Annotated in this window: 55 protein-coding genes, 2 tRNA genes and 1 riboswitch (2 of these 58 only partly in view); of the genes, 31 read left to right on the top strand and 26 right to left on the bottom strand. The window is 49.9% G+C overall.

Features of this window, described 5'->3' with window-relative positions; translation table 11 throughout:
* The 3 genes from ACTHTS_RS08115 to ACTHTS_RS08105 all read left to right on the top strand — a co-directional run.
* On the top strand, positions 1–653 hold the 3' portion of the coding sequence (locus tag ACTHTS_RS08115) for an LrgB family protein (protein WP_440369774.1). 46 nt of this gene lie to the left of the window's left edge; 653 of the gene's 699 nt are visible here — the last part of the coding sequence; the start codon falls outside the window, past its left edge; its stop codon occupies positions 651–653.
* A 42-nt stretch (positions 654–695) separates the two neighbouring features.
* The gene (argJ, locus tag ACTHTS_RS08110) at positions 696–1,916 is read left to right on the top strand and encodes a bifunctional glutamate N-acetyltransferase/amino-acid acetyltransferase ArgJ (RefSeq protein ID WP_440369745.1); all 1,221 of its coding nucleotides are present in this window, start codon (positions 696–698) and stop codon (positions 1,914–1,916) included.
* Between the two features lie 77 nt (positions 1,917–1,993).
* On the top strand, positions 1,994–3,364 hold the full coding sequence (locus ACTHTS_RS08105; RefSeq protein ID WP_440369773.1) for a chloride channel protein: 1,371 nt from the start codon (positions 1,994–1,996) through the stop codon (positions 3,362–3,364).
* A gap of 75 nt (positions 3,365–3,439) precedes the next feature.
* Here the strand turns inward: ACTHTS_RS08105 and ubiB are convergent, their stop codons facing one another.
* Positions 3,440–4,951 (bottom strand): ubiquinone biosynthesis regulatory protein kinase UbiB, encoded by a 1,512-nt coding sequence (ubiB, locus tag ACTHTS_RS08100; RefSeq protein ID WP_440369744.1) that lies wholly within the window; start codon positions 4,949–4,951, stop codon positions 3,440–3,442.
* A 206-nt stretch (positions 4,952–5,157) separates the two neighbouring features.
* A riboswitch (glycine riboswitch) is annotated at positions 5,158–5,255 on the top strand.
* 210 nt (positions 5,256–5,465) lie between these two features.
* On the opposite strand from ubiB, the gene gcvT reads away from it, so the two are divergent.
* From gcvT to ACTHTS_RS08015, 17 genes are all read left to right on the top strand, one after another.
* Positions 5,466–6,566 carry a glycine cleavage system aminomethyltransferase GcvT gene (gcvT, locus tag ACTHTS_RS08095; RefSeq protein ID WP_440369743.1) on the top strand — a complete coding sequence of 367 codons (1,101 nt, stop codon included), beginning with the start codon at positions 5,466–5,468 and terminating at the stop codon, positions 6,564–6,566.
* Between the two features lie 164 nt (positions 6,567–6,730).
* Complete coding sequence (gene gcvH / locus ACTHTS_RS08090; RefSeq protein ID WP_100066423.1) at positions 6,731–7,117, top strand: glycine cleavage system protein GcvH; 387 nt, start codon at positions 6,731–6,733, stop codon at positions 7,115–7,117.
* Between the two features lie 106 nt (positions 7,118–7,223).
* Complete coding sequence (locus ACTHTS_RS08085) at positions 7,224–7,775, top strand: DNA-3-methyladenine glycosylase I (RefSeq protein WP_440369742.1); 552 nt, start codon at positions 7,224–7,226, stop codon at positions 7,773–7,775.
* Positions 7,776–7,898: 123 nt separating this feature from the next.
* A complete protein-coding gene (locus ACTHTS_RS08080) occupies positions 7,899–8,393 on the top strand; it encodes a hypothetical protein (RefSeq protein WP_440369741.1) in 495 nt (164 codons plus the stop codon).
* A complete protein-coding gene (locus ACTHTS_RS08075) occupies positions 8,393–8,668 on the top strand; it encodes a sodium:glutamate symporter (protein WP_440369740.1) in 276 nt (91 codons plus the stop codon). The genes ACTHTS_RS08080 and ACTHTS_RS08075 overlap by 1 nt, the downstream gene beginning before the upstream one ends.
* Positions 8,669–8,670: 2 nt before the next feature.
* Complete coding sequence (gcvP, locus tag ACTHTS_RS08070) at positions 8,671–11,523, top strand: aminomethyl-transferring glycine dehydrogenase (RefSeq protein ID WP_440369739.1); 2,853 nt, start codon at positions 8,671–8,673, stop codon at positions 11,521–11,523.
* 224 nt (positions 11,524–11,747) lie between these two features.
* The gene (thiD, locus tag ACTHTS_RS08065; RefSeq protein WP_440369738.1) at positions 11,748–12,557 is read left to right on the top strand and encodes a bifunctional hydroxymethylpyrimidine kinase/phosphomethylpyrimidine kinase; all 810 of its coding nucleotides are present in this window, start codon (positions 11,748–11,750) and stop codon (positions 12,555–12,557) included.
* 111 nt (positions 12,558–12,668) lie between these two features.
* On the top strand, positions 12,669–13,088 hold the full coding sequence (locus ACTHTS_RS08060; protein WP_003679886.1) for an OsmC family protein: 420 nt from the start codon (positions 12,669–12,671) through the stop codon (positions 13,086–13,088).
* Positions 13,089–13,349: 261 nt separating this feature from the next.
* Positions 13,350–14,063: a GntR family transcriptional regulator gene (locus tag ACTHTS_RS08055; RefSeq protein ID WP_004519550.1), complete on the top strand. Its 714-nt coding sequence runs from the start codon at positions 13,350–13,352 to the stop codon at positions 14,061–14,063.
* Positions 14,064–14,135: 72 nt separating this feature from the next.
* A complete protein-coding gene (locus ACTHTS_RS08050; RefSeq protein ID WP_004519551.1) occupies positions 14,136–14,915 on the top strand; it encodes a DeoR/GlpR family DNA-binding transcription regulator in 780 nt (259 codons plus the stop codon).
* Between the two features lie 105 nt (positions 14,916–15,020).
* Positions 15,021–16,709, top strand: a complete 1,689-nt coding sequence (locus tag ACTHTS_RS08045) for a glutamine--tRNA ligase/YqeY domain fusion protein (protein WP_440369737.1) — start codon at positions 15,021–15,023, stop codon at positions 16,707–16,709.
* Between the two features lie 83 nt (positions 16,710–16,792).
* Positions 16,793–17,695: a DMT family transporter gene (locus tag ACTHTS_RS08040; RefSeq protein WP_440369736.1), complete on the top strand. Its 903-nt coding sequence runs from the start codon at positions 16,793–16,795 to the stop codon at positions 17,693–17,695.
* A gap of 244 nt (positions 17,696–17,939) precedes the next feature.
* The gene (rho, locus tag ACTHTS_RS08035; protein WP_003680905.1) at positions 17,940–19,199 is read left to right on the top strand and encodes a transcription termination factor Rho; all 1,260 of its coding nucleotides are present in this window, start codon (positions 17,940–17,942) and stop codon (positions 19,197–19,199) included.
* A gap of 56 nt (positions 19,200–19,255) precedes the next feature.
* Positions 19,256–20,614: a deoxyguanosinetriphosphate triphosphohydrolase gene (locus ACTHTS_RS08030; protein WP_049359174.1), complete on the top strand. Its 1,359-nt coding sequence runs from the start codon at positions 19,256–19,258 to the stop codon at positions 20,612–20,614.
* A 132-nt stretch (positions 20,615–20,746) separates the two neighbouring features.
* Positions 20,747–20,823: transfer RNA gene (locus tag ACTHTS_RS08025), tRNA-Arg, on the top strand.
* Between the two features lie 12 nt (positions 20,824–20,835).
* Positions 20,836–20,910: transfer RNA gene (locus tag ACTHTS_RS08020), tRNA-Glu, on the top strand.
* 393 nt (positions 20,911–21,303) lie between these two features.
* Positions 21,304–21,861, top strand: a complete 558-nt coding sequence (locus ACTHTS_RS08015) for a hypothetical protein (RefSeq protein WP_107769215.1) — start codon at positions 21,304–21,306, stop codon at positions 21,859–21,861.
* 86 nt (positions 21,862–21,947) lie between these two features.
* Here the strand turns inward: ACTHTS_RS08015 and ACTHTS_RS08010 are convergent, their stop codons facing one another.
* From ACTHTS_RS08010 to ACTHTS_RS08000, 3 genes are all read right to left on the bottom strand, one after another.
* Complete coding sequence (locus ACTHTS_RS08010; RefSeq protein ID WP_440369735.1) at positions 21,948–23,258, bottom strand: NCS2 family permease; 1,311 nt, start codon at positions 23,256–23,258, stop codon at positions 21,948–21,950.
* Between the two features lie 229 nt (positions 23,259–23,487).
* On the bottom strand, positions 23,488–24,810 hold the full coding sequence (gene miaB / locus ACTHTS_RS08005) for a tRNA (N6-isopentenyl adenosine(37)-C2)-methylthiotransferase MiaB (protein ID WP_440369734.1): 1,323 nt from the start codon (positions 24,808–24,810) through the stop codon (positions 23,488–23,490).
* 72 nt (positions 24,811–24,882) lie between these two features.
* A complete protein-coding gene (locus ACTHTS_RS08000; protein ID WP_440369733.1) occupies positions 24,883–25,278 on the bottom strand; it encodes a hypothetical protein in 396 nt (131 codons plus the stop codon).
* Positions 25,279–25,476: 198 nt separating this feature from the next.
* On the opposite strand from ACTHTS_RS08000, the gene hemL reads away from it, so the two are divergent.
* Positions 25,477–26,760: a glutamate-1-semialdehyde 2,1-aminomutase gene (hemL, locus tag ACTHTS_RS07995; RefSeq protein ID WP_440369732.1), complete on the top strand. Its 1,284-nt coding sequence runs from the start codon at positions 25,477–25,479 to the stop codon at positions 26,758–26,760.
* Positions 26,761–26,843: 83 nt separating this feature from the next.
* Here hemL and ACTHTS_RS07990 read toward each other — a convergent pair whose 3' ends face one another.
* On the bottom strand, positions 26,844–27,308 hold the full coding sequence (locus tag ACTHTS_RS07990) for a universal stress protein (RefSeq protein WP_003680896.1): 465 nt from the start codon (positions 27,306–27,308) through the stop codon (positions 26,844–26,846).
* Positions 27,309–27,494: 186 nt separating this feature from the next.
* Here ACTHTS_RS07990 and ACTHTS_RS07985 point away from each other — a divergent pair, with 186 nt between their 5' ends.
* The 6 genes from ACTHTS_RS07985 to rpmG all read left to right on the top strand — a co-directional run bounded on the left by ACTHTS_RS07985 (position 27,495) and on the right by rpmG (position 31,741).
* On the top strand, positions 27,495–28,271 hold the full coding sequence (locus ACTHTS_RS07985) for a tRNA threonylcarbamoyladenosine dehydratase (protein ID WP_107857338.1): 777 nt from the start codon (positions 27,495–27,497) through the stop codon (positions 28,269–28,271).
* Positions 28,272–28,284: 13 nt separating this feature from the next.
* On the top strand, positions 28,285–28,752 hold the full coding sequence (locus tag ACTHTS_RS07980) for a hypothetical protein (RefSeq protein ID WP_107857337.1): 468 nt from the start codon (positions 28,285–28,287) through the stop codon (positions 28,750–28,752).
* A 92-nt stretch (positions 28,753–28,844) separates the two neighbouring features.
* Positions 28,845–29,741 (top strand): segregation and condensation protein A, encoded by an 897-nt coding sequence (locus ACTHTS_RS07975; protein ID WP_440369731.1) that lies wholly within the window; start codon positions 28,845–28,847, stop codon positions 29,739–29,741.
* A gap of 1 nt (position 29,742) precedes the next feature.
* Entirely contained in the window at positions 29,743–31,071 is a 1,329-nt protein-coding gene (brnQ, locus tag ACTHTS_RS07970; RefSeq protein WP_440369730.1) for a branched-chain amino acid transport system II carrier protein, read from the top strand.
* Between the two features lie 250 nt (positions 31,072–31,321).
* Complete coding sequence (gene rpmB, locus ACTHTS_RS07965; protein WP_002216391.1) at positions 31,322–31,555, top strand: 50S ribosomal protein L28; 234 nt, start codon at positions 31,322–31,324, stop codon at positions 31,553–31,555.
* 30 nt (positions 31,556–31,585) lie between these two features.
* A complete protein-coding gene (gene rpmG, locus ACTHTS_RS07960) occupies positions 31,586–31,741 on the top strand; it encodes a 50S ribosomal protein L33 (RefSeq protein WP_003684373.1) in 156 nt (51 codons plus the stop codon).
* A 227-nt stretch (positions 31,742–31,968) separates the two neighbouring features.
* Here the strand turns inward: rpmG and nqrM are convergent, their stop codons facing one another.
* From nqrM to ACTHTS_RS07865, 19 genes are all read right to left on the bottom strand, one after another.
* Positions 31,969–32,190, bottom strand: coding sequence for a (Na+)-NQR maturation NqrM (gene nqrM, locus ACTHTS_RS07955; RefSeq protein WP_440369729.1), 222 nt, complete (start codon positions 32,188–32,190; stop codon positions 31,969–31,971).
* 17 nt (positions 32,191–32,207) lie between these two features.
* Positions 32,208–33,275 (bottom strand): FAD:protein FMN transferase, encoded by a 1,068-nt coding sequence (locus tag ACTHTS_RS07950; protein ID WP_440369728.1) that lies wholly within the window; start codon positions 33,273–33,275, stop codon positions 32,208–32,210.
* Positions 33,276–33,407: 132 nt separating this feature from the next.
* Positions 33,408–34,625, bottom strand: a complete 1,218-nt coding sequence (nqrF, locus tag ACTHTS_RS07945) for an NADH:ubiquinone reductase (Na(+)-transporting) subunit F (protein WP_004519569.1) — start codon at positions 34,623–34,625, stop codon at positions 33,408–33,410.
* A 13-nt stretch (positions 34,626–34,638) separates the two neighbouring features.
* Entirely contained in the window at positions 34,639–35,232 is a 594-nt protein-coding gene (gene nqrE, locus ACTHTS_RS07940) for an NADH:ubiquinone reductase (Na(+)-transporting) subunit E (RefSeq protein WP_003684365.1), read from the bottom strand.
* Positions 35,233–35,235: 3 nt separating this feature from the next.
* Positions 35,236–35,862 carry an NADH:ubiquinone reductase (Na(+)-transporting) subunit D gene (locus tag ACTHTS_RS07935; RefSeq protein WP_003684313.1) on the bottom strand — a complete coding sequence of 209 codons (627 nt, stop codon included), beginning with the start codon at positions 35,860–35,862 and terminating at the stop codon, positions 35,236–35,238.
* Positions 35,862–36,638, bottom strand: coding sequence for a Na(+)-translocating NADH-quinone reductase subunit C (locus tag ACTHTS_RS07930; RefSeq protein ID WP_440367195.1), 777 nt, complete (start codon positions 36,636–36,638; stop codon positions 35,862–35,864). The genes ACTHTS_RS07935 and ACTHTS_RS07930 overlap by 1 nt, the downstream gene beginning before the upstream one ends.
* Positions 36,631–37,863 (bottom strand): NADH:ubiquinone reductase (Na(+)-transporting) subunit B, encoded by a 1,233-nt coding sequence (locus ACTHTS_RS07925; protein ID WP_070606994.1) that lies wholly within the window; start codon positions 37,861–37,863, stop codon positions 36,631–36,633. The genes ACTHTS_RS07930 and ACTHTS_RS07925 overlap by 8 nt, the downstream gene beginning before the upstream one ends.
* Before the next feature lie 2 nt (positions 37,864–37,865).
* Positions 37,866–39,209: a Na(+)-translocating NADH-quinone reductase subunit A gene (locus ACTHTS_RS07920; RefSeq protein WP_440369727.1), complete on the bottom strand. Its 1,344-nt coding sequence runs from the start codon at positions 39,207–39,209 to the stop codon at positions 37,866–37,868.
* Between the two features lie 337 nt (positions 39,210–39,546).
* Positions 39,547–40,965: a sodium:proton antiporter gene (locus tag ACTHTS_RS07915; RefSeq protein WP_440369726.1), complete on the bottom strand. Its 1,419-nt coding sequence runs from the start codon at positions 40,963–40,965 to the stop codon at positions 39,547–39,549.
* A 442-nt stretch (positions 40,966–41,407) separates the two neighbouring features.
* Complete coding sequence (locus ACTHTS_RS07910) at positions 41,408–41,767, bottom strand: YbaN family protein (RefSeq protein ID WP_440369725.1); 360 nt, start codon at positions 41,765–41,767, stop codon at positions 41,408–41,410.
* Positions 41,768–41,781: 14 nt separating this feature from the next.
* Positions 41,782–42,378: a DUF1415 domain-containing protein gene (locus tag ACTHTS_RS07905; protein WP_440369724.1), complete on the bottom strand. Its 597-nt coding sequence runs from the start codon at positions 42,376–42,378 to the stop codon at positions 41,782–41,784.
* A 117-nt stretch (positions 42,379–42,495) separates the two neighbouring features.
* Entirely contained in the window at positions 42,496–42,978 is a 483-nt protein-coding gene (locus ACTHTS_RS07900; RefSeq protein ID WP_003684427.1) for an Lrp/AsnC family transcriptional regulator, read from the bottom strand.
* Between the two features lie 392 nt (positions 42,979–43,370).
* Entirely contained in the window at positions 43,371–43,829 is a 459-nt protein-coding gene (locus ACTHTS_RS07895; RefSeq protein ID WP_070824327.1) for a pilin, read from the bottom strand.
* A gap of 102 nt (positions 43,830–43,931) precedes the next feature.
* Entirely contained in the window at positions 43,932–44,381 is a 450-nt protein-coding gene (locus ACTHTS_RS07890; protein ID WP_070824326.1) for a pilin, read from the bottom strand.
* 792 nt (positions 44,382–45,173) lie between these two features.
* Complete coding sequence (gene glnD / locus ACTHTS_RS07885; protein ID WP_440369723.1) at positions 45,174–47,732, bottom strand: [protein-PII] uridylyltransferase; 2,559 nt, start codon at positions 47,730–47,732, stop codon at positions 45,174–45,176.
* A gap of 19 nt (positions 47,733–47,751) precedes the next feature.
* A complete protein-coding gene (locus ACTHTS_RS07880; protein ID WP_036493031.1) occupies positions 47,752–48,048 on the bottom strand; it encodes a helix-turn-helix domain-containing protein in 297 nt (98 codons plus the stop codon).
* A 436-nt stretch (positions 48,049–48,484) separates the two neighbouring features.
* Entirely contained in the window at positions 48,485–48,925 is a 441-nt protein-coding gene (locus ACTHTS_RS07875; RefSeq protein ID WP_107848909.1) for a TIGR01244 family sulfur transferase, read from the bottom strand.
* A 33-nt stretch (positions 48,926–48,958) separates the two neighbouring features.
* Positions 48,959–49,666 (bottom strand): hypothetical protein, encoded by a 708-nt coding sequence (locus ACTHTS_RS07870; protein WP_440369722.1) that lies wholly within the window; start codon positions 49,664–49,666, stop codon positions 48,959–48,961.
* 66 nt (positions 49,667–49,732) lie between these two features.
* A complete protein-coding gene (locus ACTHTS_RS07865) occupies positions 49,733–51,484 on the bottom strand; it encodes a M61 family metallopeptidase (protein ID WP_440369721.1) in 1,752 nt (583 codons plus the stop codon).
* A 332-nt stretch (positions 51,485–51,816) separates the two neighbouring features.
* Here ACTHTS_RS07865 and ccoN point away from each other — a divergent pair, with 332 nt between their 5' ends.
* The 4 genes from ccoN to ccoP are packed head-to-tail and all read left to right on the top strand — an operon-like array spanning position 51,817 to position 55,416.
* Entirely contained in the window at positions 51,817–53,250 is a 1,434-nt protein-coding gene (ccoN, locus tag ACTHTS_RS07860) for a cytochrome-c oxidase, cbb3-type subunit I (RefSeq protein ID WP_003748780.1), read from the top strand.
* Between the two features lie 24 nt (positions 53,251–53,274).
* On the top strand, positions 53,275–53,886 hold the full coding sequence (ccoO, locus tag ACTHTS_RS07855; protein ID WP_003748778.1) for a cytochrome-c oxidase, cbb3-type subunit II: 612 nt from the start codon (positions 53,275–53,277) through the stop codon (positions 53,884–53,886).
* Between the two features lie 4 nt (positions 53,887–53,890).
* Positions 53,891–54,088, top strand: a complete 198-nt coding sequence (locus ACTHTS_RS07850; protein ID WP_003748776.1) for a cbb3-type cytochrome oxidase subunit 3 — start codon at positions 53,891–53,893, stop codon at positions 54,086–54,088.
* Positions 54,088–55,416, top strand: coding sequence for a cytochrome-c oxidase, cbb3-type subunit III (gene ccoP, locus ACTHTS_RS07845; RefSeq protein ID WP_440369720.1), 1,329 nt, complete (start codon positions 54,088–54,090; stop codon positions 55,414–55,416). The genes ACTHTS_RS07850 and ccoP overlap by 1 nt, the downstream gene beginning before the upstream one ends.
* A gap of 151 nt (positions 55,417–55,567) precedes the next feature.
* On the opposite strand, the gene ubiT is transcribed toward ccoP, so the two are convergent.
* Together ubiT and ACTHTS_RS07835 are read right to left on the bottom strand one after the other, a co-directional pair.
* Entirely contained in the window at positions 55,568–56,014 is a 447-nt protein-coding gene (gene ubiT, locus ACTHTS_RS07840) for a ubiquinone anaerobic biosynthesis accessory factor UbiT (RefSeq protein WP_049323906.1), read from the bottom strand.
* Positions 56,001–56,507, bottom strand: partial view of a U32 family peptidase gene (locus ACTHTS_RS07835; RefSeq protein ID WP_440369719.1) — the 3' portion only. 411 nt of this gene lie beyond the right edge of the window; only the last 507 of its 918 coding nucleotides appear in the window; the start codon falls outside the window, past its right edge — the gene reads right to left on this strand; its stop codon occupies positions 56,001–56,003. Before ACTHTS_RS07835 ends, ubiT begins: the two co-directional genes overlap by 14 nt.

Genomic DNA, 56,507 nt, shown 5'->3' with positions numbered 1-56,507 from the left:
TGACTTTGGCTGTTTATGCTTTGGCGGTGCAGATTCGGACGCGCACGGGGAATGTGCTGTGTAATCCGGTATTGATCAGTACGCTGGTGTTGATGGGGTATTTGAAGGTATTTGCCATCGATTACGAGCTGTATCACGACGCGGCGCAGTTTATCGATTTTTGGTTGAAACCGGCGGTCGTATTGCTGGCCGTGCCGCTTTATCGAAATTGGGACCGTATCCGCAGCCAGTGGTTGCCGGTGGTGTTGTCGCAGTTGGCGGGCAGCGTGACAGGTATTGTTACGGGCGTGTATTTTGCCAAATGGCTGGGTGCTTCGCGCGAAGTGATTCTGTCGCTGGCTTCCAAATCCGTGACCAACCCGATTGCGATTGAAATCACGGCGTCTATCGGCGGTATTCCGGCGATTACGGCGGCAACGGTGATTATTGCCGGACTTTTTGGACAGATGGCCGGATATAAAGTGTTGAAAGGGACGTTGTATATGCCTTCTTCAGTGGGAATGTCTTTGGGTACGGCCTCACATGCGATGGGTATTGCAGCGTCTTTGGAATACGGCCGCCGTATGGCCGCATATGCCGGCTTGGGCTTGACGCTCAACGGCGTGTTGACGGCGATATTGGTGCCTATCTTGATTCCCTTATTGGGCGTATAGCGTTTAGGCCGTCTGAAAATAGTGTAAACAGGAGAAAATGATATGGCTGTAAATTTGACTGAAAAACGTGCAGACGAATTGTTGGAAATCGACGGCATCCGTCTGTTTACAGGTCGTGCCGGCATCAAGCAACAAGACCGCGATGATTTGACGCTGATGGTGTTGGGCGGCGGACATACGGTGGGCGCGGTGTTTACGCAAAACCGTTTCTGCGCCGCACCGGTGCATATCGCCAAGTCGCATCTGTTTGACCAAGACGGCGTGTGTGCCTTAGTCATCAACACGGGCAATGCTAATGCGGGTACCGGCGCACAAGGCCGTCTGGACGCGATTAAAGTGTGCGCGGCGGCGGCGGAGCAGGTCGGCTGCCAATCCAATCAGATTATGCCGTTTTCGACCGGCGTGATTTTGGAGCCGTTGCCTGTGGATAAAATCGTGGCCGCTTTGCCGCAAGTGCGCCCTGCATTCTGGTCGGACACGGCGCGTGCCATCATGACGACGGATACTGTACCGAAAGCCGCTTCACGCACAGGCTTGGTCGGCGAGAAACACACAGTCCGCGCTACCGGCATCGCCAAAGGTTCGGGCATGATTCATCCGAATATGGCGACCATGTTGTCGTTTATCGCTACCGATGCCAATGTGTCCCAACCGATTTTGCAGCTGATGACGCAAGAAATCGCAGACGAAAGTTTCAATACGATTACCGTGGACGGCGATACCAGCACCAACGACAGCTTCGTGATTATGGCGACGGGCCGTTGCGGTCAGAGCGAAATCGACAATACCGCCGATCCGCGCTATGCGCAGCTCAAGGCATTGCTCGGTTCGCTGGCTTTGGAATTGGCGCAGGCGATTGTCCGTGATGGCGAGGGTGCGACCAAGTTCATCACGATTGAAGTGCAAAACGCGAAAACCCGCGAAGAGGCGCGCAAAGTGGCTTATGCCGTTGCCCATTCACCTTTGGTAAAAACCGCTTTCTTTGCCTCCGACCCGAACTTGGGCCGTCTGTTGGCAGCCGTCGGCTATGCCGGTATTGAAGACTTGGACGTCGATGCTTTGAAAATGTGGCTGGATGACGTGTTGGTGGCCGAAAACGGCGGCCGCGCGGAAAGCTATACCGAAGAAGCAGGACAAGCGGTGATGAACCGTCCGGAAATCACCGTCCGTATCGATTTGCAACGCGGTGATACGACGGCGGCTGTCTATACCTGCGATTTGTCGCACGAATATGTGTCGATTAACGCGGATTACCGTTCTTAAAAACCTTTATCCTTGTGTTCAGACGGCCTTTGAGAAAAGCATCAAGGCCGTCTGAACACATTGACTGCGTGTTTATGATGAAATTTCCACAGACTTGGGCGGCGCGCCTCGCCCACAAAATCCGCCAAACCAAACGCCTGTCCAAAAAAAGCATGGCTTTTCTGTTTTTGCTGGCAGGATCGGCACTGGTTGCCCTGACGGCTTTGATGTTTGCGTACTTGGCGGATTTGGCTTTGGAATGGAACGCTTTGCTGGCAGGCAAATATCCGTGGTTTGCGTGGGTGGCTTTGCCGCTGGGTTTGCCGCTTTTGGCATGGTTTACGCGCAAATTTGCGCCGTACACTTCTGGCAGCGGTATTCCTCAGGTTATCGCTTCTTTGTCTTTGCCTTATGGTGCGCAGAAAACCCGTTTGATTCGTCTGGGCGAAACCTTTTTCAAAATTCCACTGACGTTTTGCGCCATGCTGTTGGGCGCGTCTGTCGGCAGGGAAGGGCCGTCTGTGCAAGTGGGTGCGGCGGTCATGAACGCTTGGGGCGCGTGGTGTAAAAAGCACGGGCTGGCATTTAGGGGCATGCAGGAAAACGATTTGATTGCCGCAGGCGCGGCCGGCGGTTTGGCGGCGGCGTTTAACGCGCCTTTGGCCGGTGTGGTCTTTGCCATCGAAGAATTGGGGCGCGGCGTGATTTTGCGTTGGGAACGCCAAATCCTGATGGGCGTGTTGGCGGCCGGTTTCATTCAAGTGGCGATACAGGGCAACAACCCGTATTTCTCAGGTTTTCAAGGACATGAGCTGCCAAACATGCTGATGTGGGCCGCGGTGTCGGGCATCGTCTGCGGCGTGGCTGGCGGATTGTTCGGCAGCTTTTTGTATCGCGGTGCGGCGGCATTCGCACCGGTGCGCTGGCGTAGTTTCATCCGCCGTCATTTGTTGGTGGTCGCCTTTGTAATGGGTATCTTGTTGGCGTTGCTCGGTACGTTTTATCAAGGTAAAACCTATGGTACGGGCTATCACGAAGCCGCAGCCGCACTCAAAGGCGCGTATGAAGCGCCGTTCGGCTTGGCAGTCGCAAAATGGGCGGCGACCGTGTTCAGCTATTGGGCAGGCATTCCCGGCGGTATCTTCACGCCGTCGTTAACCATCGGCGCGATGATAGGCGAACACATGGCTTCTTTCGCGCAACTGGGCGACGCGTCCAATGTCGCGGTTTTGCTTTGCATGGCCGCATTCCTTGCCGCCGCGACCCAATCGCCGTTGACCGCCGCCGTGGTGGTAATGGAAATGACGGGCGGGCAGAATTTACTGTTTTGGATGCTGCTAACTTGCATCTTCGCTTCGCAAGTCTCGCGCCAATTCTCGCCGCATCCGTTTTATCACGCCGCAGGTTTGCGCTTCAGACGGCATATTGAAGCCGAAAGCGGACATGTTCAGCACGAGAAAAAAGAATAGGTTGGTATATAAAAGGCCGTCTGAAAATCAGATTTCAGACGGCCTTTATTATGTCGTTTAAAGCTGTATTACAGTTTATTTAAACAGTAAAATTAGCAGCAAAACAACCGCAATCATACCCAGCCACAGGCTTTGGCGTTGCTGTACTTTAACCAAATGTACATAGGCATCGCGCATTTCCTGCTGGCGGTTTTCATCAACCAGCGCATTGATTTTGCGCGGCAGGGAAGGGATGATTTGCGCCCAGTCGGGGGCTTCGTTTTTGAGGTTGCGCCAAAGGGCTTTGGGGCCGACCTGTTCGTTCATCCAACGCACCAAAAACGGTTTGGCGGTTTTCCACAAGTCCAAATCGGGATCAAGCTGGCGGCCCAAGCCTTCGATGTTGAGCAGCGTTTTTTGCAGCAACACAAGCTGCGGCTGGATTTCGACATTGAAGCGGCGGCTGACTTCAAACAGGCGCATTAGTACCAAGCCGAAGGAAATCTGCGAAATCGGTTTGTTGAACACAGGCTCGCACACGGCGCGGACAGCGGCTTCCAATTCTTCCGCGCGTGTGTCGGCAGGCACCCAGCCCGATTCGATGTGGGCGGTGGCGACGCGGTGGTAATCGCGGTTGAAAAAGGCGAGGAAGTTGATGGCGAGATAGCGTTTGTCGTAATCGGTCAGCGTGCCGACGATGCCGAAATCGAGGGCGATGTAGCGGTTGTCGGCAGCGACCAAGATATTGCCGGGGTGCATATCCGCATGGAAAAAGCCGTCGCGGAATACTTGCGTGAAGAAGATTTCCACGCCGTAATCGGCAAGTTTGTGCAAATCAATGCCGTCGGCTTTGAGTTTGGCAATATCGGATACCGGTGTGCCGTCCATCCATTCGATGGTTAGCACGTCGCTGGTGCAGTAGTCGTAAAACACCTTCGGCACAATCAGCATATTGCTGTTTTGGAAATTGCGACCAAGCTGGCTGGCATTGGCGGCTTCGCGCATTAAATCCAATTCGTCGTGCAGGTATTTGTCAAATTCGGCTACCACTTCGCGCGGCTTCAAACGCTTGCCGTCTGAAAACAAACGCTCTACCCAGCCTGCACCAAAGCGCATCAGCGACAAATCCTGTTCGATCACGGGCAAAAGGTTGGGGCGCAAGACTTTCACGGCAACCTGTTCGCCCGAATGCAGGCGGGCTTTGTGTACTTGGGCGATGGACGCGCTGGCGACAGGCTCTGTTTCAAATTCCGCGTATAAAGTGTCGATGGATTGTCCCAGTGATTTTTCGATTTGCGAGCGTGAAAGTTGCGCGTCAAACGGCGGCACTTTGTCTTGCAGCCTTGCCAGTTCGACCGCGTAATCGTGCGGAATCAAATCGGGACGCGTGGACAATACCTGCCCGAATTTGATGAAAATCGGCCCCAGGCTTTCCAATGCCAAACGCAGGCGCACGGCAGGCATCTCGTGTTTGAACTTGGACGACTGCGGCAGCATATTGAGGAAAGTCCGCGCCCAACCCGGACGGACCAGCGAGGCAATCAGCTCGGCAAGGCGGTAGCGGTAGAGCGTGCAGAGGATGGTTTTAATGCGTTTGAGGCGGTTCATGATGGGCGCGGATAAATCGAAAAAACAGAATTATATAGGAAAAACGGGTAAGGGCTTCAGACGGCCTGAGACTTTTGCAAAAACATTTGCCGCATAGCTAACAATTTTATAAAGGCTCAAGTTTTGCCGCCCCAATAAAAAGACGGATATTCACATCATAAATATTCGTCGGCTACTTGCCCAAACTGCCGATTCAAGACATAATCGGGAAATGTGCAGGAGAGTGTTACACCCAACTACAATGTAACCACCGAAGGCGCAGACACCCTTAAATCGCTCAGGTATCAGGGACTGCACATTGAAACAAACAATCTGGAGAGCGGCGTTGGAATAACGTCCACCGAAGGGGAGAAGGCCGTCTGAACCACCATTCAGACAACCGCGCAAAGCAGTGAGCAGACTGGTTTGCCATCATGCGGATACGGCCGAAAATCTCAGGTTCAAGGACAGATAGGGTCATCCGCGCATAGGTGCGCGGGCGGCATCTGAACAAAAAATCCGGAGAAACTTGAGAATGACTGCTCTGAAAACCACCCCATTTCATCAAGCCCATCAAGATGCAGGCGCGAAGCTGGTAGATTTTGCCGGCTGGGAGCTGCCCATCCATTATGGTTCACAAATCGCCGAACACGAAGCCGTGCGCACCGACGCCGGTATGTTTGACGTATCCCATATGCTCGTTACCGACGTAGCAGGCGCAAATGCCAAAGCCTTTTTCCGCAAATTGATTGCCAACGATGTCGCCAAACTCGCTTTTGTCGGCAAAGCCCTTTATTCCGCTTTGCTCAACGACAACGGCGGTGTGATTGACGACTTAATCGTTTACCGCACCAATGAAGCCGAAACCCAATACCGCATCGTGTCCAACGGCGCGACCCGCGAAAAAGACACGGCACAATTCCACAAAGTCGGACAAGAGTTCGGCGTTGCCTTCAATCCGCGCTACGACCTTGGCATGCTCGCTGTACAAGGCCCGAAAGCCATCGAAAAACTCCTGACCGTCAAACCTGAATGGGCAGACGTAATTCACGGCCTCAAACCGTTCCAAGGTGCAGACTTGGGCAACGACTGGTTTGTCGCCCGCACCGGTTACACCGGCGAAGACGGCGTCGAAGTCATCCTGCCCGGCACCGAAGCCGTCGAATTCTTCAAAGCCCTGCAACAAGCCGGCGTACAGCCCTGCGGCCTCGGCGCACGCGACACCCTGCGCATGGAAGCCGGCATGAACCTCTACGGCAACGATATGGATGACGACACCAGCCCGCTCGAAGCAGGCATGGGTTGGACGGTTGATTTGAAAGACGAAAACCGCGATTTCGTCGGCAAAGCCGCCTTGCTGGCATTGAAAGAAAAAGGCGTTGCCGTGAAACAGGTCGGCCTGTTGCTCGAAAAAGGCGGCATCCTGCGCGCGCATATGGAAGTGTTGACCGACAAAGGCAAAGGCGAAACTACCAGCGGCGTATTCTCGCCAAGCCTGAAACAATCCATCGCCATCGCGCGCGTACCGAAAGACTTTGACGGCGATACCGCCAAAGTGCTGATGCGCGGCAAAGAAGTGGACGTGCGCGTACTGAAGCTGCCGTTCGTCCGCAACGGTCAAAAACAGTTTGATTAATATCGGTTCAGACGGCCTTTTTATTTGTTAAGGGCCGTCTGAAAGCAGGTTTTAATTGTCGTCCGGTACGGACGTTTGTAGAAAGCATTGAACAAGGCATCTGTGGATATTGATTCATGAAGATGCCGTCTGAAAATAACCCCCTATCAATGGAGTATCAAACCATGAGCAACAATATCCCAGCCGAACTGAAATACGTTGCCAGCCACGAATGGCTGCGCCTTGAAGAAGACGGCACCATCACCGTCGGCATTACCCATCACGCGCAAGAGCTGTTGGGCGACATCGTGTTTGTCGAGCTGCCAGAAGTCGGCGCAAACCTGGCTGCCGAAGAGCAAGCCGGTGTGGTTGAGTCTGTAAAAGCCGCATCTGACGTATACGCGCCGATTGCAGGCGAAATCGTTGCTGTCAACGAAGATTTGCCAAGCGCTCCGGAAACTGCCAACAGCGATCCTTACGGCGCAGGCTGGTTCTTCAAAATCAAACCTGCCAACCCTGCCGATTACGACGGTCTGTTGACTGCCGAACAATACGCAGGCGAAGTAGCTTGATTTTTGCAAACATCCAAACAGGTTTTGCGCCTGTTTGATATTGCAGGTCTTAGGTCGTCTGAAAATACTTTCAGACGGCCTTTGTTTCAATTTTTCCTCAGCAAACATGAATTACTGCGAATTTGTCGCCACGCTTCCTGACGATACGGACAATCCCAACAAACATTATCACGACACGCAATACGGTTTTCCGATTGAGGACGACAATGAATTGTTTGGGCGGCTGGTGTTGGAAATTAATCAGGCAGGATTGAGCTGGACGCTGATGTTGAAGAAGCAGCAGGCATTTCAGACGGCATTTAAAGGTTTCGACATCGATACGGTCGCCGCATTTGACGAAGCCGATATTGAGCGGCTGCTTGCCGATGCAGGCATCGTCCGAAACCGCCTGAAAATCAACGCAGCCATTTATAACGCGCGACAAATCAAACAAATACAGCAAGAGTACGGCTCATTCAAAAACTGGCTCGATGTGAACCATCCGCTAGACAAGGCTGAATGGGTGAAGCTGTTTAAAAAACATTTCAAATTTGTCGGTGGCGAAATCGTTGGCGAATTTCTGATGAGTACCGGCTACCTGCCCGGCGCGCATATTGAAAGCTGTCCGGTTTATCAAGAAGTTTTAGAATGCCGCCCGAAATGGGCAGAGGTCGTCTGAAAACGGGTTTTGGCAAAATCTGTTTTCAGGCGGTCTTTAAAGAAGAAATGTGATACAAATCTTGTATGGCGGGTAATAAGTGTTTAAAGTAAATGTCATTTGCACAGTTTACGAAGAAAGATTATGGAACATTCACCAGAAGAAGATTTCAATCCTTATCGGGCTTATAGGCGCGCCAATTTGATATGGGGATTGCCGATGTTTATCATTGATTTGTTGCTGATTTTGTTTCTTTGCCCTGTTCTAGGAGTAGATATTTCTGTCTTGCTGGGGGGTGTATTTTACTTTTTGAAATTTGCTTTTCCATTTTCTCTATTGATTGTGGGGCTAATCTTGCTGGCCTATTGTATTCCCGGTTATTTTGTCGGTTATACTGCTGAGAAGATGAATTTGAAATGCAATAGGAAAGATAAGATGAAGGCGACGGGTTTAACGGCATTTTATTATTGGATTTTTTCTTTCTTTCTTCTTCAGATGATAGGCTTGAATTGGAAAAACGTTCCCCTTTCAGCATTCGGGCTGTTCAGCCTGTGTGTTGCTGTAGCCGGGGCATTATCTTCCACCGGTCCGTCCATCATGCTGCCTAAAATGGAAAAAAACGAGGTTGAAAAACGCTGATGAAATGGTTGAATGTTTTAGGTATTTGGTTGATGGCCATTCCTGAATTTGTCGTGATTCTTTATGCTATTGGTCATATTAATGCCTTCCTGAGCCGCAACAGCGGAAGTTGCGGAGTCGGTTGCCTCGGGGATTTGGTTGTTTTTTTTGAGATTGCATTTTTTGGCAGTATTTTAATCAGTTTAATTTGGACGGTAATCTTCCTGAAAAAGGATGATGAACGCCGTAAAAACACCTGCCCTTCGCGGCAGCTTCCTACAACACCGAAGGAGTAGAAATGAAACTATCTGAATTGTTCAACCCGAACGAATTTGCCGCGCGCCATTTGAGCTTTGGCGACGAGGCTGCGCTTTTGGAAGCGCTCGGCGAGAAGAGCATGGACGAATTTGTCGGTAATACCGTGCCGCAAAGCATCCGTATGCCGTCCGAACTCGACCTGCCCGAAGCCCTGACCGAGGCGGACGCGTTGGCGAAATTGAAAGGTATTGCGTCGAAAAATGTGATCAACAAGTCTTATATCGGTTTGGGCTATTACCCGACCCGCGTGCCGAACGTGATTTTGCGCAACGTATTGGAAAATCCGGGTTGGTACACTGCCTACACTCCGTATCAGGCGGAGATTGCCCAGGGTCGTTTGGAAGCTTTGTTGAACTTTCAACAAGTGTGTATCGATTTGACCGGTTTCCCTGTGGCAGGTGCGTCTTTGTTGGATGAGGCAACTGCCGCCGCTGAAGCGATGGCAATGGCGCACCGCGTGGGCAAAGTGAAATCTGAGCGTTTCTTTGTGGATGCGCGCGTGTATCCGCAAACTTTGGATGTGATGAAAACCCGCGCCAAATATTTCGGCTTTGAATTGGTGGTCGGAGATTTTGCCCAAGCGGAGGAAGGCGAATACTTCGGCGCGCTGTTCCAATACGTCGGCAAAGACGGCGACGTGCAAGACTTGCAGGACGTTATCGGCCGTCTGAAAGCCAAAGGCACAATCGTGGCCGTTGCCGCCGACATCATGAGCTTGGTTTTGCTGAAGTCTCCGGCTGAATTGGGCGCAGATATTGCTTTGGGCAACACCCAGCGCTTCGGCGTACCGATGGGCTTCGGTGGTCCGCACGCCGCTTATTTCGCATTTAAAGACGAGTTCAAACGTTCTGCTCCGGGCCGTATCATCGGTGTATCCAAAGACGCATCGGGCAAACCTGCCTTGCGCATGGCTTTGTCCACCCGCGAGCAACACATCCGCCGCGAAAAAGCGACATCCAATATTTGTACCGCACAGGCATTGCTGGCGAACTTGGCCGGTATGTATGCCGTTTACCACGGCCCGGAAGGCGTGAAACGCATTGCCAACCGCATTCATGCGCTGGCTTCTGCCTTTGCTGATGCGCTGGTTTCAGATGGCCTGAATGTGGTTCACAAAGTCTTCTTCGATACCGTTACCGTTGATTTCGGCAGCAAAGAGAAAGCAGACCAAGTGTTTGCCGCTGCTTTAGAATCGGGTTACAACCTGCGCCGCGTCAACGACACTCAAGTTGCGGCTGCATTCCATGAAACATCGGCATACGAAGATTTGGTTGATTTGTACCGCGCGTTTACCGGCAAAGATACGGTTACATTTGCCGATGACGTCAAAGGCCGTTTGAATGCCGAATTACTGCGTCAGGACGACATTCTGCAACATCCTGTGTTCAATAGTTACCACACCGAACACGAAATGCTGCGCTATCTGAAGAAACTCGAAGACCGCGACTTGGCGATGAACCGCAGCATGATTTCGCTCGGTAGCTGCACCATGAAGCTCAATGCGACTGCGGAAATGTTGCCGATTACTTGGGCAGAGTTCACCGACATCCACCCCTACGCCCCCAAAGACCAAGCCGCCGGCTACCGCGCGCTTTTGACTGACATGGAAAACAGCCTGAAAGCCATCACCGGCTTTGACGCGATTTCCTTCCAGCCCAACTCCGGCGCGCAGGGCGAATACAGCGGCATGCTCTCCATCCGCCGCTATCAAGAAGCCAACGGCGAGGGACACCGCAACATCTGCCTGATTCCTAAATCCGCCCACGGCACCAACCCTGCGACTGCCGCTATGCTGGGTTTGAAAGTCGTCGTTGTTGATACCGACGAACACGGCAACGTCAATATTGACGATTTGAAAGCCAAAGCCGAGCAACACCGCGACGCTTTGTCTGCCATCATGATTACCTATCCGTCCACCCACGGCGTGTACGAAGAAGGCATCCGCGACATCTGCCGCATTATTCATGAAAACGGCGGACAGGTTTACATGGACGGCGCCAACCTCAATGCCCAAATCGGCATCATGCAGCCTGCCGAAGTCGGCGCGGACGTGTTGCACATGAACCTGCACAAAACTTTCTGTATCCCTCACGGCGGCGGCGGTCCGGGCGTCGGCCCTATCGGTTTGAAAGCCCACCTTGCCCCGTTTGCACCGGGACACGCTTTGACCGACACCCACAGCGCCAGTGCCGATCAAACCGCCGTTGCTGCTGCGGCCTTCGGTTCTGCGTCCATCCTGCCGATTACTTGGATGTACCTGACCATGATGGGCAAACAAGGCATGGAGCAGGCAACATGCTGGGCATTGCTCAACGCCAACTACGTTGCCAAACGTCTGAGCGAAGACTATCCGATTCTGTATACAGGCAAAAACGGCCGTGTCGCGCACGAATGTATCGTTGATTTGCGTCCGCTTAAAGCCGAAAGCGGCATCACTGAAACTGACATCGCCAAACGCCTGATGGATTACGGCTTCCACGCGCCGACGGTTTCCTTCCCTGTTGCCGGCACGCTGATGATCGAACCGACCGAGAGCGAAAGCAAAGCCGAACTCGACCGCTTCATCGCCGCCCTGAAACAAATTAAACAGGAAGTGCTGAAAGTCGAGCGTGGCGAATGGTCGAAAGAGGACAATCCGCTGGTGAATGCTCCGCATACCGCAGCAGATGTAACCGGTGAATGGGCGCATCCGTACTCCCGCGAAGAAGCTGTCTTCCCATTGCCGTTCGTCCGCGAACACAAATTCTGGCCGAGCGTCAAACGGGTAGATGAAGTGTATGGTGACCGCAATCTGGTTTGCTCCTGCTTGCCGATTGACGCATACGAAGATTAAGCCTGAAGAGGTTTAAAATTGAACAGGCCATCTGAAAATGAAAATAGTTTTCAGATGGCCTTTTGTTTGTTAAGATATTTCGCCCGAGAACATACATTTGTTTTTGGTAAAACAACAGATAAGGCATTCGGAAAAATAGACGGCGAATGCCTTTGTTTGCGGATAAAACCAAACTGCTCTCAACAACGATAAACACAAGGCCGTCTGAAAAACAGGAGGACACGATGGACGAACTTTTTATTCAAACGCTGACGATTGCCGGCTCAGATTCCGGCGGTGGCGCGGGTATACAGGCGGATTTGAAGACATTTCAGATGCGCGGCGTGTTCGGTACCAGTGTACTGACCGCGGTTACCGCACAAAATACTTTGGGCGTATCGGCAGTACATCCGATACCGACCGACATGATTGCCGCGCAAATTGCTGCGATTCAGGAGGATTTCCAAATCCGCGCCTATAAAATCGGTATGCTGGGTACGGCGGAAATCATCGAATGCGTGGCGGAACAAACTGCCGAATGCGATTTCGGCAAACGCGTGTTGGATCCGGTCATGATTGCCAAAGGCGGCGCGCCGTTGTTGGAAAATTCAGCCGTCGAAGCCATGAAGCGCCTGCTGCTGCCGCATACGGACGTATTGACCCCCAATCTGCCCGAAGCGCAGGCATTGACGGGTATCAATATTGAAAACCGCCAAGATGCGGAACGCGCCGCCAAAATTCTTCAGGATTTGGGCGTAAAAAATGTGGTAATTAAAGGCGGCCATCTTGCCGACAGCCAAAGCGAATATTGCACCGACTGGTTGTTTACGCCATACGAGACCATCGAGCTGAACAGCAAACGTTTCCCAACGCCGCATACGCATGGCACAGGCTGCACGTTTTCTGCCTGCATTACTGCCGAGTTGGCAAAAGGGTTTGGCGTGCCCGAGGCGGTTCAGACGGCAAAAAACTATATTGCCGCCGCCATTTCCCATCCTTTGGGCATCGGGGCAGGGCACGGGCCGGTCAATCATTGGGCGTATCGGGACGAATAATGCGTTTAGGCCAATTGTAATTGATTGTATTTTTCAGACGGCCTGACTAGGTTTATCACTTGAAATTGTTTACAATATCGGATTAATGCTTTTACGGATAAAAAAGACACCATGCAAGTTACCTCAAAATGGATAGACGGAATGTGCTTCGTCGGTACAACGGCAAACGGACACAGCGTTGTGATGGAAGGCGCGGCGGCTGAAGGCGAAGTCAAACGCGGCCCCAGCCCGATGGAAATGCTGTTGTTGGGTGTAGCAGGCTGTTCCAGTATCGATGTCGTGATGATTGCCGAGAAACAACGCCAAAAAATTACTGACTGCCGTGCCGAAGTGACTGCCAAGCGCGCCGACACCGCGCCGCGCGTGTTTACCGAAATCCATATCCACTTCAAAGTGTATGGTCGGGATTTGCAAGAAAGCGCGATTGAACGCGCCGTACAGATGTCTGCCGAAAAATATTGCTCCGCATCGATTATGCTGGGCAAAGCGGCAAAAATGAGCCACAGCTTCGAGATTGTCGAAACAGAATAGGGCGGTTTCAGGGTGGGAGTATTGGAGCGTGAACCGGCTACCCACAAAAAAAGCAGATATATTCACGCATTAACATGAATATATCTGCTTGCTTTTTATTCCTTTTTCTCTCTCTCTATCAGCCTTTATAACTTGGCTTGTTGATCTCATTGTGCAAGTTTCGTTTAACATTGTCAACAATTTTTAATTATATTTTAAACAACCCCGAAAGCTGCAGGTTTGTAAACGCTTGCGCCTTAATACGGATATTGGGGAAACATTATGGATTACGAAAATAATACCAACGTTGCGCCTGCAACTTCATCGCTTATTTTGGAAGAACGTCACGATTCGGAACTCTTCCGCGTGTACGCATTGATTTTGGACGGCATTACCGACCATCTGTTGTTGCCGGGCAAAAAACTGACCGAGTCCGAGCTTTGCCGACAAATGGTTTGCTCCCGCAATACCGTGCGTGGCGCATTATCGCTTTTGGCGCACGATAAAATCGTCGATTTGCAGCCCAATCGCGGCGCATTTGTCCATGTGCCGGACTTGAAAGAAATGAAAGACGTATTCAACACGCGTATCGAAATGGAAAGCATGATTCTGAGCGTCCTCATCGATATGCCTGATTTGGAAACGCGTCTGCAACCGCTTTACGCCATGATTGAGCAAGAGGGTGCAGCTTCCGAAAGCGGCGACCGCGTGGGTTGGAACCGCCTGTCCAATGCCTTCCATGTCGAATTGGCGCGGCTGCTGGACAACGATGTCCTGTTTGAAATCATGAATACCTTATGCGCGCGCTCTTCATTGATTGTGGCCGTTTCCGATCCGCTTCGCAAAGAAAAGCGCAACATCGATTCCAATTCACACCATGAACACCGAGAAATCCTCGATTTGTTGCTGGCAGGCAAGCGCAACCGTGTGACCAAAGTCATGCGCCGCCACTTGGGCGCGTGCATGGAACGCTTGGAACAAAAACTCGAGATGTAATCGGGTTGACAATAACAAGGCCGTCTGAAATATTCAGACGGCCATTGGTTTATCCCTACAAAGCGAAACGCCATGAAACCCAAAATCCAAAGACACGAACATATCCTCACCCTTGTCCGCGAACATAACTTTATGACGGTGGAAGAATTGGCGGCGAATTTGGATGTTACGCCGCAAACCATACGCCGCGATGTACAGGAGTTGAGCGAAACCGGACAGCTCAAACGCTATCACGGCGGCGCATCTTTGGGCGACGTTTCGGTTGTAACGGCAGGGCAGGAGCGGCGCAACCATCAGCAGCAGGAAAAAAACGCCATTGCCCGGCTGATTGCTTCCACTATTCCCGACAATGCCTCGTTGTTTATCAGTATCGGCACCACCATGGAAGCCGTCGCCGCCGAGTTGGTCAGACAGCGTAAAAACCTGCGGATTATCACCAACAACATCTACGCCGCTTCCATCACTGCGGCGCGTACCGATTACACAGTCATCATCGCTTCCGGTGTGGTTCGCCCCTTGGACGGCGGTATTACCGGCGTGGCGACTGTCGATTTCATCAACCAATTCAAAGTCGACTATGCCATCATGAGTACCCACGGCATAGAAAACGACGGCTCGCTTTTGGATGACGATTACAAGGAAGTCAGCGTCATGCAGGCGATGGTGAACAATGCCCGCGTGCGCTATCTCGGCGTCGACCACAGCAAATTCAACAGCAATGCCTTGGTCAGACTGGGCGATATCGGCGCATTCGATAAGCTGTTTACCGACCGCACACCATCCGCTGCCATGCAGAAAACCCTAAACGAACGCGGCGTAGCGTGGCAGGTTGCCGACCCTGTATCAAAGTAGCCAAGTCGGGTACAATTGAGCCATCATTCCATTCCTTTCAGACGGTCTGATTGAATGCCCAGGCCGTCTGAAAATAGAAAATCATTTTCCCATCAAAGAAATATTATGTTGAATAAAGACCAATTCGCGGACAACCATTTTATCCGCACCATTATCGAAGAAGACCTCAAAAGCGGTAAACATACAGCCATCCAAACCCGTTTCCCGCCCGAGCCGAACGGCTATTTGCACATCGGCCACGCCAAATCTATCTGCTTGAACTTCGGTTTGGCTTATATTTATGACGGCTTGTGCAACCTGCGTTTCGACGATACCAACCCTGAAAAAGAAAATGACGAATACGTCAACGCCATCAAAGAAGACGTCGAATGGTTGGGCTTCCATTGGGCGAGCGAGCCGCGTTTCGCTTCCAACTATTTCGACCAGCTTTACGACTACGCCGTCGGTTTGATCAAAGACGGCAAAGCGTATGTCGATGATTTGACCCCCGAAGAAATGCGCGAATACCGCGGTACGCTGACCGAAGCAGGCAAAAACAGCCCTTACCGCGACCGCAGTATCGAAGAAAACCTCGACTTGTTCACACGCATGAAAAACGGCGAGTTCCCCGACGGCAGCAAAACCCTACGCCTGAAAATCGACATGGCATCGGGCAACATCAATATGCGCGATCCTGTCATCTACCGCATCCGCCGCGCCCATCACCACAACACCGGCGACAAATGGTGCATCTATCCGATGTACGACTACACGCATTGCATTTCCGATGCCATCGAAGGCATCACGCATTCCTTGTGTACGCTCGAATTTGAAGCACACCGCCCGCTGTACGACTGGGTATTGGACAACATTCCTGCGCCTCACGCCACGCGTCCGCGCCAATACGAGTTTTCCCGTTTGGAGCTTTTGTATTCCATCACCTCCAAACGCAAGCTGAACCAACTGGTTTCAGACGGCCACGTTGCAGGCTGGGATGATCCGCGTATGCCAACGATTTCCGGTATGCGCCGCCGTGGTTACACGCCCGAAGGTCTGCGCCTGTTTGCTAAACGCGCCGGTATTTCCAAATCTGAAAACATCGTCGACATGAGCGTGTTGGAAGGCGCGATTCGTGAAGAGCTGGAAAACTCCGCGCCGCGCCTGATGGCGGTGTTGAATCCGCTCAAAGTGACCCTGACCAACTTTGACACCGGTAAAACCCAAAGCCGCCGTGCCGCGTTCCATCCGAACCACGAAGAAATGGGCGATCGCGAAGTACCTATTTCCCAAACCATCTACATCGAAGCCGACGACTTTGCCGAAAATCCGCCCAAAGGCTTCAAACGCCTGATTCCCGACGGCGAAGTGCGTTTGCGCCACGGTTATGTCATCAAGTGCGACGAAGTAGTAAAAGACGAAGCAGGCAATGTGGTTGAACTCAAATGCAGCATCGACCACGATACCTTGGGCAAAAATCCAGAAGGCCGCAAAGTTAAAGGCGTGATTCACTGGGTGTCTGCCGAACACGCAGCCGAAATTAAAGTCCGCCTGTACGACCGCCTCTTTACTGTCGAACGTCCCGATGCTGTGCGCGGCGAAGACGGCAACTACCTACCGTTTACCGATTTCCTCAATCCAGAATCCATCAAGGAAATCACCGCCTACGCCGAGCCTGTCGCAAAAGATTTGCCGGCGGAGAGCCGTTGGCAGTTTGAACGCATCGGCTACTTCGTCACCGACCGCAAAGACCACAGCAAAGACACGCCGGTATTCAACCGCACGGTGACGTTGAAAGATTCTTGGCAGCCTAAGTAATCTGTTTGCAGTCGCTAAATTGAAGGCCGTCTGAAAACGTGAAATCCGGTTTTCAGACGGCCTTTGTCGATAAAAGGGATGAGATGGAACGTTATTCTGTACATTTGAAACTGCTGGGAATGGCAGTGTTGTGGGGCGCGTCCTGGCCGATGGGGCGGATGCTGGGGCAGTCGCTGCCGCCGTTGACGGGTGGGGCGGTTCGGTTTGTACTGGCTTCGGTTTTGTTGTTGGGCTGGTTGTTTGCACGCAGCAGGTTTGCAACTTTGGCGGCTTTGTCGGCGCGGAAATGGCTGGGCTTGGCGGCAGCTGCTTCTGTCGGCGTGTGCGGCTATGCGGTGTTTTTTATGCTGGGTTTGCAGACTATGCCGGCAGGCAAGGCGGCGGTGGTCGTGGCGGTAAATCCCGTGCTGACGCTGCTGTTGGCGACTTGGTTTTTCGGCGAGCGTTTAAATGCGAAGATTTTGGCGGGTATGCTGCTGGCGGTCGGCGGTGCCATTATGGTGGTAACGCAAGGGCAGCCGTTGACAGTGTTATCGGGCGGCATCAAGGCAGGAGAGTGGCTGATTTTCGGTTGCGTGGTCTGTTGGGCGGCTTATACCTTAATCGGTCGTGCGGTCTTGCGCGGAATAGATGCGCTGACGGTAACGGCGGCAACTTCGCTTATCGGCGCGTTGATGTTGGCGGTGGTGGCGTTGTGGGTCGATGGATTGCCTTTTGAGGCAATGGCGGCGATGGATGCACGCGGTTGGACAGCCTTGGCGTGGCTGGTCATCGGTGCGACGGTATTGGCCTATGCGTGGTATTTTGAAGGCGTGAAGACTTTGGGTGCAGGCAGCGCGGCGGCGTATATTACGCTCGTGCCGATTTTTGGCGTGCTGTCTTCGGCGTGGTTTTTGGACGAACCGCTGCATATTTCACTGGTCGCAGGTTGTGCGGCGGCGGTCGGCGGCATGACGCTGATGCGGTATGGGCAAAAGGCCGTCTGAAGTTGGGCAAATACTCGGATTTTTGATGATAAGATTGCGGTTGTCACGTTACTTCCAGCCGTAAGCTTATTGAAGGATAAGACCAAGTCACGGCCTCAGTGTTCGATTTAAAAATTTGACACCCCGCCTCCAACTGCCTAAAATTCAACTTTCTCAAAAATCTACCGTATCCTGCGGCACGATTTCATCCTTTCAGACGGCCTTTGTGCCATCTCTCTGATACCATTCAAAATATATCAATACTATGCACGTTTCAGAACTCCAAACCCTCCACATTTCCAAACTCTTGGAAATGGCAGAAGAACATGGCATTGAAAACGCCAACCGTTTCCGCAAACAAGACCTCGTTTTTGCCATCGTCCGCCAGATGATGAAGCAGAATGTCAGCTTTACCTGTTCCGGTACGCTCGAAATCCTGCCCGACGGCTTCGGTTTCCTGCGCAGCGCAGATACTTCTTATCTTGCCGGTCCTGACGATATTTATGTTTCGCCCACACAAATCCGCCGCTTCAATCTGCACACCGGCGACACCATCGAAGGCAGCGTGCGCGTACCTAAAGACAACGAGCGTTATTTTGCGCTTGTCCGTCTCGATACCATCAACGGCGATCAGCCCGAAGTCTGCAAACACAAAATCCTCTTTGAAAACCTCACGCCTTTATTCCCAACCGAACAATTCAAACTCGAGCGCGACATCAAAGCCGAAGAGAATCTGACCGGCCGCGCCATCGACTTGGTTTCCCCAATCGGTAAAGGCCAACGTGCATTGTTGGTGGCGCCGCCTAAAACCGGTAAAACCGTGATGTTGCAAAACATTGCCCACGCCATTACCGCCAATTATCCCGATGTCGAGCTGATTGTCCTGTTGATTGACGAGCGTCCGGAAGAAGTGACCGAAATGAGCCGTTCTGTACGCGGCGAAGTGGTTTCCTCTACGTTTGACGAGCCTGCGCAACGCCATGTACAAGTGGCCGAGATGGTGATTGAAAAAGCCAAACGCATGGTTGAACACAAAAAAGACGTGGTCATCCTGCTGGATTCGATTACCCGTTTGGCGCGCGCCTACAATACCGTCGTGCCGACTTCGGGCAAAATTCTGACCGGTGGTGTTGATGCCAACGCTTTGCACCGTCCGAAACGCTTCTTCGGTGCAGCGCGTAATGTGGAAGAGGGCGGTTCGCTTACCATTATTGCGACAGCGCTTGTTGAAACCGGCAGCCGCATGGACGACGTGATTTACGAAGAGTTCAAAGGTACGGGCAATATGGAATTGCACCTTGACCGCCGCATGGCAGAAAAACGCCTGTTCCCGGCCATCAGCATCAATAAATCCGGTACGCGCCGCGAAGAATTGCTGGTGCCGAACGATCAGTTGCAACGCATGTGGCTCTTGCGCAAATTCCTGCATCCTATGGACGAAATCGAAGCGACCGAGTTTTTGGTAGGCAAACTCAAAGACTCCAAAAACAATGACGATTTCTTTGAATTGATGCGCGGTAAATAAGCATAAGGCCGTCTGGACATGTTTCAGACGGCCTTTACTTTGCTTGAGGAATCTTTATGACCATCCGAATGAATTGGCAAAACTTATTGTCCACCCAACGCTTCCGTACCAAAAACGGCGAAATTGTGCCGACCGTTACCCCTTCGACTCAGGAAGGCGCCGATGCCTTGCGTACGGATTTTCACATCGACTACGACCGGGTTGTTTTTTCCGGAGCCTTCCGCCGCCTTGGTCGAAAAACGCAGGTGCATCCGTTGGCGCAACATGACTTGACACACAACCGCTTGACGCACAGCGTTGAAGTTGCCAGCGTGGGCAGGAGCTTGGGCAACCGCGTGGGCGTGATGTTGCACAACGGCGGTTTTCTGCCGCAGGGTAATACGCCCAGCGATATTGGTGCCGTGGTGCAGGTTGCCTGTTTGGCGCATGATTTGGGCAATCCGCCGTTTGGCCATACTGGCGAAGATGCTTTGCGCGATTGGTTCAGACGGCCTGAACATCAAATTTATCTGAACACATTAAACGAAGCGGAACGCAACGATATTCAAACCTATGAAGGCAATGCGCATAGCCTGCGTATCGTCGCCAGCCTTGAAATGTATCCCGAGGCGGGCGGAATGCGCCTGACTGCAGCAGCCATCGGCGCATTGCTGAAGTATCCATGGACAACGCAACATCCAAACGGCAGAAAGAAATTCAATATTTATCAAACCGAGTTGCCGTTTATCCGTCAAGTTGCCGACGAATTGGGGCTGGTTTCCGCAGGAGCAGACAGCTGGGCGCGCCATCCTTTGTCTTATCTGATGGAGGCCGCCGACGATATTTGCTATGCCTTGCTGGACTTGGAAGATGCCGTTGAATTGGATTTGCTCACGGATACGGAAGTGGAGAGTATTTTGTCCGAGCTGACCTTTGCCGAAAGCGCATGGCATGCCAGCTCCAGTCGTCAGCGTTGCGCCATGTTGCGCGGCATTGCGATCGGCAAGGCGATTGATGATGTTGCGCAAACCTTTATGCTGCATCAGTCCGACTTGTTGGACGGAACATTCAAAGGCAAAGACTTGCTTGCTCTGTGTAGCCCGCAAGTGCAAAACACTTTGGCAAAAGCGAAAGAATTGGCGCAAACGCGGATTTTCCGCCATCACACCAAACTCTTGACCGAAATCGCCACGTTCCCATGCTTAGGCTCTATCTTGGATTTACTCGTCCCTGCCGCTTATGCCCTGATTGCTGAAAAACAGCTGGCAACACGTCAGTCTTTGGCGTTGGAATTATTGAAAAAGCACAATCCGATTCTTCCTGAAGACAGTCTGTATCAGGCCTATATGAAGATTTTGGATTTTGTCGGCGGCATGACCGATAACTCCGCCGCCAAAATGGCGCAGGATTTGTCAGGAGTAGGGATTTTACGTTAATTTTATATTGTTTAATTTCAATCATTTAATTAAAAATATAAAAAATATCTGCGAAAAGAGTAGACAGGTTTCAGTAAAGCCTATATTATTCGGTCTTCTTGATTCACAACGCACTAGCGAAGTGATGAGGATGCACCCGTAGCTCAGTTGGATAGAGTATCTGGCTACGAACCAGAGGGTCGGGCGTTCGAATCGCTCCGGGTGCGCCATAAGATTTATCCGCGCCCATCGTCTAGCGGTTAGGACATCGCCCTTTCACGGCGGTAACCGGGGTTCGATTCCCCGTGGGCGTGCCAGTTTTCAAAAAAACGCAATCTGTTTCAGATTGCGTTTTTTTATTGTACTTACTGTGTGTATTTTATGGTCGTCTGAAACGCTCAGTAAATCCAGAGGCAGAAGTGTGTAAAATAAATTGCTCAGACTTTTGTCATCTATATGCGCTTTTCAATCTCATTTTACCATTGTCAAAACCCAAATTATTGACAACAGTATTCATCTTAAGAGTTCCTAAACCTGAATTTACATGATTTCATATTTATAATTTCTTGATTTTAGAAAATAAAAATATTTATTTGAACTTTTCTTAAAAAATGCCGTCTGAAATAAAGACAAGACGGAATATCTCTGTTAATGTGTAAATGTCAGCCGGCGTTTGCCGGTTTTTTATTGAAACCATTTGGGAGTCAATTATGAATATGAATGTTAAATTAATCGTTCCTGCTGTTTTGGCGGCTGTTGCCCTGACTGCATGTAGCAGCGGTTCTAAAGCCAAACCTGAAGCTAAAGCTGCGCCTACTGCGCAACAACAAACTCAAGCTCAGGCTCAACAAGCTCAAGCTCCAGTGCCTAATACTTTGAAAGTAGACTCTATCGACGGCACTAAAGAAGTTCACTACAAATGCGGTAAAGACGGCAAAGAGCCTCTGAGCGTAATGTACGGCTTCAAAGGCAACGAAGTTGTTGCTGCACAAGTAAAATACAAAGGTCAACTAACTGAAAACCTGTTCCGTATCACTGACAGCAGCAAAGATGTAAACGCATTCTGGGGCGGTAATGTTGCTTGGGTTGCTGAAGCTGCCACTGCAGCCAACGTAGACAAAGTTGACGGCAACATGCTGACTATCCGCGGCACTACCGAAGTAAACGGCAAACAAGAAGTGGTTGATCAAATCATTACCCGCTTCTGCGCATTGGACAAAGGCGCGAAAGCTGCCGCTAAACCTGCTGCTAAAAAAGCGAAAAAATAATCTTTTGCCGACAGCTTTAAACGCTGGGTAAAATAAAACAGGCCGTCTGAAAAGTTTTCAGACGGCCTGTTTTATTTTGGGGTGGTTTAACCCAGGAACCAGAATTTCAGTGCCCACAACACGGCGACAATCCATACCATAGGCGGTACGTCTTGGGTGCGGTTGCACAAGAGTTTGATGAGTGCGTAGCTGATAAAGCCAAACGCAATACCGTCGGCAATCGAATAGGTAAACGGCATGAAGACGATGGTCAGGAATGCCGGTGCGGCTTCGGTCATGTCGTCCCAATCGATTTCGCGTGCGCTGCGCAACATTTGCGCGCCAACATAGAGCAGGGCGGGTGCGGTAGCGAATGCAGGAATGCTTTGAACCAGCGGCGAGAAAATCAGACAGGCCAGCATCAGTACGCCGACAGTAACGGCAGTCAGGCCGGTACGGCCGCCGGCAGAAACGCCTGCCGCGCTTTCAACGTAAGGGGTAGTGGAAGAAGTACCCAAGGCGGCGCCTGCGATAATGGCGGTAGAGTCGGCAAGCAGGGCGCGTTTCAAACGCGGCAGTTTGCCGTCTTGCAACAGGCCTGCGCGGTGGGAAACGCCGACCAATGTGCCGGTAGAGTCAAACAGGTCAACCAGGAAGAATACAAAAATCACGCTGACCATGCTGACGGTGAACAAGCCTTTAAAGTCCATCTGCACGAAGGTTGGCGCAATGCTCGGAACTTCGCCGACCACGCCTTTGAACTCGCTCAAGCCCAAGATGGTGGAGATGGCGGTCAGCGTCAGAATGGTAATGATGATGGAGCCTTTGACGCGGAAGTGGCCAAGTGCAACCACCATCACAAAGCCAGCCATGGCCAGCAGGGCGGTAGGCTGGTGGATGTCGCCCAAACCAACCAATGTGGCAGGATTAGCCACAATCACGCCTGCGCCTTTGAGTGCAATCAATGCCAAGAAGAGGCCGATACCTGCGGCAATCGACATTTTCAAGCCCATAGGCAGAGCGTTGACCAGCATTTCACGCACTTTAAAGAAGCTGAACAGGATGAAAATAATGCCGGAGATGAAAACGGCACCCAAAGCCACACGCCAGTCCACGCCCATGCCTTTGACGACGGCAAAGGTAAAGTAGGCGTTCAAGCCCATGCCCGGCGCAAGGGCGATCGGGTAGTTGCCGACAAAGCCCATCACGAAACAGCCGATGGCGGAAGCGATACAGGTGGCCACAAATACTGCGCCCATATCCATACCGGTTTCGCCCAAAATCAGGGGATTGACGATGATGATGTAGCACATGGCGAGGAAGGTGGTCAAACCTGCCATGATTTCAGTGCGGACGTTGGTCTGATTGGCGTTGAGGTTGAATAATCTTTCCAAAACGCTTTGATTTGAAGAACTCATTTAAAAATATTCCTTTTGGGAAAGCCGCCTGCGGGACGGCATCGTCGGATTGGTCTGAAAAAAGTTTGGTTTTTGGCCTTAACTTCTCAACAGATAAGGGAATTTTCGGGCGGTATTATACTGAAAAGCCTTTTGTTCGGGTAATAAAAATACATGAATCAGATAATGCTGGGCCGAGCCAAGATAAAGGCCGTCTGAACAGTTTCAGACGGCCTTTGTTTGTGTGTGCTTATACCGGTTTGCCTTTCAGGGAGAAGGTGTAGGCTTCGGTGATTTCCAGATCGATCATTTGGTTGATCATGTCGGGTGTGCCGGTAAAGTTGACCACGCGGTTGTTGGCGGTACGGGCTTGCAGTTGGTCAGGGTCTTTTTTGGAGATGCCTTCAACCAAGCAGCGTTGAACCGTGCCGATCATGGTTTGGTTGATGCGCGCGGTTTCGGTTTCGATGACTTCGTTCAAAGCTTCGAGGCGGCGCACTTTTTCTTCATGCGGCGTGTCGTCGTGCAGGTTGGCGGCAGGTGTGCCAGGGCGCGGACTGTAAATAAAGACGAAGCTCAAGTCGAAGGCGATGTCTTTGACCAGTTTCAAGGTTTGCTCGAACTCGCGCTCGGTCTCGCCCGGGAAACCGACGATAAAGTCGGAGCTGAGGCACAGGTCAGGACGGATGGCGCGCAGTTTGCGGATGATGGATTTGTATTCCAAGGCGGTATAACCGCGTTTCATCGCGCTCAATACGCGGTCGGAACCGCTTTGAATCGGCAGGTGCAGGTGGGAAACCAGCTTCGGCAGGTCGCGGTAGCACTCGATAATCGCGTCGGTAAATTCGCGCGGATGGCTGGTGGTAAAGCGCAGGCGTTCGATGCCGGGGATTTCGTGGACGATGCGCAACAAGGTGGCAAAGTCGCAGATTTCGCCGTTTTCCATTTCACCGCGATAGGCATTGACGTTTTGGCCTAAGAGGTTGATTTCTTTAACGCCTTGTTGCGCCAAACCGGCAATTTCAGTCAATACGTCGTTAAGTGGGCGGGAGAATTCTTCGCCGCGGGTGTAAGGGACGACGCAGTAAGAGCAGTATTTGGAGCAGCCTTCCATAATGGAAATGAATGCCGAACCGCCTTCTACGCGTGCAGGCGGCAGGTGGTCGAATTTCTCGATTTCGGGGAAGGAAATGTCGATTTGAGACAGGCCGGTGGTTTCTTTGTCGACGATGAGTTTGGGCAGGCGGTGCAGCGTTTGCGGGCCGAAAACCACGTCCACATACGGAGCGCGTTTGACGATGTTTTCGCCTTCTTGAGAGGCAACGCAGCCGGCAACGCCGATGATGAGGTCGGGATTTTTTTCTTTGAGCGGACGTACGCGGCCCAAGTCCGAGAAGACTTTCTCTTGCGCTTTTTCACGCACGGAGCAGGTGTTGAACAAGATGATGTCGGCGTCGTCAGGTTGGGTAACCTGTTCGATGCCGCCGTGTTCTTCGGCGAGGACGGACAGCATTTTTTCGCTGTCGTACTCGTTCATTTGGCACCCGAAGGTGCGGATAAATACTTTTTTCATGGTTTGTTTTGATTGACTTGCTTGTTGTAAAAGGGTTCAGACGGCCTGTGAAATACTCGGGCCGTCTGAAAGTTATTCTTCCGCCTGTTTTTGCGCTTTGGCGTGTGCGGCAAACCTGTCGGCCTCGGCGTCGGTCAGAATCCAGATTTCGCGGACGAGGCGGCTCTCTTCGTTGTATTTGAACGCGACGGCTTTGCCGGTTTTGGTCAGTAGGCGGCCCATAGGGATGAAACGGTCGTTTTCATCGTGGATTTTGGTGAAGCGGGTGATTTGCAGTTTGGCCGCATTGCCGTCCACAATGCCCAAGGTCAGCAGGCGAGTCCAAGAAAAACCGCCTTTGCTGACTTTCAGATAAGGCAAATCGACAGTCTTTAAAACGGCCACGTCCATATCGTCAGGCAGGCTGCGTTGTGCATGGACGAGGGAGGACGCCAAAAGGGCGAGGCTGAGTATGAATCCGCGTAACATGATGCTTTTCTTTTATTGTTTCAATAGGTCGCGGATTATAGCACAAGCAGGAAAAATGTGGATAGAGTGTTTGTTTTTAAAGAATAATTTTGATTTTGCGCCCGATTCTTATTTTGAAGCTTGGGCCGTCTGAAAAGGATTTGGTGTTAAAATGGCACCGATTTGATTTTCAGACGACCTCTTACGAAAGAATTGACCATGAACCGTAATGAAAGCTTGTTCAACCGCGCCAAAGCCATTATTCCCGGCGGCGTGAACTCTCCTGTGCGCGCATTCGGCAGCGTCGGCGGCGTACCGCGCTTTATTAAAAAGGCGGAAGGCGCGTATGTTTGGGACGAAAACGGCACGCGTTATACCGACTATGTCGGCTCTTGGGGCCCTGCGATTGTCGGCCATGCCCATCCTGAAGTCATTGAAGCCGTGCGCGAAGCAGCATTGGGCGGTTTGTCGTTTGGTGCGCCAACTGAAGGCGAAATTGTCATTGCCGAAGAAATCGCCAAAATCATGCCGTCCGTCGAGCAGCTGCGCCTTGTCAGCTCCGGTACGGAAGCAACGATGACCGCCATCCGTTTGGCACGCGGTTTTACCGGCCGCGACAAAATCATCAAGTTTGAAGGCTGCTACCACGGCCATTCCGACAGTTTGTTGGTGAAAGCAGGCAGCGGTCTGTTGACGTTTGGCAATCCTTCTTCCGCCGGCGTGCCTGCCGACTTTACCAAACACACTTTGGTACTCGAATACAATAATATCGCCCAACTGGAAGAAGCCTTTGCACAAAGCGGCAATGACATTGCCTGTGTGATTTTGGAGCCTTTTGTCGGCAATATGAATCTGGTTAGGCCGTCTGAAGCCTTTGTCAAAGCCTTGCGCGAATTGACTGAAAAACACGGTGCCGTGTTGATTTACGACGAAGTGATGACCGGTTTCCGCGTGGCGCTGGGCGGCGCGCAATCTTTGCACGGCATCAAGCCTGATTTGACCACCATGGGCAAAGTGATCGGCGGCGGTATGCCTTTGGCAGCGTTCGGCGGCCGTAAAGACATCATGGAATGTATTTCCCCGTTGGGCGGCGTGTATCAGGCAGGTACATTGTCCGGCAACCCGATTGCGGTTGCCGCCGGTTTGAAAACGCTGGAAATCATTCAGCGCGAAGGCTTCTATGAAAACCTGACTGCCCTGACCCAACGCCTCGCCAACGGTATTGCCGAAGCAGCTAAAGCACATGGCGTTGAATTTACGGCGGACAGCGTGGGCGGCATGTTTGGTTTGTATTTTGCCAGCCATACGCCGCAAAACTATGCCGATATGGCGCATTCCAATATCGACGGTTTCAAACATTTCTTCCACGGTATGCTCGACCGCAATGTCGCATTCGGCCCGTCTGCTTACGAAGCCGGTTTTGTTTCCGCCGCGCATACGCCTGAGCTGATTGACGAAACCATTGCTGTGGCACACGAAGTGTTCAAAGAAATGGCAAAATAAAAGCTGAAGCTGTAATGTGAAATGAAAAAAGGCCGTCTGAAAAATATTCAGACGGCCTTTCGCTATTTTAAATCAATGCTTGATTATGCTTCTTCAGCTTTGCTGCGGATAATCAGCAGAGGCAGGTGGCTTTGACGCATTACGGTCTCGGCGAAGCTGCCCATCAGCAGGTGCATCAGGCCGGTGCGGCCGTGTGTGCCGAGTACCAGCAGGTCTGCGCCGTTGTTGTCGGCGTAGTCAACCAAGTCTTGAGCCATTTCGCGCGCGCCTTTGTTGGCAACCAACAGGTGTTTCACGATGTTTTCAACGCCGCTTTCACGCGCTGTTTTTTCTGCGAAATCCAAAACTTCGTTACCTTGAGCCACTGCGGCGGCTTCATAGCTTTCGTGTTGCAGGAATTCAGGAGCCAAAGCCATGTATTCGGCAGGGTTGGCAACGTGAACCAAAGTCAGTTGGGCTTTGTTGAGGCTTGCCAGTTCGGCGGCGTGTTTCAATGCATTGAGGGAAGTCTCGCTACCGTCAACGGCTACAACCAGATGTTTGTACATATTTATTCTCCTTTTGCGCCGAGTAGCGGCACTTTCGTTTAATATGAAATCAGAACTTGTCTGAATGTGAAACGATTATAAACTCTTTCGGGCAGGTACAACAGCCCATCTGCTTTCAAGTATAATGTCTGTCCGAATCGCCTGTCGCGTTTTTCATTAATTTATTGATATATCACAAGGTTACTTATGCAGGACGCCGCTTTTCTTTCTTCGCGCCGCTTTGGCGGCATTGCCAGACTTTACGGAGACGAAGCACTGGCGCGCTTTTCGCGTGCGCATGTGTGCGTGGTCGGTGTCGGCGGCGTCGGCTCGTGGGCGGTGGAGGCTTTGGCGAGGAGCGGTATCGGTCGTTTAACGCTGATTGATTTGGACAACGTCGCCGAGTCCAATGTCAACCGCCAGTTGCACGCTTTGACCGATGATTTCGGTAAGGCAAAAGTTACCGCTTTGCGCGAACGCATTGCCCAAATCAATCCGCAATGCGAAGTGACGGAAATTGAAGATTTTGTTACCGAAGACAATCTGGACGAGCTTTTCAGACGGCCTTTTGACTTTGTCATCGACGCCATCGACCAAATCCGTGTCAAAGCGGCGATGGCGGCGTATTTCGTGCAACATAAACAACCGTTTATTATCAGCGGCGGCGCGGGCGGACAGAAAAATCCGGCGTTGATTCAAACCGCTGATTTGAGCCGTGTTACCCACGACCCGTTGCTTTCCAATTTGCGCTATACCTTGCGCAAACGCTACGGCTTCAGCCGCAATATCAAAGAAAAAATGCGCGTGCCTTGCGTTTATTCAACCGAGAATATTACGCCGCCGCAATCCGGCGAAGCGTGTTCGACCGATGCTGCGCCGCAAGGTTTGTCCTGCGCGGGCTACGGCGCGAGTATGCTGGTAACGGCTTCGTTTGGATTGTATTGTGCACAGGCTGCGCTGGAGCATATTGCGGGGCGGAAGTGAGGGGTAGGGGAAGATGGTTAAAAGCCGATTTTTTAAAGCCTACTTTATCGCCAGCCTGATTTATGCGGTGTGGTTCGGCGTATTGATGTATGCTGTCGATCCGATGTTTCTCGATGTGATGGAATGCAATACGCTGCCGGGCGATTATTTGTGTGTGCAAAGCGGTTATAACCGCCCATTCACCACTTTTCTTTATCCGTTTCTGTCTGTCGTGATATTCAGCCTTTTACACGCCGGTATCATGAAATGGCGCAAACGCCGTTCGGTCAAAATGATTTGGTTTTTGGTCGGTTGCGAAAGTTTGCTGTTGTTGGCTTTGATGGTGGCGATGCTTGCGAGGGATGGTTTTGTGTTGTCCCGAGATATCGGTTCGGTACTGACGGGTTCAGTTTTTGCCAGCCTGCCACTGTTGGGGATGGCCTTGGCCCAGACCTTTGCCGTCGCTATTGTTTCTTTGCAAATCAATCGTAAAAAACGTTGATTTTTATATTAAAAACGGGTCGTCCTTGTTTCAGACGGCCTGTTGTTGATGAAACTTCTTACTAAACTTAAAAAGAAAAAGACCCTTTAACCATGTCTTCAGAACACCTTATTTCTTCTACTGCCGCAACGCCGTCTGAACATACCGTTGCGTGGGTGTTCGGTCAGCCTGTTACCGATGTGCCTCAGGATTTGTTTATTCCGCCTGATGCGTTGAAGGTGGTATTGAGCAGCTTCCAAGGGCCGTTGGATTTGCTGCTGTACCTTATCCGCAAGCAAAATATCGATGTCCTCGATATTCCGATGGTGAAAATTACCGAGCAGTATCTGCACTATATTGCCCAAATGGAAGCGTATCAGTTTGATTTGGCGGCAGAATACCTGCTGATGGCGGCGATGTTGATTGAAATTAAATCGCGCCTGCTGTTGCCGCGTCCTGAAGAGGTCGAGGATGAAGAGGCGGATCCACGTGCCGAGCTGGTGCGCCGTCTGTTGGCTTACGAACAAATGAAACTGGCGGCTCAGGGCTTGGACGCATTACCGCGTGCCGGACGTGATTTTGCTTGGGCGTATTTGCCGCTGGAAATTGCGGTCGAAGCGAAGTTGCCGGAAGTATATGTTGCCGATTTGACGCAGGCTTGGTTGGGTATTTTGTCGCGAGCCAAGCATACGCGCAGTCATGAAGTGGTGCGGGAAACCATTTCCGTGCGCGCACAGATGACGGCGATTTTGCGCCGTTTGAACGAAAGCGGTATCAGCAAATTCAGCGATTTGTTTAAGCCGGAGCAGGGTGCGACATATGTGGTGGTCAATTTTATTGCATTGCTGGAATTGGCCAAAGAAGGCTTGGTGCGTATCGTACAGCCTGAAAATTATGGCGAAATCGAAATCAGCCTGAAAGACGGTTTGGAAACAAATGAAGCCGAAATGTTTTCAGACGGCCTTGAAGCCGATGAAACCGATAACGAAAATTTGAATAAAGAGAACTAAAATGAATTCGACGACGAGTCATACCAAAGCTTCTTTATGGGCGGTGGGCTTAATGCTGTTTGCCCTGTTTTTTGGGGCAGGGAACTTGATTTTTCCAGCTTTTTTGGGACAGCAGGCCGGTGAAAGCTGGCTTTCGGCGATGTCCGGCTTTCTGTTGACAGGGGCGGGTTTGCCATTGTTGGGCGTGATTGCCGTCGGCTATTCCGGCTCGCGCGATGTGGAAGCATTGGCTTCCCGTGTTGCGCCTTGGTACGGCGTGACTTTTGCCACTGCACTCTATCTGGCAATCGGCCCTCTGTTTGCCATGCCGCGTACGGCGACAGTGTCTTTTGAAACCGCGATTTCCCCTTTCATTGATGAATCTTGGAAAAACATCGCATTGGCCGTATTCAGCCTGGTGTTTTTCGGCATTACTTATTGGCTGTCGATTTCTCCGGGGAAACTGGTTGACCGTATCGGTAAAATCCTCACGCCTGTTTTGTTGTTGTCAATTGCGATATTGGTCGGCTATGCCGCCATTAACCCGATGGGTGTGCCGCAGGCGGCGCAAGGCGATTTTGCTACTCATCCGTTGGTTAAAGGCATTTTGGAAGGCTACGGCACCATGGACGCGCTGGCTTCGCTGGTGTTTGCCATCATCGTCATCGATGCCGTTCGCGCCATGGGCATGGACAATCGCGCGGACTTGCTGAAGACAACGACGATTTCGGGCGTGTTGGCGGCTTCTTGTTTGGCAGTGGTTTACCTGTTTATCGGCTATATGGGCGCGACAGGTGTGGCCGGTATCGGCTTGCAGGAAAACGGCGCGTCGGTTTTGTCTAAAACCGCACAGCACTATTTCGGTACGGCCGGTATTGTGTTGCTTGGCGTCATGGTGTTGCTTGCCTGTCTGAGTACGGCGGTTGGCTTGATTACTTCATGCGCCGAATATTTCAACCGTCTTTGCCCGGGTATTTCTTATAAAATCTTTGTGATACTGAATACGGTGGTGTCTATCCTGTTGGCCAACAAAGGCCTGTCAGCGATTTTGCAGTTTTCCATCCCTATGTTGATGCTGTTGTATCCGCTGACCATCGTCATCATTCTGTTGGCCTTGACAGATAAACTGTTTGGCGGCGGCCGTATTGTCTATTTCTGCACCATGATGGCGGCCCTTATGGTCGGCTTGCTCGATGCCTATAAGGCCGCGTTTGGATTTGATGCCGAAACCGCGGCTGCCATCGAGCGCGCATTGCCGTTTTACAATATCGGTTTAGGGTGGGTTGTTCCCTCTTTAGCCTGCTTTATACTCGGCTGCATTTTGAATGCAGCGTTGAAGAAAAAAGCATGACGATAAACAGGCCGTCTGAAATGTTCAGACGGCCTGTTTATTTCGCCGACCACGCAAACGACAGATGATTTTTTTAAAGAAATCCGTTATAATTGAAAAGTTAAGGCTTTGCGAGATAGCGTTTCGCAGATGCAACATATTGAGAAGGTTTATTTCCACAAATCCCGTTTTTTCAGCAAACGACTTGAACTGAAGGCGGATTTCGTGGTATAAATCGCGTTTTACTATTTTAGAAGTTTGGAGACTAACCATGGCACGAGTTTGCAAAGTGACCGGTAAGCGCCCGATGTCTGGCAATAACGTATCACACGCCAACAACAAAACCAAACGTCGTTTTTTGCCTAACTTGCAATCACGTCGTTTCTGGGTAGAAAGTGAAAACCGCTGGGTTCGCCTGCGCGTTTCTAACGCTGCATTGCGCACCATCGATAAAGTAGGCATTGATGTCGTATTGGCTGATTTGCGTGCTCGCGGCGAAGCTTAATTTAAACACCATTAATTAAGGATTACTGCAATGCGCGATAAAATCAAACTGGAGTCCAGTGCTGGTACTGGTCACTTCTACACAACTACTAAAAACAAACGTACTATGCCTGGCAAACTGGAAATCAAAAAATTTGACCCAGTAGCCCGTAAACACGTTATTTACAAAGAAACTAAATTGAAATAATCCGGTTTCTTCCAAGAAAAAGCTCCTGTTTTGCAGGAGCTTTTCTTTTTATTTTCTGATTGGTTTTTGGGGGGCTTGTTTCAAATGTGTATGCAAGATATTTTGGATTGCTTTGTAAGAGGCAAAATAAAAGAGCGTGTATCCATTGGGATTACGCTCTTTTATTTTTCAGACGGCCTGATAGGAGATAAGCAGTCTTAAATCACTAATAAACATTCAACAACGACTTAATGATCGACTTTGATGCCTTGGTTGTCGGAATGTTGTTTTTTATCCAGCTCCTTTTGCAAGGTATCGCATGGCGTGTCGCAATCGCACATTTTCTTCATGCCGAGAGAGGAAATGCCGCCGCAGCTGCCTTTGATGGTGCGTTTGGAGAAAATATAGCCGACTGCCATGACGAGGATGACAATGATAAAAATGCCGAAAGTAAGGAGGAGGGTTTTCATGTGTGTATTCCTGAAGGTTAGTTTAATAATTTCTTGAATGCGCTGGACATTTTAGTATGGTAGCTGCCTTGCGGAGTTCGGATGATAAGGAAAATGGCAAGATTTTCTTGCTCGGCAAGTTTAAGTGCTTCGGTTTCTCCGAGGACGAATAAGCCGGTTGAAAGGCCGTCTGCAAGTGTGGCGTTTTCAGCGACTACGCTGATGGAAGCAAGGTTGTGGCTGATGGGTTGTTTGGTTTTAGGGTTGATGATATGGGAAAGGCGGCGGCCTGACTTATCGACATGGAAAATACGGTAGTCGCCGGATGTGGCCAGTGATTTATTGTCCAATGGAATGGTAATTTGAGTGGCGCCGCCTTGAACGATATTGGGCTGCTCGATGCCGATACGCCAAGGATTGCCTTGTGCATTGTGGCCTTTGCCATGCAACTCGCCTCCGATTTCTACCAAATAATTGCCGATATTGAGTTTTTCAAGTTCGGCGGCGGTTTTATCCACGCCAAAACCTTTGGCGATGGAGGATAGGTCTAAATAGACTTCGGGATGGGTTTTGGCAAGCGTAGGCTGCTGTCCGTCTTTGGAAAGTTTGAGTTTTTCCGTACCGACCATTTCTGAAGCATGTTGGATTTCTTGTGCAGTCGGTTCGTGTGTGATTTCTTTTTGCGGACCGAATCCCCAAAGGTTGACCAAGGGGCCGACGGTTACGTCCAGTGCACCGTGTGTCAGTTTGTTTAAACGCAAGGCTTCGCCGGTTACATAGGCAAAGTCTTGGGAAATGGGCATGGCCTGATTGACGGTACGTAGTTGGTTGAATTGGCTGATTTCAGAATCGGGCTGGTAGGTAGACATTTGTCGATTGACTTCTTTAAGCGCGTCATCAATGCGTTTTTGTATTTCGGCAGGGGTGGGGAGTTTGTCTTGGCCGTCTGAAAGGTATTTGACGGTATAGGTCGTGCCCATGGTCTCGCCTTGCAGGGTAATGGTTTGTTGTTTTTCAGGTTGGCAGGCAGAGAGTGTGAGTGCGGAAAAGATGGCAATGGAGCAACCGATTATCGGACGGTAAAACGAATTGGAAAGAAACGGCATAAGGGGTTTGCAGATTATTTTTTGAAGCCTTTATTGTATCGTAAAAGAAAGGTTCAGGCCGTCTGAAAGTATGGTTTTCAGACGGCCTGGCAATAAAAAAGGAAGAAACCGAAGTTTCTTCCTTTTTGTCTGTTAGCCGCCGAAATCGTCCAAAAGGATGTTTTCGTCTTCCACGCCCAAGTCTTTGAGCATTTTGATCACGGACTGGTTCATGATCGGAGGGCCACACATATAGAATTCGCAGTCTTCAGGTGCTTCATGGTTTTTCAGGTGATTTTCGTAAACCACGTTGTGAATGAAGCCTGTGTAACCGTCCCAGTTGTCTTCTGGCAATGGGTCGGACAGGGCGACGTGCCATGTGAAGTTCGGGAATTCTGCTGCGAGTTGGTCGAAGTCTTCGACATAGAACATCTCGCGTTTAGAACGTGCACCATACCAGAAGGTAATCTTACGTTTGGAGTTCAAACGTTTCAGCTGGTCGAAAATGTGGGAACGCATCGGCGCCATACCTGCACCACCGCCGATGAATACCATTTCGGCATCGGTATCTTTGGCAAAGAACTCACCGAACGGACCGGAAATCGTTACTTTATCGCCGGGTTTGAGCGACCAGATGTAGGACGACATTTGTCCTGGAGGCGCATCGGGTACGCGCGGAGGCGGCGTGGCGATACGCACGTTCAGCATGATGATGCCTTTTTCTTCTGGATATGAAGCCATGGAGTATGCGCGCAAAATCGGCTCATCCACTTTCGAAACATATTGCCACAGATTGTATTTGTCCCAGTCTTCGTGGTATTCCTTAGGAATGTCGAAGTCTTTGTAGGCGACAGTATGAGGAGGGGCTTCAATTTGGATGTAGCCGCCTGCGCGGAAAGGAACTTCTTCGCCTTCGGGAATGGCAAGCTTGAGTTCTTTAATGAACGTTGCTTTGTTGTCATTGGAGATGACGGTACATTCCCATTTTTTCACGCCGAACACTTCTTCCGGTACTTCGATATCCATGTCGGTTTTAACGTTGACCTGACAAGACAGACGGCAGCCTTCGCGCGCTTCGCGTTTGCTGATGTGGGACAACTCAGTCGGCAGAATGTCGCCGCCGCCGCTTTTCACGACAACGCGGCACTGACCGCATGAGCCGCCGCCACCACAGGCGGAAGGAACGAAGATGCCTTGGCTGGCAAGCGCACCCAGCAGTTTGCCGCCGGCAGGCATCGTCAGCTCTTTTTCGTTATTGACTTTGATGGTGATGTCGCCTTCGCTCACCAACTTGGATTTGGCAAACAGAATCATCAGTGCCAACACCAAGACGATGAGGGTAAACATCACGATACCTAAAATAATCTCCATGCCGATTCCTTTCTTATAACTGGATGCCGGAGAACGACATAAACGCCATTGCCATCAGGCCAGCGGCGATAAAGGTAATGCCCAAGCCTTTGAGGCCTTTAGGGACATCCGAATATTTCATTTTTTCGGTAATGCCCGCCAAAGCGACAATAGCCAAAAGCCAGCCCAGACCTGCACCGAAACCGTATACAACGGACTCGCCGAAGTTGTATTCGCGTTGCGCCATAAACGATACGGCACCGAAAATCGCGCAGTTTACGGTAATCAGAGGCAAGTAGATACCCAATGCGTTGTAGAGGGCAGGGACGAATTTGTCCAAGAACATTTCCAAAATCTGCACCAAAGCGGCAATCACGCCGATGAAGGTGATGAATTTCAGGAAGGTCAGGTCCACGCCTTCAACCAGCGCGCCATCTTTCAACAGCGAGTAAACAAGTTGGTTGGCTGGGACGGACAGGCCGAGTACGAAAGTTACGGCAACGCCCAAACCGAATGCAGTGGATACTTTTTTAGATACCGCCAAAAATGTACACATCCCCAAGAAGAAGGAAAGTGCCATGTTTTCCAGAAAGACGGATTTTACAAAGAGGCTTAAGTAATGTTCCATGTGTTATTTCTCCGCCTGTTCAGGTTTCCAAGTGCGCAGACCCCATACCAAGAAGCCGATGATGAAGAACGCGCTAGGGGCGAGCAGGAACAAGCCGTTGGTTTGATACCAGCCGCCATCTTGTACAGTTTGGAAAATGGTGTAGCCAAAGAGCTTGCCTGAGCCGATCAGTTCGCGGATGGTTGCGATGATGATCAACATCATGCCGTAACCTGCGCCGTTGCCGATACCGTCAACCAAGCTCTCCAAAGGAGGCTCTTTCATGGCGAATGCTTCGGCGCGGCCCATTACGATACAGTTGGTAATAATCAGGCCGACGAATACGGAGAGCTGTTTGGACAGTTCATAGGCAAAGGCTTGGAGCAGTTGGTCAACCAGCGTTACCAAGGAAGCAACAATCGCCATTTGCACAATAATACGGATGCTGTTGGGGATGTAGTTGCGTACCAAAGAAATGAAGAAGCTGGAAAAACCGGTTACCAAAGCTACGGAAATACCCATTACGATGGCCGTCTGAAGCTTGGTGGTAACCGCCAAAGCCGAACAAATACCCAAAACCTGCAAGGCAATCGGGTTGTTGTCGATAAAGGGTGAAAACATCAAATATTTCAAGCGTTTCATGTCAGCCATTATTGTGCTCCTGCTGATTTCAATTTGTTCAGGTAGGGGATATAGCCGTTTTCGCCGAACCAGTAGGCGAACGAACCTTGCACGCCTTTAGATGTCAGCGATGCGCCGGAGAGGGCATCTACGCCGTGTTCTTTGTCCGAACTTGCGCCTTTGCCAACATGCAGGGCGAGTTTGCCTTGTTCGTCAAACAGTTTTTTGCCGACGAATTTTTGTTGCCACAACGGATTGCCGATTTCGCCGCCCAAGCCCGGGGTTTCGCCTTGGTCGTAGTAGGTGATGCCGTTGATGGTGTTGCCGTCGGGTTGGATGGCGACAAAACCGTACATAACAGACCACAAACCGTTACCGTGCATAGGCAGGATGATTTGGCTGACTTTGCCGTCATCGCCTTTTACCAGATAAACCTCGGTGTATTTGGCACGGCTTTTGATGCCGGCCAAATCGTCTTCGGGTTTGATTTGGATGCTTTGGGCAGGGTCTTTGCTGGCAACGCGTGCGCTGAAGTCTTTAGGCGCATCAGCGACGTATTCGCCGGTTGCCAAATCGACAACGCGTTGCTCGATACGCTCGGCAAAGGTTTTGCTGATGTCGGTGTTTTTATCCATCAAACCGGCTACGCTCAAGATATAGCCTTGTTTGTCTTGGAGTTTTTGTTTCTCTTGGATGGGTTTCAAGCCGACGACCGCACCGGCAACGATGATGGAACAAATCAGGCTGACAACCAATACCACAATCAGCGTGCCGCTGAAGCTGTCTTTATCGAATTTCTTAGCCATTGCTGCGCGCCTTTCTGCGTTTGATGTTCGCTTGTGCGACGAAATAGTCGAAAATCGGGGCAAACAGGTTGGCAAACAGAATCGCCAACATCATGCCTTCGGGGTAAGCAGGGTTGACCACGCGGATCAACACGCACATCACACCGATAAGCGCGCCGTACCACCATTTGCCAACATTGGTAAAGGAAGCAGAAACAGGGTCGGTCGCCATAAACAGCATACCGATGGCGAAGCCGCCTACCACCAAGTGCCAGTACCAAGGCATGGAGAACATGGCGTTGGTGTCCGAACCGATGAAGTTAAACAGAGAAGACATGGCAATCATACCGATCATCACGCCGGCAATAATGCGCCAAGAGGCAATGCGGGTGAACACGATAAATGCGCCGCCGATTAAGAGCGCCAAAGTGGATACTTCACCGATTGAGCCGGGCACATTACCGATAAATGCGTCCATCCAAGAAATGTTTTGACCGGTTACAGCGTTTTTCAGGCCGTCTGCACCGTGTGCCGCCCATTGCGCCAAAGCAGTAGCACCGGAATAGCCGTCAACCGCAGTCCAAATGGTATCGCCGGTAATATTGGCAGGGTAGGCGAAGAACAGGAACGCACGGCCTGCAAGAGCAGGGTTCATGAAGTTTTTACCCGTACCGCCGAATACTTCTTTCGCAACCACAACGCCGAAAGAAATACCCAAAGCCGCTTGCCACAAAGGCAGGGTAGGGGGAACGATCAAAGCAAACAGAATCGAAGTCACGAAGAAACCTTCGTTGATTTCATGTTTGCGTACAGTGGCGAACAAAACTTCCCAGAAGCCGCCCACGACAAATACAGTCGCGTAAATCGGCAGGAAGAAAATCGCGCCGAAGAGCATTTTGCCCAACACGCCCGCTTCAGACGACATATTGATGCCCAAAGCGTTGGCAAGGGCGTAATGCCAGTCGTTGGCGATATTTTGTTGCAGCAAATCAGGCGTTAACGCACCGAATGCCTGCGCGCCGACGTTGTACATGCCGTAGAACATGGCAGGGAACAAAGCCAGCCACACCAAAATCATCATGCGCTTGGAGTCGAGCGCATCGCGGACGTGGGCCGCTTTGCGCGTTACCGCGCCGGATGTATAGAAAATCGTCGCCGCAGCTTCGTAGAGGGCATACCATTTTTCATGTTTGCCGCCCGGCAGGAAGTGCGGTTCGATTTTTTCAAGAAAATGTTTCAAGCCCATAATCAGCCTTCCTTCTCAATGGTTTCCAGCACCTTGCGCAACAGCGGGCCGTATTCGTATTTGCCCGGGCAGACGAAGCTGCACAAAGCGAGGTCTTCTTCGTCCAATTCCAAGCAACCCAGTGCCTGAGCGCTGTCGGTATCGCCGACGATTAAATCGCGCAAGAGCAGGGTAGGCAGGATGTCCAAGGGCATCACGCGTTCGTAAGTGCCGATCGGTACCATGGCGCGGTCGCCGCCGTTGACGGCTGTGTTGAACTTGAAGAGTTTGTTTTTCAGGAAATGGCCGAGGGTTGTGCGCGTGATGGAGTATTTGTCCGGCTGCGGCGCAACCCAGCCGAACAGCTCTTTGCTGCGGCCTTCTTCGATAACCGAAATCTGATTGTGGTAGCGGCCGAGGTAATCGTGCGCGCCTTGTGCAATCGCGCCGTTCAATACTGAGCCGGAAATCACGCGGTTGTCTGCGTCAACCAATTCGCCCGCAGTAATTTGCGATACTTTCGCACCCAAAACGGTACGCAAGAGGCGCGGTTTGTTGACTTGAGAGCCACCCAAGGCAATCACGCGCTCGGTGTTCAGACGGCCTGTTGTAAACAAACGGCCAATGGCAATCACATCTTGATAATTGACGGTCCAAACGGTTTTGTTCGCACCGACTGGCTCGATGAAATGAATGTGCGTTCCACTCAAACCGGCAGGATGCGGACCGCCAAATTCATGTGTTTCGATGTTGGCAGCGTTTTCAGACGGCACGTCTGCGCCGGCTGCTTTACACACATGGATTTTACGTTCGGTCAGGCGGCTCAATACCAACAGGCCGCGTTTGAAGTCTTCGGCGGCTTCTTTGATGATGACCGTAGGATCGGCAGCCAGCGGATTGGTGTCCATCGCATTGACGAAGATGGCGAACGGTTCGGCATCAACGGCAGGAATTTTGCTGAACGGACGGGTGCGCAGCGCAGTCCACAAACCGGATTGAATCAGGTTGCGGCGCACTTCTTCGCTGCTCAATTTTGCCAGCGCTTCAGGTGCGTAGCGTTCGAACTCGATTTCGTCGTTGCCTTCAACGGCAATTACGACTGACTGAAGTACGCGCTTTTCGCCGCGGTGAATCGCGGCGATTTTGCCTGAAGCCGGAGCAGTAAATACTACGCCCGGATTCTTTTTGTCTTCAAACAGCACTTGGCCTTTTTTGACGGCTTCGCCTTCCTTGATTTTCATCGAGGGGCGCATGCCGACATATTCTTCGCCAAGCAACGCGACTTCGGTAATGGCCGGGCCGTCATAAATGACTTGCTCCGGTCTGCCCGCGATAGGCAGGTCTAAGCCTTTTTTTATCTTAATCATAAGGATGCGTTACTTTTTGGTGGGTTGAGATTCGGATGTCGGATTGTTTTTTCAGACGGCATGTAATGCTTTGAAACAAAGGATGGGCCGTCTGAAAAAAGCAGAGGTTTGCTATAAAAACAACGAATAAACGCAAACAACAAAGCTTTAGATTTTATCAGGTATAGGCTGTTTTATGTCAGTTTTACGCTTATTTTTACGGGAAAAGTGGGAAAAAAGTAGGAATATGTAATCGAGTGTTAAGAGAAATAATTTTTAACTGATTGATATTTAAACGCTATGTTTGATGATATAGCTGAAAATAAAAGGCCGTCTGAATTTCAGACGGCCTCTAAGTTTAAAAGAGCTGCCAAACGAAGAAAATCATCGTATGCAGGGCAAACAGCGGTACCAATACAATCACCGACCATGCCATATAGCCGAAGAAGGAAGGCATCGGTACGCCGCGTTGTTCGGCAATGGCTTTGACCATGAAGTTCGGCGCATTACCGATATAAGTGAGCGCGCCCATAAATACGGAACCCATGGATACTGCCAGCAGTGAATGGAACAGGTGGCCTGTCATCAAGGCTTGGGCATCGCCACCGGCCATATTGAAGAACACCAAATAAGTCGGCGCGTTATCCAAGAATGCCGACAAAATGCCGCTCATCCAGAAATACATCACATTAATCGGATTGCCTGCCGCGTCGTGAACCAAAGAAACAACGGAAGCCAATGCGCCTGTTTCACCGGCTTTCAAAATTGCCAAAACAGGTGAAATGGTAATGAAAATACCCAAAAACAGTTTGCCCACTTCGGCAATCGGCTCGAAGTTGAACTCATTGCCTGCGCGTACCTGTTTGGGCGTAATAATCCAAGATATGGCTGTCAAAGCCAGCAAAATGCCATCGCGCATCAGGTTTTGCAAAGCGTAATGGCTGCCCAAGATTTCAAAGCCCGGATGATTTGGTTTCCACAAACCGGACAGCAAAACCGCACCGACTACGCCGGCCAGTAACAGGAAATTCCATTTGCCGTAAATTTTGATTTTTTCTTCTTTATCGGAAGGAGCGGGAGCAAGGTGCTCGCTTTGTTCACGGTTGAAGTGTCGGCTGTCGATGATGTAGAAAACGGCCAGCAAAATCACAGAACTGATCAATACAGGCATCAGCATGTGTTTGACCGTCCACATGAAATCTACGCCTTTCAGGAATCCTAAGAACAGAGGAGGATCGCCTAAAGGAGTCAGACCGCCGCCGATATTTGCCACCAAGAAAATGAAGAAAATCACGATGTGAACGCGGTAGTGGCGTTTATGGTTGGCTTTCAAAAGCGGACGAATCATCAACATCGCCGCGCCTGTCGTCCCCATGATGGACGACAAAGCCGTGCCGACTGCCAACAGGGTTGTATTCAATTTAGGCGAGCCGTGCAAATCGCCGCTGACAAAAATACCGCCTGAAATGGTATAGAGCGCTAAAAGCAGCAGGATAAAGGGGATATATTCTTCAACCAACGCATGGGCAACGGTATGTACGCCGGCACCGAAACCAAAGGTGATGATAAACGGCGTTAAAAACAGCAGCGTCCAAAACGCTGTAATTTTGCCGAAGTGGTGGTGCCAAATATGGGAGAAAAACAGAGGTCCGAGTGCAATAGACAAGAGAATCAGTGCAAACGGCAGACCCCAAAGCAGGCTTGCGGATGAGCCGTCAAAATCGGATGCCGCAGCAGGAAAGGCGGCAAGAAGCAGTAAAAATGAGAGAGAGCGCATAGTATTTCCTTTTTATTCTGTTGCGCCGTTAGGAACTTCATTGAGAAAGCACGGCGGTGAAATATTCAGGCCGTCTGAAAATATCCAGACGAACTGCGCGGTTGTGTCAGGGGAAAGTATAACGCAAAGCAAGTGTTAAGGGACGGTTTAGGGTGTTGGAATCAAAAGAAATGTTGATACAAATAAAGAAATAAAAGGGAGGGAAGTAGTCGAAAGTAGTAAAAAAATGGTTTTGAAACAGGAGTTTGAAATATTGAAAATAATGCTATCGAAAAAATACTTTGAATTAATTTTAGCTAAAATTTACATTTGATTGAATAAATGGAGGCCGTCTGAAAAATGAGGATGAAATAGGGTGTTTTAGTTCTTACTGATTGTTTTAATGGATAAATTGGGTGTGAAAATAAAAAACAGGTAAGCGAAAATGCCCACCTGTTTTATTTTATGCCTCCGGCCGTAACCACATCCACACTGCCACGCAACTACAGAAGACTGATGATACGGCACCAATCCACCAGCGTTCCGGAAATTGCCAAAACATAAACAGGCAAGAAAGGGCCATCATGCCGATAGCGAAGAACTTTGCCTTGCGCGGCACGGCGCCGTTGTTTTCCCAGTTTTGTATGATCGGGCCGAAATAGCGGTGATGATAGAGCCAATTGTGAAAGTGCGGCGAAGCCTTTGCCCAGCAGGCGGCGGTCAATAAAATGAAAGGCGTAGTCGGCAGTAATGGCAGGAAAATGCCGATAATGCCCAAGACGAGCGACAATGCGCCGCAAAAAATCAACAAATAGCGAACCATCTTCCCATCACCAATTATTTGTTTTCAGACGGCTTGTGATGTGGAAATGGACAACGCGGAATGTCCAACTTATCCCAGCCATCGTGCCCCATTTTTTCCAGCAGCGAGATATTGCGGTCGAAAATTGCCGAGGCATCGGGAAATGCTTCAGCCGCTTTGGCAATACTGTCTTCACGAATCAAGTGCAAAGTCGGATAGGGAGAGCGATTGGTGTAGTTACTGATGTCGTCGGCTTCAGTGCCTTCAAATTGAAAATCGGGATGGAACGGCGCAATTTGGATAATCCCTTCCAATTTGTTTTCTACAACGGCATCGTCGGCAATTTCCAGCATTTGGTTGAAGGTTTCAAAATCAGGGAACAGCGTCGGATGAACCAGTAAAGTGGTTTCCAATTCCGAAGCGGGTGTATTGCCCAGAAGCTGCAATTCACGATCCAAGTCTTCAAGAAAACCGTCCAAATGACGGGCTTCGCTGACAACGATGCGAACCAGGTTTTTAACGTGCGGCGCTTTGGCAAACGGGCAAAGATTCAGCCCGATAACGGCTTTTTCCAGCCATTGTTTGGTATGTTCTGAAACAGTATTGGTATCGAGATGGGTGGTGTCTGTCATAGTAAAAGCTTATGTGAATTATTCTTAAAAAGTATACAAGTGTATGGGCGTGAAAGCAAACCATTGGAATTTAAAAGGCCGTCTGAACAACAGACGGCCTTTATCAGTTTCAAATCATTAATCCTGAACCAAATGAACCAAAGGCAGAGCGGTCGTGTTTTTAATTTCTTTCAACACAAAACTCGATTGCGCATCTTGCACGCCGTGGTGTGAAAGCAGCGTGTCCAAAACAAAATGGGAAAACGCGTTCATATCGGTAAAAAAGGCATGGAGCAGGTAGTCGGTTTCACCCGTTAACGCAAAGCAGCTCAATACTTCAGGCCAAGCGCGGACAGATTCGGAAAAATCCTCACGCGCATCTTTTGCTTTGCTAATCGATACACGGATAAAAGCCTGCAAGCCCAAGCCCAAAGATACGGGAGAAAGCTGGGCCGCGTATTTTTGAATAATGCCCGCATCTTCAAGCTGTTTGAGACGGCGCAGGCAGGGAGAAGGGGAGAGCGCCACTTTTTCAGAAAGCTCAACATTGCTCAACCGCCCGTTTTCCTGCAAAACCTGCAGAATCTTTAAATCCGTTTTATCCAAGTTTAGATGAGGCATGATGGTTCTCCCAATGTAGACAATGTATGTTTTAAAAATGAAAAATGCTTAAAAATAAAGACTTGTATGGTTAAATTATATATTGAGTTCAGATAGGCGACAAATTGTCTTATAAGGAGTGTTGCGAATTTGTTTTATGTAGTGGTGAAAAGATGAAGACCATCTGAAACTAATCAAGATTAAAGTTTTATGTCATATTAGGATTGGATATAAAGAGGCCGTCTGAAAATGATTTCAGACGGCATTTATTTTCGTAATGTGATGATTCAGGCTCTTAATGACCTTGTTTTGGAGAGTTTTGTTCTTTTGCTTTGATTCGTTTTCCGCGTTTGTATTTGGCTTTGTTTGGGGTGTTTTCTTCGCAATGTATTTTTATATTTTGGGAAATAAGCTTACAGGCTCTGTTTGCAGGATACTGGAAGGAAGTGTGTATCCATGGTGCCACCGCAAGACCAAATTGTTATACCTTTAGTACTACCTGTTTGTGCAAAACTTGGTGTCAGGTGGATTTCGGTATTCTTCACAGGTACAGCGGCTTGATTACCGATGGCGGCAACAATGGTGCCGTTATCCTCAATACGGACAATCTTTACATAGTTACCGACTTTATTGTCGTCTGATGCGAGTTGTTTGATATTGAGGTCAAGCGGCAAGCTGCCTTTATCCGCATAGGCTTCTTCAACGTAGCTTTTCATACTGCCAGCAAGCATAATGCCTTCTGCTACTTGTGCTCTGGCAACATAGTTTTGGTATGCAGGAAGAGCTGCTACTGCCAAGATGCCGATAATACCGATAACAATCATCAACTCAATCAGGCTAAAGCCGGTTTGGGTTTTGCGTAGTTTTTTCATTTTTGAGTATGTCGTTTTCTTATTTTTATTTTATAAAGTAAATCCCATAATCATATTATGGGATTTACTCTTTAAGCTTTTAAATTTGTTGGTAACAAATTATTAACGGCAAGAAGAAGGCAAGAATTTGCTATCAACAGTACCTTTCTTACAGGTCCAAGTGAAAGAACCTTTAGAAGAGGCAGCATTACCAGTTACATCAGGCGATAACATAACTGTTTTACCTTTAATGTCATTATTAACGTCTTTATTTTTCATTGTTGCAGTCAGAACACCATTTGCGCCTACAGAAACTTGAGCAACGTATTTACCTTTAATATCGGTAGGTGCTGCGATACCAGCCTCTGTATTATTTTTAGGCCATGTACCTTTATCTGCATAGTATTCAACAACAGCGGACTTTTGACCTTCCATCAAAGAGATAGCTTCAGAAACTTGGGCACGTGCAGTGTAGTCTTGGTATGCAGGCAGGGCGATAACTGCCAAGATGCCGATAATCGCGATGACGATCATCAATTCGATCAAGGTAAAACCTTTTTGGATTGCTTTCATTGTTTAAAACTCCAGTTTGAAAGTGTGAATAATTGTGTTTAAGTAAAAAGTCCGTAATGTGCTTGGCACTATGTATTATGAGTAAACCATAAAGTAAGAAGGAATATACAGCTTCCGTCGGGCTTGCTGCTTTGAGGCTTGGGCCTTATCGGACGTGTTGTTTCAAGCAGTCGGTGTGCCAAGTACGCAAAACTGATTAAAAAATTTATTTTTTATTTTTTGTTTGTTGTTTTTATTGAGATTATTTTTTAATTTTTAAAATTTGTGAGGTTTTGTTTGAAAGTTTCAGGATTTTAGGGAAATTAGGGGGTTGACGTTTTTTGTCAGTTTTGTGTTTTTTGTGACAGGGGATGTGTGCGAGTTTGGTTATGTGACGTTTTTTGTCAGAAATTAAGCTTTGTTTAATAATATGTTAATTTATTTAGATGGGCGGTATTTTTATGGATTAATCGGTGAGTTTAATATTTTGTGATTTTATTTTTTTGTTTTTTATAGGTTTTATTTTGTATGCGTATTTTGTTTGAATACGGATAAGGAGAAAATTTGGAAGGAAGGATTTTTAAAGAGGGTTTGGTGTAATAGGTGAATGAAAATTTGTTATTAGAATTGTATTCATTTGGGTTATGATTTTAGAATGTAGTTTTATGTCAGAAGGAAGTTTTGGTTTCGAATTTTAAGGCTTTGGATTTCTTGAGTGTTTTAGAAGGATATATTCAGGATGTTTATAATTTGGATGTGATTAGGGTGAGCAAAAAATGCTCACCCTATGTTTTTAAGATATTCAGACGGCCTTTATGGGGTCAAGACTTCGATCAATGCTTGTTTTAGGGTGTTTTGGGTTTGTGGGTCTTGCAGGGATGGGCTGTAGGTGATGAAGCTGTCCTCAATGCGCTGATCCAAGGTGGTGATTTTGGCGTAGCGCAGGCTGATGTTGTGTGCGAAGAAGGTCTCGGCGATGTCGGCGAGGAGGTGGGGGCGGTTGACGGCGGTGATGTCTATGGTGTGCCAGCCGGGATAATCTTCTTCGGGGGTGATGATTACGGTAGGAGGGATGGGGATATGGCGGATGCGGCGGCTGATGTGTGGGCGGCCGCTTTGTTTTTGGACGGTGGTATTGCCGTGGATGAAGCTGTTGAGCTCGGCTTCGAGTGCGCTTTGGCGGTCGGGATATTCTTCGGGCGGGAGATTGTCGGGAAGTTGCAAGATAAAGGTGTCGAGGATGTAGTCGTGCTCGGTAATGAAGGCGCGGGCGGCTTGGATGTCGAAACGGTGGCTGCTGAAGATGCGGCAGAGGCGTGCGAAGAGGCGGTCGCCATTGGGCATGAACACCATGACTTGAAGGCTGTTGCTTTGGGGAAGGATGCGGCTGCGGACGGCCGGACTTTGGGTATCGTAGGCGAGATTTGCGGTGTGCCAGAGGATTTCCCGTGTCTGATGGCGGACGTAGTATGCGCTGCCGAGAATGCGGCGGAGCTTTTGTTGGTTTTTGAGGGGAACGGCCGCGCGCGTGAGTTGATCGGTCGAGGCTTGTTCGCGTCGGTTGGGGAGGCGTTCGGGATCGTGGTGTTTGCTGTTTAAAACGGCGGCGGTGCTGTGGTAGAGGGTTTGGAGCAGACTGGCGCGCCATGTGTTCCAAAGTTTGGGGTTGGTGCCGCGGATGTCGGCAATGGTAAGCAGGTAGAGTGCGTCTAGGTATTCGCGTGTGGGAATACGGCGGCAAAAGGCTTGGAGGACATGGGGATCTTGGATGTCTTCTTTTTGGGCAACGGTGGACATGAGCAGGTGGTTTTCAACCAGCCATGCGAGGAGGTGGCTTTCTTCTTCGGTGTAGTAGTGGTTGGCGGCGAATTGTTGTGCGTCTTTGATGCCTTCTTTGGCGTGATCGCCGCCACGGCCTTTGGCGATGTCGTGCAGCAGGGCGGCGGTGTAGAGGACATGTGGTCGTGGGTAGGCCTGCATGATGGCGCTGGCCTCGGGCATTTCGTGGCTGTGGGTTTCGATGGCGAGACGGCGCATATTGCGGACGACGGTCAGGATGTGGTCGTCTACGGGGTAAATATGGAAGAGGTCGTGTTGGAGCAGGCCGGTGATTTTTTCCCATGCGGAAAGATAGCGGCCAAGTACGCCGTAGAGGTTGAGAAAACGGAGGGTTTGGGTAAGGCCGGTACCGTGTTTGAAGAATTGGATAAAGCGGCGGCGGTTTTCTGGATTTTGGGTGAAACGGGTGTTGATTTTTCGTGTGGCCGCCCACCATGCACGCAGGGTTTGCGGCTCGATGGTGGTGATGTTTTGCTCCTGCATGGTTTGGATGATGGTGAAGATGTGTTCGGGATTTTGCTCGAACAGGGCAAGGTCGTTGGCGGCGATTTGGTGTCCGATGCGTTTGTAGTGGCTGTCGATGGGGTGGATATGTTGGGGACGGCTGGAGGTTTGATGGTTTTTGAGAACCGGTATGAGGATGCCGTTGAGTTGTTTGATGGCTTTGGTGGCTCGGTAGAAGGTGTGCATCAGGGCTTCGCTTCGGCCGCGGATGTCGGGTTGGGGATAGCCTAAGCTTTCGGCGACTTGGGACTGGTAGTCGAAAAGCAGCCTGTCTTCGGGGCGGTCGGCGGTAAGGTGGAGATGAATCCGGATGTTAGCGAGGCGGCGGTAGCCATGAGCCAGCATGCCGGCTTCGGTACGTGTGAGGACGCCGGCGGTAACGAGGGCGGTGGGGTTGCTGTTTATGCCTTGTGCTTTGGCTGTCCAAATCAGGGTGTGGATGTCGCGCAGGCCGCCGGGGCAGGTTTTGATGTTGGGTTCGAGTTGTGCGCCCGTACCTTGGGATTTGGTATGGCGTTGCTCCATTTCGAGGAGTTTGGCTTCGATAAAGGCGGCTGTGTCGCGGCGTGTGTTGAGTTTGTTTAGAAGTTGGGCGGTAAGGTTGGCATTACCTTGTAGGTGGCGTGCTTCAAGAAAGGCGGTTTCGCCGGTAATGTCGTTTTGGGTGCTTTGGAGGATTTCTTCTATGCTGCCGCTTTTGATGGCCGGATTGAGGCGTGCGTCCCAAAGGGTTTGGATAAATTGGGCGGTTTGTTGTTGCAGGCCGTCTGAAAATGGGGCCGAGGAAATAATCGCTAAGTCCCAGTCGGAATGGGGATAGAGTTCGCAACGTCCGAAGCCGCCGATAGCAATGAGACTGATGTCGTTGCTGTCGGGAAAATGGATTTGCCAGAGGGTTTGCAGCAGGGTTTCGGCCGCGGCGATATGGTCGCGGAAGTAAGCGGTAGGGCGGTTGTTTTGGCGGTAGGCAGTTTCTGCTACGGCTTTTTGCTGCTGGTAGGTTTGGATGGCTTGTTGGGCGGCGGTCATGATGGTATCTGGTTTTGAATTAGGCTTGGGTGTCGGCAGGCTCGGTCATTTGGCGGAGCATTTCTTGTGGTGGAAGGAGAAGTTTGTAAGGGGCGATTTTGAGTGCAGATGCGATTTTTTCGATGTTGGAAAGGGCGATGTTCCAGCGTTTGCGCTCGATGGCGGAAACGTAGGTGCGGTCGAGTCCGCATTGGCGTGCGAGTTCTTCTTGCGACCAGCCGTGGTTAACGCGGTAGAGGCGCATGTTGTAGGCGATAACTGCGCGAAGGTCTTGCGGATCGGGCAGGCTTGGAGGGGGAGTGAGTTTGTTGACCATGGTATTTTGAGTTTGTGGTTTGAACGATAAGGGGATTTTATACTATTTTTGTGAGGGGAAAGGAAAGGCCGTCTGAAAGTTTTCAGACGGCCTTAAAGAGGGTAGGTATAAAAAAAAGGGGGTGGCTTTCGGCCACACCCAAACACACACACATCAAGAGGAAAGAAAAATCATTTAATAAGAGAGCTGGCTCTTATAGAGGAAAACTGGAGGATTCGGGCTTGGCCCTGAAGCATTGAAAGGCATTATAAATGAAAATAGGGTTGGGGTATTGATACAGGTCAATTCGAGTTTGATTTAGAAAATATATTTTTAGGATAGTGGAAATAAATTAAAAATAAGGTTTGATCGTCAATAAAAGATATTAGGCCGTCTGAAAGAATTGGTTTCAGACGGCCTGATTGGTTTAAAGGCTGCTACTTATATAAATTAAGTATTAAGCCAGACCTTTATCTTTGGCTTCTTGCAGGCGGGCTTCAAAGTTGCTGAGATTCACGCCTGCCTGTTCGGCTGCGGCAACTACTTCGGCTACAGATGCGCCGTGTTGCACTTGATGATAACCCCAAAGCAGGGAGCAACGTGTGCCGGTACGACAGAAGGCAAGGATAGGAGTTGGAGATTGTTGCAACAGATTTTGGAAGGCTGCGACATCGGCTGCATTGATTTGAGGCGCAACGACGGGCTGGTGTGAGAATTGGTTGATGCCGGCCTCTTTAAACCAGTTTTGTACTTCGGCAAAAGCCGGTTGGTTTTCTTCTTCGCCGTCCGGGCGGTTGCAGATGACGGTTTGGATGCCGAGGCGTACGGCTTCTTGGACATCGGCTTCGGTCAATTGGGGGGCAATATAGAGGGTGTCGGTCAGTTTACGGATGGGCATAGTTTTTCCTTTTCTAAAGTTTGATGATGGATGTTATTGCTTTTGAGGTTTCAATAAGGCTTGTTCCAATAGTTTTTTATTGTCTTTGGATTGGTTTTGTATATATTTGCGGACGATATTGTCGATCGTCGAGTCTTGCTCCATATTGGAGCGGGTTGACCAAATGGCAGAAGCAAGCATGAGGTCTACATGATTTGGATGCTGTTCGGCTGCTGTTTGGGCTTTGATAATGTAGTCGAGAATGCGTTCAACAGCTTTGGGATTACCGGTTGCATAGTAGGTTACCCATAGAAAATCTAGTGATGCAGGAGAAACCATCGGTTCTTGAAGTGGATGGAAGGTTTCGATTTGTTCGATTCCATTTTTTAGTGCGGCATCTAATGTTAGGCTGTTAATACATGTTTGGGCTTGAGGTGTACCTGTCATGGCGAGAGTATAGGTAGCAAAAGTTTGTGCATTATCGTGGTAAGTACGAATTTTGTTGCACCAAGCGGTACTGACTTGGGGATATTTTTGTAGGACTTGGCTGGCCCAGACAATGGTGGTATGGCGCATGAGATCGGCTTTGACTAGGCCGTCCAGCAAGTTAACGGCGCGTGTGTCAGAAGGATTTTTGTAGAAGACAGCAACTTCTTTGCTCAGTTTCTCGATTGGGAGTTTTTCTGTCGAGACAGTGTTAGATTCAGCAGTGGCATGTAAACTGAGAAATAGGGCAAGTGTCCCGATAAGAAGTTTTTTCATGACTGTTCTTTCAATGAGATATTTTCAGAATGCCTTGTATATGAGGCGGCTGTTTAAAAATAAAGTTTAGTCATTATAAAGCCAGTTTTCGAGTTTTTGGCGATTAGTAATATGCAGCAGGGCGGTATTGGCTTCTGCTGCTTGGACTGTGATGCTGGTTTCGCGCAACAGGCCTTGGCGGAAGAAATGGATGGTGGTGCGCGTGCCTATAGGCAGTTTGCTCCACTGCGCTGCAAGGTCGTTGCAGGCATAGCCGCCTAGGGCGATGATTTTGTCTTGCGGGCAGAGTCCGGCATTTTCTGCACTGCCGCCATTAAATACATGAGTCAGGATTGCATGGTCGCTGCTTTGTTTGAAACGTGCACCGAAATCGTTGGCGGGGGCAACCGATTGGGGTTCGCTTGCAAATGCTCCTCCGTGTTGGCGAGGAAGGGGGATAAAGTCAAGTTTGATACCTACGCTTTGCAGACATTCTGCGAGTGAAAGGTCTTCGGTGCTGTATAAGGCTGTCTGAAAGAAGGTTTCTAAATCTAAACCGGTTATTTCTTGGCAACGGGTTTGCCAGTGTTTTTCGGGTATGCCTTGATGGGTGTCGCACCAGTCACGATAGTGTTGCTGCATCACGCTGTCGAGGGTGTATTTGCCTTGGCTTTTTTCACGGATGATAAGATCGAGGCAAAGTGCGGCCAGTGCGCCTTTTTGATAATAGCTGACGATGGCGTTGGGGCTGTTTTCGTTTTGTTTGTAGAACTTGTCCCATGCGCTGAAACTGGATTGGGCAAGTGTTTGTTTCAGACGGCCTTGTGTCTGCTGTACGCGTGTGATGCTTTGTGCAAGCAGGGTAAGGTAGGCTTCGGGACTGATGGTTTTGCTTCGGGCTAGAAAGAGGTCGTCGTAGTAGGAAGTAATGCCTTCAAATGCCCAAAGTTGTTCGGTGTAGTTTTCTTGGTCGAGATTGTAAGGTGCGAAGACGGCCGGTTTGATGGATTTGACGTTCCATGCGTGGAAGTATTCATGGGAGAAGAGGCCGAGCAGTTCGGTATAGGCTTTGTCGGCTTCGCCCATATCGGAAGATGGTAGACTGTGGCGGTCGGCGAGCAGGGCGGTGCTGCTGATGTGTTCCAGCCCACCGTAGAGGTTGTCGCCCAGATGTAGTAAGAAAAGGTATTCGGTAAACGGGGCAGGGGAGGGGAACATCGCTAACTCGGTTTCGCAGATTTTTTGAATATCGGCGAGGAAGCGGGCGCGGTCAAAATCGGGGTAGATACCGCTTAATGCAATACGGTGGGGGATGCCTTGTGCTTCAAATTCGAGAAATTCGATGATGCCTGTTTCAACCGGGTGGTCGATAAGCTCGGCGTATGAGGCCGTCTGAAAAGTGATCGCCGAGGTTTGGGGCAGGGTTGTGGCTATCTGCCATGTGTGTGGCAGGGTAGGAAATTCGACTTGGTGTGGTTGTTGTTCTTGTCCGTGTACTTTTAAGAAGAGGCATGCGCCGTCGAAAAAGCCGCGCTCGGTACTGAGGAACGAGCCGCGAACTGATAAGTCGAATGCGTAAACAGTGTAGTAAATTTCCCACGCTCCACTGAGGGCCGGGGTTTGCCAATGGTTTTTGCTGGTTTGTGTCAGCGGCTGAGCTTTGCCGTTGCAGCGCGCGCTGATGTGTGTGATGTGGCGGGCAAAGTCACGGATGAGGTAGCTGCCGGGAACCCAATTGGGTAAGCTGATTTCTGTTTCAGAATCATTGGTTTGAGTGAATGATAAGGTGATGTGCCATTCATGAGACAGAAAGTTGGGGGTAATTTTGTAATTAATCATGACTATTGGTTAATTTGCTAAAGTTTATTAAGAGGAAGGGGTTTTAAAGGGTAGGCTTAATCTATATCAATAAAACTGTACGAAAAAGGGGGCTTGAAAAAATGCTGTGTCCGATTTATTGAATATGTTTAAATAATTTATTGATTATAAAAGAAATGATATTGTGTCTCACTAAAGTTTTTATGCAATATGGAATGTAATTTTGCTTGGCATGTTGTGGTGTCTATGTTAAATTTAGAAAAATTTGAGCCTTAGCCGTATTGCGCTTTTCATAAACGTAATGGTTGAGGTGAGATAAAAATTTTTTATACCCATAATTTATGGAGACTTCCATGGACACACAAACTTATAACTACAAAGTGGTGCGCCAGTTCGCCATCATGACTGTAGTTTGGGGTATTGTGGGCATGTTGGTCGGCGTTATCGTCGCTGCCCAGCTTTTTGCTCCGGCCCTCGATTTATCCAATATCGGACCTTGGTTCCACTTCGGCCGCCTGCGTCCTCTGCACACCAATGCGGTTATTTTTGCATTCGGTGGTTGCGGTCTGATCGGTACATCATACTACGTTGTTCAACGTACATGTAATACCCGTCTGTTTGGCGGTTGGTTGCCTGCATTTACCTTCTGGGGTTGGCAGGCCGTTATCGTAGCTGCGGCCATCAGCTTGCCTATGGGTTACACCCAAGGTAAAGAATACGCCGAGTTGGAATGGCCTATCGACATTTTGATTACGCTGGTGTGGGTTGCCTACGCCATCGTATTCTTCGGTACGATTGCTAAACGTAAAATCAAACATATTTACGTTGCCAACTGGTTCTACGGCGGCTTTATCTTGGCCGTTGCGCTGTTGCACATCGTCAATAATATCAGCATCCCTGCCGGTTTGATGAAATCTTATCCGGTTTACGCAGGTGCGATTGATGCGATGGTTCAATGGTGGTACGGCCACAATGCGGTGGGCTTTTTCCTGACAGCCGGCTTCTTGGGTATGATGTACTACTTCGTACCAAAACAAGCAGGCCGTCCTATTTACTCTTATCGCTTGTCCGTTGTTCACTTCTGGGCTTTGATTTTCACTTATATGTGGGCAGGTTCTCACCACTTGCACTACACCGCATTGCCTGACTGGACTCAATCTTTGGGTATGGTATTGTCTTTGATCCTGTTTGCGCCTTCTTGGGGTGGTATGATCAACGGTATCATGACTCTGTCCGGCGCATGGGACAAACTGCGTACCGACCCGATTTTGAAATTCTTGATCGTTTCTCTGTCTTTCTACGGTATGTCTACCTTCGAAGGCCCGATGATGTCTATCAAAACCGTTAACGCTCTGAGCCACTACACCGACTGGACTGTTGCACACGTTCACGCCGGCGCATTGGGCTGGGTGGGCTTTGTAACCATCGGTTCCGTTTACTATATGATTCCCCGCTTGTTCGGCAAAAATGAAATGTACAGCACCAAATTGGTTGAGGCGCATTTCTGGATCGCGACCATCGGCGTGGTTCTGTATATCGCTGCAATGTGGATTGCCGGCGTAATGCAAGGTCTGATGTGGGGTTCTTTGAATGACGACGGCACGCTGACTTATTCCTTCGTTGAATCCGTAAAACGTACCATGCCTTACTACATGATTCGTTTCACCGGCGGTCTTCTGTACCTGAGCGGTATGTGCATCATGGCATATAACGTTTACCGTACTGCTATCAGTGGTAAAGCAGTTGATGCTGAGATTCCTGCGGTTTCTCAAACTCAACACCACTAATGACAAGAAAGATAGGCTACCAAAATGAAATTACAACAATTAGCTGAAGAAAAAGTCGGTGTACTGATTGTATTCACCCTGCTTGTAGTCAGCGTCGGCCTTCTGATCGAGGCTGTTCCGCTGTTCTTCACCAAGGCAGTTACCGAACCTGCACCCGGCGTGAAACCATATAACGCCCTGCAAGTGGCCGGTCGCGATATTTATGTGCGCGAAGGCTGCTACAACTGCCACTCTCAAATGATTCGTCCATTCCGTGCAGAAACTGAACGTTACGGTCATTATTCCGTTGCCGGTGAGTCTGTTTATGACCATCCGTTCCAATGGGGTTCTAAACGTACCGGTCCGGATTTGGCTCGTGTTGGCGGCCGTTATTCCGATGAATGGCACCGCATCCACCTGCTGAACCCGCGCGACGTTGTGCCGGAGTCCAATATGCCTGCATTCCCATGGCTCGCACGCAATAAAGTCGATGCCGAGGCAACTGTGGCGCATATGAAAGCCCTGCGTAAAGTGGGTACACCTTACAGCGATGAAGAAATTGCCAAAGCACCTGAAATGCTGGCTAACAAATCAGAGCTGGACGCTGTTATCGCCTATCTGCAAGGCTTGGGCTTGGCATTGAAAAACGTAAGGTAACATCATGGACGCTAACTGGGCTCGCTCGCTCTTTACTGTTTGGGTATTTATCAGCTTTATTTTAGTCCTCTATATTGTGTTCAATAGACGCAATAAGAAAAACTATGACGATGCTGCCAGCAGTATTTTCGATAATGACGAACAAAGGCCGTCTGAAAAGGACGATCAAGCTCAGTCAGTCCGTGATCACGGAGCAAAATAATGAACACAACATCCCAATTCACCAGTAGTTTCTGGAGTATATATATTGCCGTTATCGTCGTGCTCAGCTTCATCGGCCTGGCTTGGCTTCTGCTTTCGCAAAACGTTGTGAAACGCCCTAAAAAAGGCGAAGAAGTAAAAACCACAGGTCATGAGTGGGACGGCATTTCGGAGTACAACAATCCTCTGCCACGTTGGTGGTTTTGGCTTTATGTCTGCACATGGCTGTTTGGCGTCGGCTACCTGATTATGTATCCAGGTATCGGCGATTACAAAGGCCTGTGGGGCTGGAGCAGCCATGGTCAATATGAAGAAGAAGTTGCCAAAGCCAATCAGCAATACGGTAAAGTGTATGCTAAATTTTCCAATATGCCGATTGAGAAAGTGGCTAAAGACCCTGAAGCCCGTGCTATTGCACAAAACCTTTTCAATACCTACTGTATCCAATGTCACGGCTCAGATGCCAAAGGTTCCAAAGGCTTCCCGAATTTGACCGACGACGATTGGTTGTGGGGTGGCGAACCTGAAAAAATTCAGGAAACCATTGAAAAAGGCCGTACTGCCGCCATGCCGGCATGGGGTCCTGCTTTGGGTGAAGAAGGCGTGAAAAACGTAACACAGTATGTTATGTCTCTTTCTAAACCTAAGGGTCAATATGACGAAGAACGTGCAGAGCGCGGTAAAGCCCTGTTTAGCGGCCCACCTGCCAACTGTTTTACTTGTCACGGCGACAAAGGTCAAGGTATCCAAGGCCTCGGCCCGAATCTGACCGACGATGTATGGTTGTGGGGCGGTACTCAAAAAGCGATTACCGAAACCATTACCAACGGCCGCAGCAGCCAAATGCCTGCTTGGGGTCACTTTCTCGACAAAGACAAGCTGCACATCATGACCGCTTATGTTTGGGGTTTGTCCAACAAAGACGGTAAAAAAACTCCTGCTAAAAAAGCCGAGCCTGCTCCGGCAGCTCAACCTGCCGATGCTTCTGCTCCGGCGGCTGCTTCAGCTCCTGCTGCCGATAAAGCTGCTCCGGCTGCTGAAGCCAAACCTGCTGAAAAAGCAGAAGCGGCTCCGGTTAAGGTAGACGGCAAAGCTGTTTTTGAAGCCAACTGTAAAACATGTCATGGCGGTATGATTCCGGGTGCACCTGCTGTCGGTAAAAAAGACGACTGGGCTCCTCGAATTAAGCAAGGTAAAGATACTTTGCACAAACACGCGCTTGAGGGTTTTAATTCAATGCCTGCCAAAGGCGGCAACAGCAGCTTGAGTGACGATGAGGTTAAAGCGGCTGTAGACTTTATGGCAAATGAGTCCGGTGCAAAATTCTAATTTTGAGTCGGATTGAAAAAAAGCGTACCTAACAAGGTACGCTTTTTTATATTTGATAAAACCAATAAGAGAAGACATATCAAAGAGGTGAAATATATAAGGCCGTCTGAAACATTCAGACGGCCTTTGTTCTTGGTTCAACCAAAATTAATCAATCCAAAGTGGACGTACTGCGTTTCAGGAACCATTCGCTGAAAGGCCACTCGACGCTGTCGAGTAAGTTTTTGGTAATTAACCCCAGTTCCGTATCACCTTCGATTTGCAATTTACGGTTGAAAAATAAGGTATCGGGATCTTCCTCGCGCATCATCATGCGCATGAAGTCTATACCGTTGGCCGCCAGTCTCAGATCGGGGGCGCCGCTGAAGTTGTCGTCCAGGAATTTTTCCGTATCGGCACTAAACCGCACTTTGATACCGGCATCCAAAACTTCGATTTCGAATTTTCTTCCGGCAAAAAGTTCCATATCGGCAGGCAGTAAACCTTTTTTCAGCATGGTATTCAATACGGAGACCAAAACAAAGCGTGGAGGTTTGCCGGGAAGTTTGGTACCGATTTTTGCCATCCATTTGGGTAATATGATTTCAGGCAGCGCCATAATATGCCTCCCTCACGGTTTCAATACCGGGCTGACCGCGCCAATAGCCGTCAACCAGTGTTCCGGTAGTCAGTCGTTCCAACTCGGGGCGGACATCTTCCCATGTGGCTTTTCCGTCCAATACATCGCGGTGAATTTGGATAATTTCAGACATGCCGTGCATTTGTGGCGACAGTCTGAGCATATTCACGCCAATTTTATTCAAGTCTTCATGGTGGGGCAGTAGGTTTTGGCAGCCGTAAGACATGGTTTGGATGCCGTTGATGGTGAGAAACGGCTGGCCTTCTCGCGTATTCATGGCCATACCGTGCTCGTGGTCGAGGCAGCGGAACTCGCAACTGTCTTTATTCAGATTGTAATGGCGGGCGGTAAAGCAACGTGATGAATAGGCGAGCGGCATTTTACCCCAAGCGAAGAGTTCGGTTTCAATGCCGTCTGAAGCCTTGATGATTTCGGCAACCTTATCACGGCTCAGCTCGGACGGTGCAATCCA

Source organism: Neisseria sp. P0019.S003, assembly GCF_051957115.1.
Taxonomy (GTDB): domain Bacteria; phylum Pseudomonadota; class Gammaproteobacteria; order Burkholderiales; family Neisseriaceae; genus Neisseria; species Neisseria flavescens_D.
This window is presented reverse-complemented; position numbering and strand designations above follow the sequence as displayed.

Coding starts and splice junctions, on each gene's coding strand:
- argJ (WP_440369745.1), top strand. CDS start 696: ATGGCTGTAAATTTGACTGAAAAACGTGCAGACGAATTGTTGGAAATC.
- ACTHTS_RS08105 (WP_440369773.1), top strand. CDS start 1,994: ATGAAATTTCCACAGACTTGGGCGGCGCGCCTCGCCCACAAAATCCGC.
- ubiB (WP_440369744.1), bottom strand. CDS start 4,951: ATGAACCGCCTCAAACGCATTAAAACCATCCTCTGCACGCTCTACCGC.
- gcvT (WP_440369743.1), top strand. CDS start 5,466: ATGACTGCTCTGAAAACCACCCCATTTCATCAAGCCCATCAAGATGCA.
- gcvH (WP_100066423.1), top strand. CDS start 6,731: ATGAGCAACAATATCCCAGCCGAACTGAAATACGTTGCCAGCCACGAA.
- ACTHTS_RS08085 (WP_440369742.1), top strand. CDS start 7,224: ATGAATTACTGCGAATTTGTCGCCACGCTTCCTGACGATACGGACAAT.
- ACTHTS_RS08080 (WP_440369741.1), top strand. CDS start 7,899: ATGGAACATTCACCAGAAGAAGATTTCAATCCTTATCGGGCTTATAGG.
- ACTHTS_RS08075 (WP_440369740.1), top strand. CDS start 8,393: ATGAAATGGTTGAATGTTTTAGGTATTTGGTTGATGGCCATTCCTGAA.
- gcvP (WP_440369739.1), top strand. CDS start 8,671: ATGAAACTATCTGAATTGTTCAACCCGAACGAATTTGCCGCGCGCCAT.
- thiD (WP_440369738.1), top strand. CDS start 11,748: ATGGACGAACTTTTTATTCAAACGCTGACGATTGCCGGCTCAGATTCC.
- ACTHTS_RS08060 (WP_003679886.1), top strand. CDS start 12,669: ATGCAAGTTACCTCAAAATGGATAGACGGAATGTGCTTCGTCGGTACA.
- ACTHTS_RS08055 (WP_004519550.1), top strand. CDS start 13,350: ATGGATTACGAAAATAATACCAACGTTGCGCCTGCAACTTCATCGCTT.
- ACTHTS_RS08050 (WP_004519551.1), top strand. CDS start 14,136: ATGAAACCCAAAATCCAAAGACACGAACATATCCTCACCCTTGTCCGC.
- ACTHTS_RS08045 (WP_440369737.1), top strand. CDS start 15,021: ATGTTGAATAAAGACCAATTCGCGGACAACCATTTTATCCGCACCATT.
- ACTHTS_RS08040 (WP_440369736.1), top strand. CDS start 16,793: ATGGAACGTTATTCTGTACATTTGAAACTGCTGGGAATGGCAGTGTTG.
- rho (WP_003680905.1), top strand. CDS start 17,940: ATGCACGTTTCAGAACTCCAAACCCTCCACATTTCCAAACTCTTGGAA.
- ACTHTS_RS08030 (WP_049359174.1), top strand. CDS start 19,256: ATGACCATCCGAATGAATTGGCAAAACTTATTGTCCACCCAACGCTTC.
- ACTHTS_RS08015 (WP_107769215.1), top strand. CDS start 21,304: ATGAATATGAATGTTAAATTAATCGTTCCTGCTGTTTTGGCGGCTGTT.
- ACTHTS_RS08010 (WP_440369735.1), bottom strand. CDS start 23,258: ATGAGTTCTTCAAATCAAAGCGTTTTGGAAAGATTATTCAACCTCAAC.
- miaB (WP_440369734.1), bottom strand. CDS start 24,810: ATGAAAAAAGTATTTATCCGCACCTTCGGGTGCCAAATGAACGAGTAC.
- ACTHTS_RS08000 (WP_440369733.1), bottom strand. CDS start 25,278: ATGTTACGCGGATTCATACTCAGCCTCGCCCTTTTGGCGTCCTCCCTC.
- hemL (WP_440369732.1), top strand. CDS start 25,477: ATGAACCGTAATGAAAGCTTGTTCAACCGCGCCAAAGCCATTATTCCC.
- ACTHTS_RS07990 (WP_003680896.1), bottom strand. CDS start 27,308: ATGTACAAACATCTGGTTGTAGCCGTTGACGGTAGCGAGACTTCCCTC.
- ACTHTS_RS07985 (WP_107857338.1), top strand. CDS start 27,495: ATGCAGGACGCCGCTTTTCTTTCTTCGCGCCGCTTTGGCGGCATTGCC.
- ACTHTS_RS07980 (WP_107857337.1), top strand. CDS start 28,285: ATGGTTAAAAGCCGATTTTTTAAAGCCTACTTTATCGCCAGCCTGATT.
- ACTHTS_RS07975 (WP_440369731.1), top strand. CDS start 28,845: ATGTCTTCAGAACACCTTATTTCTTCTACTGCCGCAACGCCGTCTGAA.
- brnQ (WP_440369730.1), top strand. CDS start 29,743: ATGAATTCGACGACGAGTCATACCAAAGCTTCTTTATGGGCGGTGGGC.
- rpmB (WP_002216391.1), top strand. CDS start 31,322: ATGGCACGAGTTTGCAAAGTGACCGGTAAGCGCCCGATGTCTGGCAAT.
- rpmG (WP_003684373.1), top strand. CDS start 31,586: ATGCGCGATAAAATCAAACTGGAGTCCAGTGCTGGTACTGGTCACTTC.
- nqrM (WP_440369729.1), bottom strand. CDS start 32,190: ATGAAAACCCTCCTCCTTACTTTCGGCATTTTTATCATTGTCATCCTC.
- ACTHTS_RS07950 (WP_440369728.1), bottom strand. CDS start 33,275: ATGCCGTTTCTTTCCAATTCGTTTTACCGTCCGATAATCGGTTGCTCC.
- nqrF (WP_004519569.1), bottom strand. CDS start 34,625: ATGGAGATTATTTTAGGTATCGTGATGTTTACCCTCATCGTCTTGGTG.
- nqrE (WP_003684365.1), bottom strand. CDS start 35,232: ATGGAACATTACTTAAGCCTCTTTGTAAAATCCGTCTTTCTGGAAAAC.
- ACTHTS_RS07935 (WP_003684313.1), bottom strand. CDS start 35,862: ATGGCTGACATGAAACGCTTGAAATATTTGATGTTTTCACCCTTTATC.
- ACTHTS_RS07930 (WP_440367195.1), bottom strand. CDS start 36,638: ATGGCTAAGAAATTCGATAAAGACAGCTTCAGCGGCACGCTGATTGTG.
- ACTHTS_RS07925 (WP_070606994.1), bottom strand. CDS start 37,863: ATGGGCTTGAAACATTTTCTTGAAAAAATCGAACCGCACTTCCTGCCG.
- ACTHTS_RS07920 (WP_440369727.1), bottom strand. CDS start 39,209: ATGATTAAGATAAAAAAAGGCTTAGACCTGCCTATCGCGGGCAGACCG.
- ACTHTS_RS07915 (WP_440369726.1), bottom strand. CDS start 40,965: ATGCGCTCTCTCTCATTTTTACTGCTTCTTGCCGCCTTTCCTGCTGCG.
- ACTHTS_RS07910 (WP_440369725.1), bottom strand. CDS start 41,767: ATGGTTCGCTATTTGTTGATTTTTTGCGGCGCATTGTCGCTCGTCTTG.
- ACTHTS_RS07905 (WP_440369724.1), bottom strand. CDS start 42,378: ATGACAGACACCACCCATCTCGATACCAATACTGTTTCAGAACATACC.
- ACTHTS_RS07900 (WP_003684427.1), bottom strand. CDS start 42,978: ATGCCTCATCTAAACTTGGATAAAACGGATTTAAAGATTCTGCAGGTT.
- ACTHTS_RS07895 (WP_070824327.1), bottom strand. CDS start 43,829: ATGAAAAAACTACGCAAAACCCAAACCGGCTTTAGCCTGATTGAGTTG.
- ACTHTS_RS07890 (WP_070824326.1), bottom strand. CDS start 44,381: ATGAAAGCAATCCAAAAAGGTTTTACCTTGATCGAATTGATGATCGTC.
- glnD (WP_440369723.1), bottom strand. CDS start 47,732: ATGACCGCCGCCCAACAAGCCATCCAAACCTACCAGCAGCAAAAAGCC.
- ACTHTS_RS07880 (WP_036493031.1), bottom strand. CDS start 48,048: ATGGTCAACAAACTCACTCCCCCTCCAAGCCTGCCCGATCCGCAAGAC.
- ACTHTS_RS07875 (WP_107848909.1), bottom strand. CDS start 48,925: ATGCCCATCCGTAAACTGACCGACACCCTCTATATTGCCCCCCAATTG.
- ACTHTS_RS07870 (WP_440369722.1), bottom strand. CDS start 49,666: ATGAAAAAACTTCTTATCGGGACACTTGCCCTATTTCTCAGTTTACAT.
- ACTHTS_RS07865 (WP_440369721.1), bottom strand. CDS start 51,484: ATGATTAATTACAAAATTACCCCCAACTTTCTGTCTCATGAATGGCAC.
- ccoN (WP_003748780.1), top strand. CDS start 51,817: ATGGACACACAAACTTATAACTACAAAGTGGTGCGCCAGTTCGCCATC.
- ccoO (WP_003748778.1), top strand. CDS start 53,275: ATGAAATTACAACAATTAGCTGAAGAAAAAGTCGGTGTACTGATTGTA.
- ACTHTS_RS07850 (WP_003748776.1), top strand. CDS start 53,891: ATGGACGCTAACTGGGCTCGCTCGCTCTTTACTGTTTGGGTATTTATC.
- ccoP (WP_440369720.1), top strand. CDS start 54,088: ATGAACACAACATCCCAATTCACCAGTAGTTTCTGGAGTATATATATT.
- ubiT (WP_049323906.1), bottom strand. CDS start 56,014: ATGGCGCTGCCTGAAATCATATTACCCAAATGGATGGCAAAAATCGGT.